40 protein-coding genes (1 of these 40 running past the window's edge) are annotated in these 57671 nt (G+C 73.0%); 22 read left to right on the top strand and 18 right to left on the bottom strand.

Features of this window, described 5'->3' with window-relative positions; all coding sequences use genetic code 11:
* Positions 1–97 carry the 5' end (the start) of a CapA family protein gene (locus AB0E05_RS30575; protein ID WP_361969490.1) on the bottom strand. 1028 nt of this gene lie to the left of the window's left edge, so only the first 97 of its 1125 coding nucleotides appear in the window; it begins with the start codon at positions 95–97; its stop codon lies beyond the left edge, outside the window.
* Positions 98–168: 71 nt separating this feature from the next.
* Here AB0E05_RS30575 and AB0E05_RS30570 point away from each other — a divergent pair, with 71 nt between their 5' ends.
* Positions 169–1164 (top strand): hypothetical protein, encoded by a 996-nt coding sequence (locus AB0E05_RS30570; protein ID WP_361969487.1) that lies wholly within the window; start codon positions 169–171, stop codon positions 1162–1164.
* A 374-nt stretch (positions 1165–1538) separates the two neighbouring features.
* A complete protein-coding gene (locus AB0E05_RS30565) occupies positions 1539–3734 on the top strand; it encodes an FG-GAP-like repeat-containing protein (RefSeq protein ID WP_361969484.1) in 2196 nt (731 codons plus the stop codon).
* A 211-nt stretch (positions 3735–3945) separates the two neighbouring features.
* On the opposite strand, the gene AB0E05_RS30560 is transcribed toward AB0E05_RS30565, so the two are convergent.
* On the bottom strand, positions 3946–4779 hold the full coding sequence (locus AB0E05_RS30560) for a S1 family peptidase (protein ID WP_361969603.1): 834 nt from the start codon (positions 4777–4779) through the stop codon (positions 3946–3948).
* Between the two features lie 1259 nt (positions 4780–6038).
* Between AB0E05_RS30560 and AB0E05_RS30555 the strand changes: the two genes are divergently transcribed.
* From AB0E05_RS30555 to AB0E05_RS30545, 3 genes are all read left to right on the top strand, one after another.
* The gene (locus AB0E05_RS30555; protein WP_361969481.1) at positions 6039–7259 is read left to right on the top strand and encodes a helix-turn-helix transcriptional regulator; all 1221 of its coding nucleotides are present in this window, start codon (positions 6039–6041) and stop codon (positions 7257–7259) included.
* A 99-nt stretch (positions 7260–7358) separates the two neighbouring features.
* On the top strand, positions 7359–8534 hold the full coding sequence (locus AB0E05_RS30550) for a hypothetical protein (RefSeq protein WP_361969478.1): 1176 nt from the start codon (positions 7359–7361) through the stop codon (positions 8532–8534).
* Entirely contained in the window at positions 8531–9631 is a 1101-nt protein-coding gene (locus AB0E05_RS30545; protein WP_361969475.1) for a hypothetical protein, read from the top strand. Before AB0E05_RS30550 ends, AB0E05_RS30545 begins: the two co-directional genes overlap by 4 nt.
* A 173-nt stretch (positions 9632–9804) precedes the next feature.
* On the opposite strand, the gene aac(3) is transcribed toward AB0E05_RS30545, so the two are convergent.
* The 3 genes from aac(3) to AB0E05_RS30530 all read right to left on the bottom strand — a co-directional run bounded on the left by aac(3) (position 9805) and on the right by AB0E05_RS30530 (position 13304).
* The gene (gene aac(3) / locus AB0E05_RS30540) at positions 9805–10659 is read right to left on the bottom strand and encodes an aminoglycoside 3-N-acetyltransferase (protein ID WP_361969472.1); all 855 of its coding nucleotides are present in this window, start codon (positions 10657–10659) and stop codon (positions 9805–9807) included.
* 205 nt (positions 10660–10864) lie between these two features.
* Entirely contained in the window at positions 10865–11554 is a 690-nt protein-coding gene (locus AB0E05_RS30535; protein WP_361969469.1) for a response regulator, read from the bottom strand.
* Between the two features lie 91 nt (positions 11555–11645).
* Entirely contained in the window at positions 11646–13304 is a 1659-nt protein-coding gene (locus AB0E05_RS30530; RefSeq protein WP_361969466.1) for an ATP-binding protein, read from the bottom strand.
* A gap of 186 nt (positions 13305–13490) precedes the next feature.
* Between AB0E05_RS30530 and AB0E05_RS30525 the strand changes: the two genes are divergently transcribed.
* Positions 13491–14864 carry a cation:dicarboxylase symporter family transporter gene (locus tag AB0E05_RS30525; RefSeq protein ID WP_361969463.1) on the top strand — a complete coding sequence of 458 codons (1374 nt, stop codon included), beginning with the start codon at positions 13491–13493 and terminating at the stop codon, positions 14862–14864.
* A gap of 116 nt (positions 14865–14980) precedes the next feature.
* On the opposite strand, the gene AB0E05_RS30520 is transcribed toward AB0E05_RS30525, so the two are convergent.
* Complete coding sequence (locus AB0E05_RS30520) at positions 14981–15568, bottom strand: DUF4240 domain-containing protein (RefSeq protein ID WP_361969460.1); 588 nt, start codon at positions 15566–15568, stop codon at positions 14981–14983.
* Positions 15569–15721: 153 nt separating this feature from the next.
* Here AB0E05_RS30520 and AB0E05_RS30515 point away from each other — a divergent pair, with 153 nt between their 5' ends.
* From AB0E05_RS30515 to AB0E05_RS30505, 3 genes are read left to right on the top strand one after another with little or no spacing between them, the layout of a single operon-like run.
* Positions 15722–16651, top strand: a complete 930-nt coding sequence (locus tag AB0E05_RS30515; protein WP_361969457.1) for an NAD(P)-binding domain-containing protein — start codon at positions 15722–15724, stop codon at positions 16649–16651.
* Between the two features lie 53 nt (positions 16652–16704).
* Positions 16705–17112 carry a MerR family transcriptional regulator gene (locus tag AB0E05_RS30510; RefSeq protein ID WP_361969454.1) on the top strand — a complete coding sequence of 136 codons (408 nt, stop codon included), beginning with the start codon at positions 16705–16707 and terminating at the stop codon, positions 17110–17112.
* Complete coding sequence (locus tag AB0E05_RS30505; RefSeq protein ID WP_361969451.1) at positions 17109–17444, top strand: thioredoxin domain-containing protein; 336 nt, start codon at positions 17109–17111, stop codon at positions 17442–17444. Before AB0E05_RS30510 ends, AB0E05_RS30505 begins: the two co-directional genes overlap by 4 nt.
* A gap of 20 nt (positions 17445–17464) precedes the next feature.
* On the opposite strand, the gene AB0E05_RS30500 is transcribed toward AB0E05_RS30505, so the two are convergent.
* Positions 17465–18187: a leucine-rich repeat domain-containing protein gene (locus AB0E05_RS30500; protein WP_361969600.1), complete on the bottom strand. Its 723-nt coding sequence runs from the start codon at positions 18185–18187 to the stop codon at positions 17465–17467.
* A gap of 272 nt (positions 18188–18459) precedes the next feature.
* On the opposite strand from AB0E05_RS30500, the gene AB0E05_RS30495 reads away from it, so the two are divergent.
* Together AB0E05_RS30495 and AB0E05_RS30490 are read left to right on the top strand one after the other, a co-directional pair.
* Positions 18460–20724 carry a UvrD-helicase domain-containing protein gene (locus tag AB0E05_RS30495; protein WP_361969449.1) on the top strand — a complete coding sequence of 755 codons (2265 nt, stop codon included), beginning with the start codon at positions 18460–18462 and terminating at the stop codon, positions 20722–20724.
* An 8-nt stretch (positions 20725–20732) separates the two neighbouring features.
* Positions 20733–21233: an SRPBCC family protein gene (locus tag AB0E05_RS30490; RefSeq protein ID WP_361969446.1), complete on the top strand. Its 501-nt coding sequence runs from the start codon at positions 20733–20735 to the stop codon at positions 21231–21233.
* Between the two features lie 399 nt (positions 21234–21632).
* Here the strand turns inward: AB0E05_RS30490 and glgB are convergent, their stop codons facing one another.
* The 5 genes from glgB to AB0E05_RS30465 all read right to left on the bottom strand — a co-directional run bounded on the left by glgB (position 21633) and on the right by AB0E05_RS30465 (position 30945).
* On the bottom strand, positions 21633–24059 hold the full coding sequence (gene glgB, locus AB0E05_RS30485; protein ID WP_361969443.1) for a 1,4-alpha-glucan branching enzyme: 2427 nt from the start codon (positions 24057–24059) through the stop codon (positions 21633–21635).
* A gap of 69 nt (positions 24060–24128) precedes the next feature.
* Positions 24129–25523, bottom strand: coding sequence for a maltokinase (locus AB0E05_RS30480; protein WP_361969440.1), 1395 nt, complete (start codon positions 25521–25523; stop codon positions 24129–24131).
* Positions 25524–25980: 457 nt separating this feature from the next.
* Positions 25981–27687 (bottom strand): maltose alpha-D-glucosyltransferase, encoded by a 1707-nt coding sequence (treS, locus tag AB0E05_RS30475; RefSeq protein WP_361969437.1) that lies wholly within the window; start codon positions 27685–27687, stop codon positions 25981–25983.
* A complete protein-coding gene (locus AB0E05_RS30470; RefSeq protein ID WP_361969434.1) occupies positions 27684–29672 on the bottom strand; it encodes an alpha-1,4-glucan--maltose-1-phosphate maltosyltransferase in 1989 nt (662 codons plus the stop codon). The genes treS and AB0E05_RS30470 overlap by 4 nt, the downstream gene beginning before the upstream one ends.
* Before the next feature lie 343 nt (positions 29673–30015).
* Positions 30016–30945 (bottom strand): NmrA family NAD(P)-binding protein, encoded by a 930-nt coding sequence (locus AB0E05_RS30465; protein ID WP_361969431.1) that lies wholly within the window; start codon positions 30943–30945, stop codon positions 30016–30018.
* Between the two features lie 120 nt (positions 30946–31065).
* Between AB0E05_RS30465 and AB0E05_RS30460 the strand changes: the two genes are divergently transcribed.
* The 6 genes from AB0E05_RS30460 (at position 31066) to glgP (ending at position 41263) form a co-directional block, all read left to right on the top strand.
* Entirely contained in the window at positions 31066–32046 is a 981-nt protein-coding gene (locus AB0E05_RS30460) for an AraC family transcriptional regulator (protein WP_361969428.1), read from the top strand.
* Positions 32047–32134: 88 nt separating this feature from the next.
* Positions 32135–33571: a 4-hydroxyphenylacetate 3-hydroxylase N-terminal domain-containing protein gene (locus AB0E05_RS30455; protein WP_361969425.1), complete on the top strand. Its 1437-nt coding sequence runs from the start codon at positions 32135–32137 to the stop codon at positions 33569–33571.
* Complete coding sequence (locus AB0E05_RS30450; protein WP_361969422.1) at positions 33568–35283, top strand: MFS transporter; 1716 nt, start codon at positions 33568–33570, stop codon at positions 35281–35283. The genes AB0E05_RS30455 and AB0E05_RS30450 overlap by 4 nt, the downstream gene beginning before the upstream one ends.
* A gap of 356 nt (positions 35284–35639) precedes the next feature.
* Positions 35640–36833, top strand: coding sequence for a monodechloroaminopyrrolnitrin synthase PrnB family protein (locus tag AB0E05_RS30445; protein WP_361969420.1), 1194 nt, complete (start codon positions 35640–35642; stop codon positions 36831–36833).
* Entirely contained in the window at positions 36830–38155 is a 1326-nt protein-coding gene (locus AB0E05_RS30440; RefSeq protein ID WP_361969417.1) for a flavin-dependent oxidoreductase, read from the top strand. Before AB0E05_RS30445 ends, AB0E05_RS30440 begins: the two co-directional genes overlap by 4 nt.
* A 459-nt stretch (positions 38156–38614) precedes the next feature.
* Positions 38615–41263, top strand: a complete 2649-nt coding sequence (gene glgP / locus AB0E05_RS30435; RefSeq protein WP_361969414.1) for an alpha-glucan family phosphorylase — start codon at positions 38615–38617, stop codon at positions 41261–41263.
* Positions 41264–41467: 204 nt separating this feature from the next.
* Here glgP and AB0E05_RS30430 read toward each other — a convergent pair whose 3' ends face one another.
* From AB0E05_RS30430 to AB0E05_RS30415, 4 genes are all read right to left on the bottom strand, one after another.
* Positions 41468–43051, bottom strand: a complete 1584-nt coding sequence (locus tag AB0E05_RS30430) for a histidine kinase (protein WP_361969411.1) — start codon at positions 43049–43051, stop codon at positions 41468–41470.
* A 32-nt stretch (positions 43052–43083) separates the two neighbouring features.
* Positions 43084–43779 (bottom strand): response regulator transcription factor, encoded by a 696-nt coding sequence (locus tag AB0E05_RS30425; RefSeq protein WP_361969598.1) that lies wholly within the window; start codon positions 43777–43779, stop codon positions 43084–43086.
* A gap of 21 nt (positions 43780–43800) precedes the next feature.
* Positions 43801–45234: a hypothetical protein gene (locus tag AB0E05_RS30420; protein ID WP_361969409.1), complete on the bottom strand. Its 1434-nt coding sequence runs from the start codon at positions 45232–45234 to the stop codon at positions 43801–43803.
* Between the two features lie 92 nt (positions 45235–45326).
* Positions 45327–47354: a M4 family metallopeptidase gene (locus AB0E05_RS30415; RefSeq protein WP_361969407.1), complete on the bottom strand. Its 2028-nt coding sequence runs from the start codon at positions 47352–47354 to the stop codon at positions 45327–45329.
* Positions 47355–47880: 526 nt separating this feature from the next.
* On the opposite strand from AB0E05_RS30415, the gene AB0E05_RS30410 reads away from it, so the two are divergent.
* The gene (locus tag AB0E05_RS30410) at positions 47881–48678 is read left to right on the top strand and encodes an aminoglycoside phosphotransferase family protein (protein WP_361969404.1); all 798 of its coding nucleotides are present in this window, start codon (positions 47881–47883) and stop codon (positions 48676–48678) included.
* Positions 48679–48715: 37 nt separating this feature from the next.
* Here AB0E05_RS30410 and AB0E05_RS30405 read toward each other — a convergent pair whose 3' ends face one another.
* Positions 48716–50596 (bottom strand): ABC transporter ATP-binding protein, encoded by a 1881-nt coding sequence (locus AB0E05_RS30405; protein WP_361969401.1) that lies wholly within the window; start codon positions 50594–50596, stop codon positions 48716–48718.
* Positions 50593–52404, bottom strand: coding sequence for an ABC transporter ATP-binding protein (locus AB0E05_RS30400; protein WP_361969398.1), 1812 nt, complete (start codon positions 52402–52404; stop codon positions 50593–50595). Before AB0E05_RS30400 ends, AB0E05_RS30405 begins: the two co-directional genes overlap by 4 nt.
* Before the next feature lie 276 nt (positions 52405–52680).
* Between AB0E05_RS30400 and AB0E05_RS30395 the strand changes: the two genes are divergently transcribed.
* The 4 genes from AB0E05_RS30395 to AB0E05_RS30380 all read left to right on the top strand — a co-directional run bounded on the left by AB0E05_RS30395 (position 52681) and on the right by AB0E05_RS30380 (position 57483).
* Positions 52681–54060 (top strand): sensor histidine kinase, encoded by a 1380-nt coding sequence (locus tag AB0E05_RS30395; protein ID WP_361969396.1) that lies wholly within the window; start codon positions 52681–52683, stop codon positions 54058–54060.
* A complete protein-coding gene (locus tag AB0E05_RS30390; RefSeq protein ID WP_361969392.1) occupies positions 54053–54697 on the top strand; it encodes a response regulator transcription factor in 645 nt (214 codons plus the stop codon). Before AB0E05_RS30395 ends, AB0E05_RS30390 begins: the two co-directional genes overlap by 8 nt.
* 107 nt (positions 54698–54804) lie before the next feature.
* Complete coding sequence (locus AB0E05_RS30385) at positions 54805–56067, top strand: Ig-like domain-containing protein (RefSeq protein WP_361969389.1); 1263 nt, start codon at positions 54805–54807, stop codon at positions 56065–56067.
* Between the two features lie 165 nt (positions 56068–56232).
* The gene (locus AB0E05_RS30380; protein ID WP_361969386.1) at positions 56233–57483 is read left to right on the top strand and encodes an Ig-like domain-containing protein; all 1251 of its coding nucleotides are present in this window, start codon (positions 56233–56235) and stop codon (positions 57481–57483) included.
* Positions 57484–57671: the final 188 nt, after the last annotated feature.

Genomic DNA, 57671 nt, shown 5'->3' with positions numbered 1-57671 from the left:
GCTCGATCAGCTCGGGGTGGATGAGAACATCACCCGCGGCGGCGACGGTGAACGAGCGACCGCCCGGCTTACTCTGCGACTCCGAGGAGGTCGACATACAGCCGGTGGTGAGTACGGCGAGGGCCGCCGTCACTGCCAGCGCACGACCTATAGGGAGAGAATCACAGAATGTCACCGGCAGATTTTCCCACGCCGCCGAAGCCCGACCGTCCGCCCGGCATCACGAGATCATCACTTTCTGTTCGACTGATCGTTGTTGCGGGGGCCCTCGGAACGGCTCTGACGCTGGTCGGATGCCAGGCGGAACCGGGCGACGACAAGGGCGGGAAGTCGGGGTCGCGGGAGCTGGTCGACGTCAACGATCGGATCGTCAGGTACGCAGGCCAGGCGGAAAGTCGGGACGCGTACAAGCCGCCGGGCGACAAGGACCGCGAGCGCATCGCCCGCGGCGTCGGACACCTGCTGGACGGCGACCGGGAGAAGGCCGAACACGTCCTCGATGACGCGGGCTTCCGTGTGACGAGACTCACGGACGCCGTGTCCGGCAAGCGATACGACGAGGTTTCGGCCAGTAAGTCCGGAAATAGCGCTCGGTGGGGACGGCTCTACCTCAACGCCGACGCCAAGGTCCGCTGGAGCGTGCAGGTGCCCCACCCGGTCGCCGACCGCGACACCGAATCCCTCGGCGCGCACCTGATGGAGAACACCCCCGGCGGCGCGCTCGTCGTCGCCGGCGCCCACCGCGACGCCGGCAAGGGGGACGCGGCGGACGTGGCCCACCGCACGGACAGCGTCTTTCACGCAATCGTGGCCGAATTGCAAAAGCGCCGAATTCCCGGGATCCAGTTGCACGGCTTCGCCCAATCGTCGAATCGCCCCTATGAAGCGATCCTCTCCACCGGCGCCGTACCGACGGTGACGCCGGACGTCACGGGTCTGGCCGACCTCCTCACCGACAAGGGCCTGCGGGTCTGCCGCGGATGGTCCGACCGGTGCGAGCTGGAAGGGACCACCAACGTCCAGGGGAAGGCGGCGAAGCGCCACAAGGCGACGTTCCTCCACGTCGAGCTGGCCCCGAAGGCGCGCGGCAACGGCAAGGACGCGAAGGAGGCGGCGGAGGCACTGTCGACGGTGCTCGCGGGTTGGTCGGGCACGGCGCGCTAGCGCGTCCCGCGTGCTGGTGCCGCTGGACGGAGCGCCGTTGTCCTGCGGGCGCGTTGGTCCCTGCGGGAGCGTCGTGGCTTGTCGCGCAGTTCTCCGCCCTCTGTTTCGCTTCCCCATCAGCTTCGTCTGCGGGCTGGGGCAGGGGTTTCAGGGGCGCGGGGAACTGCGCGACAAGCCATCCACCGGGCCCGGGTGGCGGCGCCGACGGTGGCGTGTCGTTGTGGGTGGCAAATATTCCAAGGCGCCTGTCAGCGGGGGCTGTTACTGTCCGGACGCTTGTGTGGGGGGAGTGTGGCCGCCGCGTGTCCGTGCGTGCCGCCGACTCGTCGTGCCGTCGCCTTCCTCCACGACCGCAGCCGACCATCGGAGGAACTTTGAGACTTACCCCTCAGCCCCAGCGCGCGACCGTACGCCGGATCCTCGGCGTCTCACTCGCACCCGTCCTCGCGCTGGGCGCGGTGACCGTCGCAGGAGTCGGCGCAGCGCCGACCGCAGCGGCGGCACCGAACGCCGTCACGCCTTCGGGCGTGGCCGGCCCGTGGAGCGCCCCGGTGGCGCTGACCGGCACCACCGACGTCGTGGACGTCATCGATGTGAAGACCGCCGCCAACGGCGACGTCGTGGCCGCGTACTACCGGGAGATCGCCGGTACGTGGAACCACGAGCTGCGGGTCGCGGTGCGGCCCGCGAACAGCGCCACGTGGGGCGCGGCGACGGTCCTGGACACGATGGACAAGGGCCGGGAGAGCGTCCAACTGCTGCCGGCTCCGGACGGCTCCGTCACGCTCACCTGGGTGCGGCCGGGCGACTCCCGCACCATCCGGATGTCCACGCTCGCCGCGGGCGGTACGACGTGGTCGGCCCCGGCCGACGTCGTCACGGGCGGCGGGAACGTGCGCGACGCGTTCCTCGCGATCGGCCCTTCGGGCCGGGCCGCCCTGGTCTGGTCCCGGTACCTCGACCGGTCGACCGACGTCTTCGTGTCCGAACGCACGTCGCCGGGCGGAAGCTGGTCGCCGGCCCATCAGTTGGATGCCTCCTCCGCCCTGGACGGCGACGTTCCGCAAGCACTCTTCGCAGCCGACGGATCGTTGACGGTCGTCTGGACGGCCAGCCACGTGATCGACAACACCGCCATGGTCGCGGAGAAGGCGGCCGGCGCGACACAGTGGACGGCACCCCGCTCCGTCTCCGGACCCGAGAGCGACCTCGGACTGGTCCGGGCCGGCACGGGTGCCGACGGCACGGTCGTGCTCACGTGGAGCAGGTTCATCGGCAGCGACCGGAAGATGGAAGCCGTCGTGCGCCCGGCCGGCAGCACCCAGTGGGGCGCGGCTGAGGAGATCGGGCCGGCCGACGGCGCCGTGGAGACGTATCCGCTGGTGGCGCCGAACGGCGAGATCACCCTGGTGTGGGCCAGCCGGGGGCATCAGGGCGGCTTCGGCACGCACACCTCCACCCGCTCGACCAGCGGCACCTGGTCCCCCGTCCAGACGCTCTCCACGGAGTACGTCCCCGAGCAGTTCGACGCCGAGATCGGCCCCGACGGCACCGTGCACGCGGGCTGGGTCCAAGAGGCGGCGGACGGCACCGGCCGGATCTTCCAGCACGCCGCCCGGGTCAACGGCGTCTGGACGACGCCGAAGACGCTCAGCAGGAAGCCGTCGGGCGTGGCCATCGGCCAGGTCGTCGGCGGTCCCGAGGGCCGTACCACCGCGGTGTGGCGCGAGTCGACCGGAGACTTCACCGGCCAGCTGTGGACCGCGGGGACCGGGCTGCCCGGCGGGGAGCCGCCCGTGACGCCCGCCGTGCGCCGGGACCACGTCGGGGGCGACGGCTTCGTGGACGTCTTCGCGCAGACCTCCACCGGCGCGCTCACCGTCTACAAGGGCAACGCCACCCACGTCTACAGCGCCAAGGTCCAGGGCGGCACCTGGCCCACCACCTCCACCCTGGTCCCGTACGGCGACCTGGACGGCGACGGGGCCAACGAGGTCCTGGTGCGCGACGGCGCGGGTGTGCTGAAGGCGTACCGCCCCGCGCGCGGCGCCGTCGTCACCCCCAACAGCCCGTCCGTCACGGTCGGTTCGGGCTGGGGCGGCTTCGACGCGCTCGTGTCCTCCGGAGACTTCACCAAGGACGGACGCCCGGACCTGGTGGCCCGCGACGCGGCCACCGGCGACATGTACCTGTTCGCCGCCACCGACAAGGGCGGGTTCAGCCGCGTCGGGCGCATCGGCACCAACTGGAAGGCGCTGACGGTCGTGGGCGCGGGCGATCTGAACGGGGACGGGCACGCGGACCTGCTGGCCCGGGACGCCGCGGGCGCCCTGTGGCGGTACGACGGCACCGGCGCCGGCACCATCCGTGCGGGTGTGAAGATCGGCACCGGCTGGAACGGCTTCACCGCCATCGTCGGCGCCGGTGACCTGACCAAGGACGGCAAGGACGACGTGGTGGGCCGGAACGCGGCCGGCGAGCTGTGGCGGTACGACGGCACCGGCGCCGGGACCGTCCGCAACGGCGTGAAGATCGGCACCGGCTGGAACGGCTTCAGCAAGCTGTCCTGATCCGCAAGACAGGCCCTGGGTGGACCCGGCACCGCCCCCGGCGCGGTCCGTACGCCGCGCCGGGGGCGGTCACCGGGGTCGGACCGGTGGCTCCTGCCCGAGGGGCCGGGAGGGCGAGCCACCGGCAGCGACCTCGGAGGATCCCCGAGGTCCACCGGGATCTGCTGGTGGACGACTGCTCCGCGCTGGTCCCGCGGGCTGGGAAGACGCTTTAGAAGACGCTGAGGCCGTAGAGGCCCAGCGGCCGGGTGACCGGCTCGTAGAACGTGGTGCCGCCGACGGAGCAGTTGCCGCTGCCGCCGGAGAGCAGGCCGTACGCGGTGTTGCCGGCGAAGAGCGGGCCGCCGCTGTCACCGGGCTGGGCGCAGGCGTTGGTCTGGATCGTGTTGTACACGAGCTGGCCGCCGCCGTAGTTGACCGTGGCGTTCAGGCCGGTGACGCTGCCCGTGCGGTAGCCGGTGGTGCTGCCGGAGCGCTCGATGCGCTGGCCGAGGCCGGGGGAGCCGGCGTTGACGATGTCGCGGTAGGTGCCGTTGTACAGATAGACCCGGCCGTCCGCGGCGGCGGGGTTGGCGTGCCGGATGACTCCGTGGTCGTACACCGGGAAGACGGTCTGCCCCGGCACGGCGGAGCCGATGTTCCAGTTGGGCCGACCGCTGGTGCAGTGGCCCGCGGTGAGCGCGAAGAACTGGCGCGCCGAGTTGATCACGTTGAAGCCGAGGGAGCACCGGGCGCCGGACGAGGTGATGGCCTCGCCACCGGCGATCAACCGGCTGAACTTGCCGGCGGTGCGCTTGATCTCCAGCGCACCGGCCTGGGCGCCGGCCGCCTTCTTGATCTTGGCTATCTCCGCCGCCGAGACCGTGCTGTCGGCGGTGATGACGACCTTGCCCGACGCCTTGTCGGTGTACCAGGCGGTGCCGCCGACGTCGGCGCCGAGGACGGCATCGCTGGCCTGGACGAGCTGGCTCGCGGTGGCCTTCGCGCCCGAGGGGGCGTCCGCCGCCACGGCGGTGGGGGCCACGAGCGCGGACACGGTCGCCAGGCTGGCGACGACGGTGGCGGCGCGGGCTCTTCGGGCGACGAAGCCCGTGGACAGGAGCGTCTTGACCTTCACATGTCCTCCGATGAGGGGTCCTGGGCCCGTATGCGTCGGGCCCACGTCACGTGATCGGCAGGCCCATGGACCGTGCGGGAGTCCTGGGGCTGCGTCATCGATGGAGGGATCTTCTGCGTGACCGGTCCCTGCCAACAAGTTCGGCTTTCGGACGCTCTGGCGGGGGACTCGGAGCGCTTGAGCAGGGTTGGCAGGAAGGCGCCCTTGTCGGGAGCGGAGTTCGACGCGGGGGCGCACAGCGGTGTGACGGCCCATCAGGTTCGACGTGTCGGCGCCGTACGGATTCCGGTGCGCCCCTGCGCGGCGCGCACTCGGGGGATTCGCGCCACCCGTGGCGTTCCCAGGTGATCTCCGCCGATATCAGGGGCGAATAAAGGTGCGGCAGCTCAGCGTTGTGTCGGGGGTGGTTGGCGTGTCGGCCCCTTCGGCCCCTCGGGACACCTGGCTGATTCGTGAAGATCGCGTGGAGCATTCCGGTACGTCCTGTGGAGTGGCGAGGGAGTTCGAACCCGTGGTGCGCCCGTCGTCGGCTGCTGCCGCGGAGATTGGTGAAAGGTCGGAGCGCTCCGTGCGCCCCGCGGCGGGAAACTGTGCAAGGGGTCGAACGGCGCCGCGTCCGTATGGGGCGGATTGCCCTCCTTGCCGTATCGGCTCCCGTGTCCGGTTCGACGCCCCCGCCCGCGGTGGCGCTGCTTCCGCGTTTCCTGGAAGGAAAGCGTCCGGATACTGCCGGGGCGGCAGTGACGGATGACCACCCGAGGGGTCGCGCCGGTGCGGCACCGGCGCGGCGTCCGTGCCGCATCCCTGCCGCATCCGTGCTGCATGGATGCGGCACTTGTGCGCCGTTCGTGCGGCGTTCGCGGACGGGGCCCGGTCCGTCGGTCGCGGGTGACGCGGGGGAGAGGGGCCGCGACCGGCACCCGTGCGGTCCGTCCCGGCCACTCGCCCCCGCGTTCCCCCGTCCCCCGTTCCCCCGTGATGCCGTCCCCCTTCTTCCCGGATCCCGGAGAGTCGGACTGCGAACGACCGGCGGCCGACGCTTCCCGGCCGACGGTCGAGGGGATGGCGCAGATCACTCTTGAGCCGCACCGGCCGCATGACAAGGGTGGAGCCCGTCCGGGACACTTCTGGGACATGTCCCGATGCTGTCCCGGCTGGTCAGCGCAAGGACAGAGATCGGAGGACGGATGGACGCCGGCCGACGGAGCGCGCCCGATCCGGAAGACGCCCGCACAGCCGCCGAGTTCGTGGCCAGGCTCCACGCGCTCAAGGACTGGTCCGGTCTGACCTACCGCGAACTCGCCCAGCGGGCGAGCGCGGTGGGGGACGTGCTGCCGCGCTCGACGGTCGCGAACATGCTCAGCCGCTCCACCCTGCCGCGCGAAGAACTCGTGGTCTCCTTCGTCCGGGCCTGCGGCTGCGGCCCCGACGGCATCGACTCCTGGATGCGGGTGCGCAAGGAACTGGCCCGTCGGGAGCGGCAGTCGACGGAGGTCCCGGAGTACGGGGCGGGCGGCGCGGCGGCCGGCGGGGCCGTCGCCGTGGGCGAGCCGACCGCGGTGGACAACGGTGTCGAACGGCTGACGGACGTTCAGGGCACGGACGGCGAGCGGGAGACGGCCCCGCGCTCCGAGTCCGGCACGGGTGCCGCGTCCGACACCGCGGCCGACCCGTCGGATCTCGTCACGGACACAGGAGCCCCGGGCGCCCCGGTCGCTCCGGGCGACGACGCCAGCGGTGCCGTCGACTCCGGCGCGCCCGCCGACGGGCCGTCCCCGGCCCGCACCGAGCGCTCCAGGCCCTCCAGGCGGACCGTTCTGCTCCTCGCCTCGGCCGTCGTCGTCCTCGGTGCCGTCTTCGCGACGCTCGTGCACATGATGCGCGACTCCGACGACACCCCCGGCCCGCCGCAGGGCGGCGCGGTCCAGCACTCGTTCTCGATGGGCCCGGCGCTGCTCACCCCCACGCCAGGCAAGGTGTTCATCCGCCCCGTCGACTCGAACTGGTGCCTGGGGGAGCGGGGCGACGACACCGGCCGGATCTTCCAGGTCGACTGCGGGAGCAAGATCCTCCCCGACTTCCGCATCGAGGTGGGCCCGTCCGGCTTCTGGCTGGTCGAGAGCTACCACCCGGTCCGCGGCGAACGCTGCACCGGCACCGCGGGCCGAAGACCGGCGTACGGCTCCGCCTTCGTCAACCAGGAGTGCGGCCGGCGCGGCGAAGGGGAGGAGTTCCGCTTCGAACCCGTCACCACGGCCGGTCAGGGCGTCTTCGCGATCCGCCCCGTGTACCCCGGCGGCTGCATGACCCTGGAGGCCGCCCCCGACGAGATCAGCACCCTGCTGGCCCTGCGCCCGTGCCGCGAGGGCCGGACGGGACAGCGGTTCGTCCTGGAGCGCAGGTCCTGACCCTTGGCATCACGTGATCACGACTCCGGCCCTGCGGACCCGTTGATAGCCTCCCGTCCCGAAAGCGGACGCGACGACCGGACGCCGGGGCGGGGACACATGCGAGGCGCGGACGGCGAAGGCCCCGGGCGCGGCGACACCGGCGCGGCCGACGCGCCGGTCGCCCGGTGGCAGCAGTGGCGCCCCCGCACCTGGGGCGCGCTGGCACTCGCCGCGCTGGTGCTCGTCGGCGCCGGCGCGTACGCCGTACGGGCCTACACCGCGCGCCAGCAACTCGCGGACAACCAGCAACAGTTGGCCGACGCCTGCTGGGGCCTGCTGCCGCGGGACCACCTGCGCCCGCACCTCCCTCACGACACCGCGGGACGTCTCGTCGAGTACGGCACCCTGCTCCACCCCGACCAGGAGAGCGGGGCGCTGCTGGACTGCCGGCTGGCCTGGGGCGGGGTCAGTGCGGAGGTGCGGGCGACCGCGCCGCTGCGGCCGGGGCCCGACGCCCCCGACACCGTGCAGCCGCCCGACGCCGCCTTTCCGTTGGCGCTCCCGGCGAACGCGCTCGGCAGCGCCGACGGTGACGACGACACGGCCGCGGCCGTCCTCGTCGTCACCTGTCCCAACGGCCTCGCCAGACGCACCGGGCGCAGCACCGACCTCCAGGTGCGGGTGAGCCTGCCGCTGGCGCGACCCGGCACGCCCGAAGAGCCCGACGGGCCCACCCGTACCGAAGCGGCCCGCACCGCCGTGGCCGTCGCCGACCGGATCGCCGTACGCCAGGGCTGCGGCGGCACCCCCCTCGGCGAACTCCGCGCGGCACCGACGCGCCCCGACGCGTCCCTGTGCCACTGGCTGGACGCGGACGCCCTCGGCCTGGCCGGCACCTGGACGTCGCGGCCGACCGGCCCGTACGCCACCCGCGCCGGCCACTGCGAACTGCGCGCCCGACCCGTGCCGCAGCGCCCCGGGGACATCGTCGCGATCGAGGCCACCAGCGCGTCCGGGGCGTGGTCCCGCGACATCGCGGAACAGCAACAGGGCGCCGCCCTGCCCCACTTCACGGCCCGGGCGACCGCGCGGTGCGGCGGCGCCTCCACGTACCACCAGGTGGTCGTACGGACCCTGGATTCCGCGGTGGTCGACCGCCAGCCCTCCCGCGAACAACTGGCCGAGCAGCGGCGGTTGGCGCGCACCGTGCTCGACCGCTACGTGGCGGCGGAGGGTGCCTGGCCGGATCGCTCGGGCTGCCGCGGCACCCGGGTGTTGGAAGAGGCGCCGTGATCATCCTCGACGACCCCGAGGACGAGGGGCGCCCGACCGCCCCGGAGCCGGCGCGCCGATGGCCCCCGGTCCGGCTCCGCACGGCCGCCGTCGGCGCGCTCGCGGCGCTGCTGGCGCTGCTCACCGCCTGGTTGACCCTCGGCGACGGCCTCGACCGATGGCGGGGCGACACCGTTCTCGCCTCCGCCTGCGACGGGCTGCTGCCGGTGGCGTCGGCGCGGGCCGTCCTCGGTGACGGCCGGCTCGCTGAGCGGCGCGACCCGTCGTCCGCGGCGGACGGCACCCCGGCGGACCACCGGTGCGTGGTCGCCCGGACCGGCGAGGGCGGCAGCAGCGTGGACGTCGCCGTGCACCGCCTGGCCCAGGGCGCGGACGCCGTCGGCACGCCGTCGTACCCGGGCACGGACGTCCGGTGGCCCGTACCGCTCGGACCCGGCTGGGACGGCTTCTTCAACGGCAGCACGCGAACGGAGCCGCGCGCGCTCGACGCGACGGTCGCCGTCCTCGTCGTCTGCCCCCGCGGTGGCGTGGACCTGCTGATCACCGTGCGGGCCGTCGTCGCGGACGGCGCCGTGGACGACCCCGCCGACCGCGTACGCCTCGCCCGCCTCGCCACCGGCACGGCCCGCACGTCCACGGACCGCCTCGACTGCGGGGCGCACCTCGGGGCGGACCCCGCGGCGATCGCGCTGCCGTCCGCGCCCGACGAGGACGTCCCCCCGTCCGCCGCCCGCGGCGCCTGCGCCGGCGTCCCGCCCCCACCCGGCCGGGCCTGGTCCCGCGCCCGCGAGACCGGCCCCGGCGTCGCGCTCCGCGAACACTGCGAGCTGACTCCGGCGGGCGGGGACCACTCCCGCTACGTGCTGGACGCGTACTACGGCCCGTACGCGGAGGAGATGCGCGAGCGGGTCGGAGCGGCGGGCGACGGTGTGCTGTCCGCCGAGTCGACGTGCGCGGGGGGTGCGGTGCGCGGCTTCTACGTGATCCGCTCGCCGCGGCCCGGGGAGGACGGCGCGTACCCCCAAAGAGCGTTGGACGCGTTCGCGAAGAGGTCGTCCACGACCCGCACCTGCGAGTCGCTGACGCGGTCGGGTTGAGCCCGGCGGGGCGTGCTCGCGCAGTTCCGCGCCGTACGCCCGCAGCGCGTGGGCAATAAGGGGGCGCGGGGAACTGCGCGACCAGCCACCCACCGGGCCGCAGATCGCAACGCACCAGCAAGGGGTGACGCACCCGGGCGGAGCGCGGGCGGGCCTGGTTCACCGCGCGCCAACTAGTTCGTGGCGCCTACGTTCTTCTCCAGCCAGGCCACGGCGAACCGCACCGCGTCCGCCGCGTCGAAGACGTGGCTTTGCGCCGCGCCCACCAAACCCCCGCTCCCGACCCCCGCCGCCAGCATGTCGCGGGCGATCACTTCGAACGGCCAGGTGCCCTCCGGGACCACCGGCGCGTAGTCGAACGCGGCGTCGCCCGTGTCGATGTCGCGGAAGCGGCGCCAGACCCGTTCGCCGTTCACGAGGATCGGCTGCTCGTACTCCACGAAGCGTTTGCCGGGGGCGTCGGCCAGCGCCTCCGCGTGGTGGAGGATCGTCAGGGAGTCCAGGGGCGCGCCCAGGAGGAGGACCCGGCCGCCGCGGGCGACGAGGCGGGCCAGTGGGCTGTCGGGGCCGTGGGGGTCGTCCCAGGGGTGGTCGGACATCAGCTCCGTCGCCGCCGCGCCGAGCGCGGCGAAGCTCGCGTCGGGGTGGCGGCTGCGCACCGCGCCCGGCCAGCGGCGCAGTGCCTCCGGGAGGCGGCCGTTGTTGTGGTCCGCCTCGCTGAGGACGGGGTCGTACGCGGGGTGCTCCGCCCGCAGGACGTCCTGCCAGGCCGGCGGCCAGTCGGTGAAGTCGTACGGCGGGGCGTCGTTCCAGCCGCAGGTCACCATCAGGGTGCCCCGCTCGCCCACGACGTCCCGGAGCGCGTCGATGACCGTCGGGGCGCCGCCCGCCACGTACCCGACGGCGGACATCTGCGTGTGGAACATGACGGTGTCGCCGTCGGCGAGACCGAGCGCGGTCAGGTCGTGGCTGAGCCGACCGCGGGTGACCGGACCGTCGGAGAGCTTGAGCAGGGCCAGTTCGTCCATGGGCGCGACGCTAGTGCCCCTCCCGGCAAGCTTTGCCCTGTCGTCCCGTCCGGCACGCACCCTCGCCGCGTTGGCCGAAACCCCTGGTAGCTCCGCTACCAGAGCTTCCGGCCGCCTTGTGATCGCACGCACCGGACGGCACTCCTCACGGGCAAACATTGCCGGTCACGGCACTAGCGGCCGGCAGGGCGCCGACGACCACGGATTACGGCGCCGTCAGCCACCGGTACTGGAGCTCAGGGCGGCCGATCTGGCCGTACTGGGGGCTGCGGGCCGCCCGCCCCTGGGTGACCAGGTGCTCCAGGTAGCGGCGCGCCGTGATGCGGGAGATGCCCACCGCCGCGCCCGCCTCCGCCGCGGTCAGCCCCTGCGGCGCCTGGCGCAGGCTGCGGGTGACCGCCGTCAGCGTCGGACCGCTCAGCCCCTTCGGCAGCGCACCGCCCTCCGGCGCCCGCAGCGTCGCCAGCGCGCGGTCCACCTCCTCCTGGCCGCTCGCCTCGCCCGCCGCCGCGCGGAAGTCGGCGTACCGGGCCAGCCGGTCCCGGAGCGTGGCGAAGGTGAAGGGCTTGAGGACGTACTGCACCACGCCCAGCGACACCCCCTCCCGGACGATCGCCAGGTCCCGCGCCGACGTCACCGCGATCACGTCCGCCGAGTGACCCGCGGCCCGCAGCGAGCGCACCAGCGCCAGGCCGTGACCGTCCGGCAGATAGAGGTCGAGCAGCAGCAGGTCGACCCGGGTCCGCTCCAGGACCCGCACCGCCTCGGAGCGGGAGTGGGCGACGCCGGCGACGCGGAAGCCGCTGACCCGGCCGACGTACAGCGCGTGCGCGTCCGCCGCGACGGGGTCGTCCTCGACGACCAGGACGCTGATGGGCTCGTCGCTCGCGCTCATGGGTGGTGCACCTCCGCGGTGGGCAGCGGCGATCGTACGACACGGCCCTGAGCGCCCCCGGAACCCGTCCCCACCGGCCCGTACGCTCCCGTCACGCCGGCACCCGGGACTCCAGTGGCAGCCGTACGGTGAACTCCGCGCCGCCGTCCGGGCCTTCGGCCAGCACCACGGTGCCGTGGGCGCGGTGGACCGCCTGGCGGACCAGGGCGAGCCCGAGGCCACGGCCGGGGCCGTGGGTGGACCAGCCCCGGTGGAAGACCTCGTCGGCGCGGGCGGGGTCGACGCCGGCGCCCGTGTCGTGCACCCGCACCAGCAGCTCGTCGGTCTCGGCGTACGCGGTGACGGTGACGCGGGCCCGGAGCGCTCCGGGCCGGGCGGGGGAGCCCTCGGGGCGCCCGTCGGCCGCCGCCTCGGACGCGGCGTCGACGGCGTTGTCGATGAGGTTGCCGAGGATCGTCACGAGGTCCCGGGCGGACAGGGCGGCCGGGAGGACGCCGTCGTCGATCCGGCTGTCCGGGGCCAGCACCAGCTCCACGCCCCGCTCGTTCGCCTGTGCCGCCTTGCCGAGGAGGAGGGCGGCGAGGACCGGTTCGCCCACCGCGGCCACGACCCGGTCGGTGAGCGCCTGGGCGAGTTCCAGCTCCGCGGTGGCGAAGGCGACCGCTTCCTGTGCCCGGCCGAGTTCGATCAGGGAGACCACGGTGTGCAGCCGGTTCGCGGCCTCGTGGGCCTGGGAGCGCAGGGCCTGGGTGAAGCCGCGTTCGGAGTCCAACTCGCCGAGCAGCGACTGGAGTTCGGTGTGGTCGCGCAGGGTCACCACGGTGCCGCGGCGCTCCCCGCCCACCACCGGGCTGGTGTTGACGACGACGACCCGGTCCGCGGTGAGGTGGACCTCGTCGACGCGGGGCTCCGCGGCCAGCAGCGCCCCGGTCAGCCCCGGCGGCAGGCCCAGTTCGGCGACGGGCCGGCCGACGGCGTCCCCGTCGAGGCCGAGCAGTTCGCGGGCGCCGTCGTTGACGAGGGCGATGCGGCGCCGCCCGTCGAGCATCAGCAGTCCCTCGCGCACCGCGTGCAGCGTGGCCTGGTGGTAGTCGTGCATCCGGCTCAGCTCGCCCGCGTTCATGCCGTGGGTGTGGCGGCGCAGCCGGGCGTTGGTGACGTACGTGCCGACGCCGCCGAGTGCGAGGGCGCCGCCGGCGACCACGAGCAGCCAGAAGACCTGCTCGCGGACCTGCTCGCTGATGGTCTGGATGGTGATGCCGGCGCTGACGAGCCCGACGACGCGGCGCTCGCCCCCGGCGCCGGCAGCGCCGTTCTCGTACACCGGCACGACCGTGCGGATGGAGGGGCCGAGCACGCCGAGGTGCTTCTCGCTGTACACCTCGCCGCGCAGGGCCTGCTCGGTGTGGCCGAGATAGGCGCGGCCGATCTCGGAGGGCTCGGGGTGGGTCAGGCGGGTGCCGTCGGGCGCCATGATCGTGACGAAGGCGACGCCCGCGTCCCGGCGGGCCCGCTCCGCGTAGGGCTGGAGCTTCGCGGAAGGGTCCGCGGTCTGGATCGTGGCGGCCACCCAGGGGGAGCCGGCGACGGTCGCGGCCGTGGCGGTGGCCTGACGGCGGGCGGTGTCCTCCGCCTGGGAGCGGTCGGTGAGGTACGCGAAGAGGGCGCAGCCCGCGACGATCACCGCGACGAGGACGACCTGCATCGCGAAGAGCTGGCCCGCGAGGCTGCGGGGGCGGGGTAGGCGCATGGAGACAGTTTGCCCTTCGAATCATGACTTTTGATATGGCGTGCCAGATTCGTCACCCGGCTCGTTTGTGCGTGCAGGGGCTCGGCCGTGAACGAAATGCACGCAACGGTGACCCGGGTCACAGCGTGATGGATATTCGCCGAAATCCATACGGGACATGGAACGGCACACATTCGAGGAGGACCCGTGGCTGCAACGGCAGGCAGAAGGGACCGCACGCACTACCTGTACATCGCTGTGATCGTCGCGGTGGTGTTGGGCATCACCGTCGGTTTCGCAGCCCCGGGAGTCGCCGTCGAGCTGAAGCCCATCGGCACGGGCTTCGTGAACCTCATCAAGATGATGATCTCGCCGGTGATCTTCTGCACGATCGTGCTGGGCATCGGTTCGGTCCGCAAGGCGGCCAAGGTCGGCGCCGTCGGCGGGCTCGCGCTCGGCTACTTCGTCGTGATGTCGATCGCCGCGCTGGCGATCGGCCTGCTCGTCGGCAACGTGCTGGACCCGGGCAACGGCCTCCAGATCACCGAGGCGGCGAAGGAAGCGGGCGGCAAGGCGGCCGAGGGCGGCGGCGAGTCGACCGCCGAGTTCCTGCTCGGGATCATCCCGACGACGCTGGTCTCCGGCTTCACCGAGGGCAAGGTCCTGCAGACCCTGCTGATCGCGCTGCTGGCCGGCTTCGCCCTCCAGGCCATGGGCACGTCGGGCGAGCCGGTGCTGCGCGGCATCGGGCACATCCAGCGGCTGGTCTTCCGCATCCTGGCGATGATCATGTGGGCGGCCCCGGTCGGCGCGTTCGGCGCGATCGCGGCCGTGGTGGGCGAGACCGGCGTGGACGCCCTGAAGTCGCTGGCCGTGATCATGATCGGCTTCTACATCACCTGCGGACTCTTCGTCTTCGTGGTCCTCGGCGCCCTGCTGAAGCTGGTCGCCGGCGTCAACCTGTGGGCGCTGATGAAGTACCTGGGCCGGGAGTTCCTGCTGATCGTCTCCACCTCGTCGTCCGAGTCGGCGCTGCCGCGGCTGATCGCGAAGATGGAGCACATGGGCGTCAGCAAGCCCGTGGTCGGCATCACCGTGCCCACCGGCTACTCCTTCAACCTCGACGGCACCATGATCTACCTGACGATGGCGTCGCTGTTCATCGCCAACGCGATGGGCGACCCGCTGACCATCTCGGAGCAGATCTCGCTGCTGGTCTTCATGTTCATCGCCTCGAAGGGCGCGGCCGGCGTCACCGGCGCCGGCCTGGCGACCCTCGCCGGCGGCCTCCAGTCGCACCGCCCCGAACTGGTCGACGGCGTCGGCCTGATCGTCGGCATCGACCGCTTCATGAGCGAGGCGCGGGCGCTGACGAACTTCGCGGGCAACGCGGTCGCGACCGTGCTCGTCGGCACCTGGACGAAGGAGATCGACAAGGAGCGGGTCGAGGCGGTGCTCGCCGGCCGCATCCCGTTCGACGAGAAGACCCTCCTCGACGACGGCCACGGCGCCCCGCCCGCGGACGACGCCCCGGACGTCCCGGAGCAGCGCGACCAGAAGTCCGTCCCCACGAAGGTCTGACCCCGCCGGCCCGGGAGCCCTCCCCCTTCCCCTCCCGCGCCGCTCCCCACCCGCGCCCGCCCTCCGGCTTCCCCCATGACGGAGGGTGGGCGCGGGCGCGTTCGGCACCGGGCCGATCAGGCGGCGTCGCCGGACTCGTGGGCGTCGTCGTCGAGGAACAGCGCCGAGAGGCGCGGAAAGCGGCGGTGCATCTCCGCTTCGTCGTCGAAGTCGAACTCCTCGCCTATGTCGACGGGCGTCCGGTCCTCTTCGCCGCGGGCGGCGCGGTGGCGGGTGCACGCCTCGTAGAAGTCCTCCGCGCCGGTGATCCGCTCGTACGCGGTGCGGGCCGCGTAGTTCACGTCCTCGTAGAAGACGTAGTCGACGCCGCCCACGGTGGCGTCCTCGGCGACGACGGGATTCTCGGCGAGCGCGTCGGGGTGGGCCGACGCCTTCTCGTACCACTCGCGGCCGAGGGCGACCAGACCGGCCCGGAAGTCCATGAAGCTGTCGTCCGAGCAGCCGCCGCCGATGAGGTAGGCCGCGGCCCACACGTCCCAGCGGTAGATCGCCGCGGTCATCTCCTCGAAGCGCTCTTCGTAGGCGAGGACGTCCGACGCGGGACGGGTGGCGAGGACGTCGACCAGGGCCGCGTCGAAGGGGCGGTCCGCCGTGGCGGTCGAGCGGGCGGTTTCGACGACGCGCCAGAACTCCGTGAGATCCATGGGGCGGAACTCTGCCACCCGGGTCTGACAACCGCCCCCGAAAACGGGTCCCGTCCCCCGCAGACGCCTGACCTGGATGCTTACCCCGAGGTGCGTTGCTCACTTCAAGGTCAGTACTTGTCCGCCCTGACTGCCGCGTCAACGATGACGGTCATGACCAGGGACAACACCCCATCCACAGGATCCACAGCAGACCGCGCCACCACCGTACGGCCGGGCGCCGTCACCGTCATCGGCCTCGGCGGCATGGGACGCGCGCTCGCCGGCGCGTTCCTCGACGCCGGACACCCCACCACCGTGTGGAACCGCACCCCCGGCAAGGAGGGCGACCTCGTCGAGCGGGGCGCCGTCGTCGCCGCCAGCGCCGAGGAGGCCGTACGGGCCAGCGGGCTCACCCTGGTGTGCCTCCTCGACTACGACGCCTCGGACGCGGTCCTCGAACCGCTGGCCGACGCCCTCGCCGGCCGCACCCTCGTCAACGTCACCTCCGACGTGCCCGAGCGCAGCCGCCGCACGGCCGCCTGGGCCGAGCGGCACGGCATCGCGTACCTCGACGGCGCCGTGATGGTGCCCGTCACCATCGTCGGCACGGAGCACGGGCTGCTGTTCCACGCCGGTCCGCGCGACGTCTTCGAGCGCCACGAGGACACGCTGCGGGCGCTCGGCGGCCGGACCGAGTACGTCGGCGCGGACCACGGCCGGGCCGCCGCCTTCGACCTGGCGCTGCTGGACTTCTTCTACGGGGCCATCAGCGGCATGATCCACGCCTTCGGGATGGCCAAGGAGGAGGGGGTGGACGCGGTCGACGTCGCCCCGTACATGGCCACCATCGCCGCCATCCTGCCGCCCATGCTGCCGGTGCACGCAGCCGAGGTCGACACCCGCACCTACGGGACCGGGGGCGGCGGCCTCGGGATGATGGCGACGGCCGTCGACCACGTCGCACACCTGGCGCGCAGCCACAAGCTGGACTCCGCACAGATCGACGCCATCAAGCGGACGGCGGACCGGGCCAAGGAACTCGGGCACGGGGACCACACCTGGGCCGCGACGTACGAAGCGCTGCTCTCCCCACGGCCCTGAACGGCCCGCGCCCCCTTGCCTTGACGCCGGCGTCAAAGTCTAGGTTCGCCGACATGAGAATCGGCGAACTGGCCGAGCGCGCCGGGACCACCACCCGCACGCTCCGCTACTACGAGACCCGCGGACTGCTGCCCGCACGGCGCGCGGACAACGGCTACCGCAGCTACGACGAGGGCGACCTGCGGCTCCTGGAGGAAATCAGGACCCTCCAGGACTTCGGATTCGACCTGGAGGAGACCCGGCCCTTCGTGGAGTGCCTGCGGGCGGGGCACCCGGCCGGGGACGCCTGCCCCGCCTCCCTCGCCGTCTACCGGGCCAAGCTCGACGAACTGGACGGGCTGATCGAACGGCTCCGGTCGGTGCGGGAACGGGTCGGCGCCCAACTGGCCCGGGCCGAACTCGAAGCGCTCGACTGCCCGGCGCCCCGCTGTGCCCGGAGCGTCGCGGAGGGGGAGCTGTGACGGGGACGGCGGGCGTCGCGGACGTGACCGACGCCGACTTCACTGCGCGGGTGCTGGAGTCGGAGCTGCCGGTGCTGGTGCAGTTCACCGCGGTCTGGTGCGGGCCGTGCCGGATGCTGAAGCCGGTCCTCGCGGACATCGCCCGCGAGGAGGCGGAACGGCTCACGGTGGTGCAGATCGACGTGGACGCCAACACGGAGACGACGCAGCGGTACGCGGTGCTCTCCACCCCGACGCTGATGGTCTTCCGCGGCGGCGAGCCGGTGCTGTCGACCGTGGGCGCCAAGCCCAAGCGCCTGCTGCTGCGGGAGCTGGCCAACGTCCTCGACTGACACGCGCCACGGAACGGCCCTCAGCTGATCAGCACCGCGCAGCCCCGCCGCTCCAACTCCTCGACCACCCCCGCATCCGGCGCCCCGCCCTCCCAGCGGTCGTTCCACCGCAGGTCCAGCTTCTCCAGCGCGGGCATGCGGGTCACCCAGGAGGGCAGGGCGCGCAACCGGTTCGCCCGGAGGTCCAAGGAGCGCAAGCGCGGGAGGGACGCCAGCGCCGCGGGCACCTCGGCCAGTGCGTTCTCCCGTAGCTCCAACTGCCGCAGCTCCCGCAGCTGCGCCACCGCATCCGGCAGCCCCGTCAGCGCGTTGCCGCGCAGCCACAGCTCCCGCAGCGCCGTCAGCCGCCCGACGCGGGTCGGAAGCCCCGTCAGGGCGCACTGCTGCGCCCGCAGTTCGACCAGGGACGTCATCGACCCCAGCTCGTCGGGGAGCGCGGTCAGCGGGTTCTCGCCGACGTTGAGGTAGCGCAGCGCCGTCAGGCGGCCCAGGGACGCCGGCAGCTCGGACAGCCGGTTGTCGTGGAGGTAGAGGAAGCGGCTGAGCGAGCGCAGCTCGCCGATCTCCACCGGCAGCGAGGTCAGCGCGTTGTGGCCCAGGTCCAGGGTGCGCAGCCGGCGCAGCGCGCCGATGCGCGGGGACAGTTCGGTCAGTCCGTTGTCGGCGAGGATCAGCACCTGGAGGTCGGTGCGGTCCCAGACGGAGTCCGGCGCACGGCCGAGGTCCTGCCGCCAGAGGTTCAGTTCGTGGAGCGGTTCGCGTTCGCGGGCGGAACCTTCGCCGTGGGATTCAGGGGGCACGGCACCCTTTGTAACAAAAAATCCCCCGCCGAATGATCGGTCGAGGGTTTTCGTGATTGCCTTGCTCTGCGTATATTGGTTGTTTGCCTGTTCTCCCGAGGGAAACGGAATCGAGAACGGCGAAATTCGTCAACAGGTGACACCTTATCGCGTCAGGAGCTGAATTGTCAAACGGGGAATGTGAGAAAGACCGGCACGCCGCCGACGGTGCGGAATTGGCGGACGAGCAGCAATTCCTTTCCGCCGTCTACACCCGTCTGGAAGAGCTCCGCGGCGAGGCCGAGGCCACCGTCCGGGCCTCCCTGGCCCAGCTCGGCACCGGCCGCCAGGCGCGCGTCGAACGCGACGTGCGCACCTTCGAACGCTCCGCCCACCTCGCCGCGCTCAACGCCGTGGAGTCCGGACTCTGCTTCGGCCGGCTCGACTTCCAGGACGGCACGGTCCGCCACATCGGCCGCATCGGCATCCGCGCGGCCGACCCGGACCTCACGCCCCTGCTCGTCGACTGGCGCGCCCCCGTCGCCCGCCCCTTCTACCTCGCGACGGGGTACGAGCCCATGGGGCTGCGCCGGCGCCGGCACATCAGCACCCACGAGCGCACCGTCACCGCGCTGCACGACGAGGTCCTCGACCTGCGGGACACCGGCAGCACCGGCTACGAGGACCACGACGCCGACTCCGTGCTGCTCGCCGCGGTCTCCGCCGCCCGCACCGGCCGCATGGCCGACATCGTGCAGACCATCCAGGCCGAACAGGACCGCATCATCCGCGCACCGCGCCAGGGCGTGCTCGTCGTCGAGGGCGGCCCCGGCACCGGCAAGACCGCGGTCGCGCTGCACCGCGCCGCGTACCTGCTGTACGCGGAACGGGAGCAGCTCGCCCGCCGCGCCGTGCTGATCGTCGGCCCGAACCCGGCCTTCCTCGGCTACATCGGCGAAGTCCTGCCGTCCCTCGGCGAGACCGGCGTCCTGCTGTCCACCCTGGGCGAACTCTTCCCCGGCGTGCACGCCACCGGCGTCGAGCCGCCGGCCGCCGCCGAGGTCAAGGGCCGCACGGAGATGGCCGCGGTGCTGGAGCGGGTGGTGCGCGACCGCCAACTGCTGCCCGAGACCATCCCCGACGCCCCCGGCGCGGACCACGAGTCACAGGGCACCCTCCCCGAGCCCGCGCTGCTCGTCGACCACGAGCAGTACGGCACCCTGCGGCTGCACCGCGAGATGGCGTACGAGGCACGGGACCGGGCCCGCGCCACCGGGCTGCCGCACAACCTCGCCCGGCCGCACTTCGCGTTCCGGATCATCGACGCGCTCACCGCGGAGCTCGTCGACCGGCTCGGCGCCGACCCGTACGGCGGACCGAACCTCCTCGGCCCCGACGACGCCGCCCAGATCGGCAAGGAGATCGCCACCAGCGCCGACGTCCATGCGGCCATCGACGAACTGTGGCCGCTGCTCACCCCCGAGCAGGTCGTCGCCGACTTCCTCGCCGCGCCCGAGGGCCATCTGACCGAGGACGACGCGCTGCTGCTGCGGCGCGAGGACGGCGCCTGGACCCCGGCCGACGTGCCCCTCCTCGACGAGGTCGCGGAACTCCTCGGCGTCGACGACAGCGCCGAACGCGCCGCCGAAGAGGCCGCACGGCAGGAGCGGATCGCCTACGCGCAGGGCGTGCTGGACCTGTCGTCGGGTTCGGAGTCGTACGAGTTCGAGGACGAGGAGTCCGAAGTCCTCGCCGCGCACGACGTCATCGACGCGGAGCGGATGGCCGAGCGGCACGAGGAGGCCGACCACCGCAGCGCCGCCGAGCGCGCCGCGGCGGACCGCACCTGGGCCTTCGGGCACATCATCGTCGACGAGGCGCAGGAGCTGTCGCCGATGGCCTGGCGGCTGCTGATGCGGCGCTGCCCGACGCGTTCGATGACCCTGGTCGGCGATCTCGCGCAGACCGCGGAGCGCTCCGGCGCCGGCACCTGGCAGCAGATCCTCGGGCCGTACGTGGGCGACCGCTGGAACCACGCCCGACTCGGCGTCAACTACCGCACCCCGGCCGAGATCATGGCGCTCGCCGCGGCGGCGCGCCGCGCCACGCACCCCGACTTCGAGCCGCCGCGCTCGGTGCGGTCGACCGGCGTCGAGCCGTGGCGCGAACGGGTCGCCGAGGGCGACCTCGCCGCCGCGGTCGCCGCGGCCGTGCGCCGCGAGACCCCGCAGGAGGGCCGGCTGGCCGTGATCGCCCCGGCCGAACTCCACGCGCAGCTCGTGCAGGGCCACGCGGAACTCGCGGGCGGCGCGGTGGACCTCACCCGACGCGTGGTGCTGCTCGACCCGCGCGCGGCGAAGGGCCTGGAGTTCGACGCGGTCGTCCTCGTCGAACCGGGCCGCTTCGACGACAGCGACCTGTACGTGGCGATGACGCGCGCGACGCAGCGCCTGGGGCTGATCCACGCCGGTGAACTCCCGGCCGGCCTCAAGGGGGAGTGAGGCGCCGCATGGACGTCCACAACGTGCACGAACGCGTCCTGGCTGCGCCGGCGGAAGAGGTCGGCGCGCTCATCGACACCCTGAGCAGCCCCAAGGACCGGCTGTGGCCGCACCGCGCCTGGCCGGCGATGGTCTTCGACCGGCCGCTCGGGGTCGGCGCGAGCGGGGGCCACGGTCCGGTGCGCTACACCGTCGCCGCGTACGTCCCCGGGGCGTCGGTGCGGTTCGCCTTCCGCGGGCCGCGGGGGTTTCACGGCTTCCACGAGTTCGCCGTGCACGCGGTGGACGAGGAGCGGACGGTGCTGCGCCACGTCCTCGCGATGGACGCGCGGGGCCCGGCGCGGGTGAGCTGGCCGCTGGTCTTCCGCCCGCTGCACGACGCGCTCCTGGAGGACGCGCTGGACCGTGCGGAGTCGGCTCTGACCGGAACGGTCCGCGAGCCGTCGCGCTGGAGCCCGTACGTCCGACTCCTGCGCACCTCGATCCGCCTCGCGCGAATGCTCCGCTGAGGCCGCGGTCCCGCCGCGCTGGTCGAGCGACCGTGGCGACCGCGGCCCGGTGGGTGGTTTGTCGCGCAGTTCCGCCCCCTACGCCCAGAGGGCGTGGGGGGACCCCCAGCGCCCCTGAATCGCTCCTCCCCGTCCCTTGTCTGCGGGCTGGGCCGGGGGTTTTGGGGCGTTCCCCTGGGCGTAGGGGACGGAACTGGCGAGAACAGCCGTCGATACCCCGCAGGTAACCACCCGAGGGAAGCGAAACAGGGGCGCGGGGAACTGCGCGACAAGCCACCCACCGGGCCGCAGACGCGACAACACAGCACGCCGCACGGCGAAACCGCGCCTGCTGGGCAACCCGCATCGCTGACTCGTGCCCCAGTCAGCAGGGGCGTGGGCAGCCCGCGCGGGGGACGCCTACGCCGGGCGGAGCCAGAGCGTGGCGAGCGGTGGCAAGGTCAGCACGACACTGGAGCCGCGGCCGTGGGACGGGGTCGGCTCCGGGTGGACCGTCGCGCGTTCGCCCGAGCCGTTCCGGATGCCCGCACCGCCGTAGCGGGACTCGTCCGTGTTCAGCACCTCCTCCCACGTGGGGATCCACTCCGGCACCCCCAGCCGGTAGCCCTCCCGCACCACCGGGGAGAAGTTGCTGACCGCGACGAGCGGATGGCGCGCCGCGTCGAAGCGGAGATACGCGAAGACGTTGTCCTCCGCCGCGTCCGCGTCGATCCACGCGAAGCCGTCGGGCGCGGAGTCCCGCTCCCACAGCGCGGGCGTCGCGCCGTACACCGCGTTCAGGTCGCGTACCAGGTGCCGCACGCCCCGGTGGTCGGGCTCGGCCGCGTACGAGGGGTCCAGCAGCCACCAGTCGGGGCCGTGGGACTCCGACCACTCCGCGCCCTGGGCGAACTCCTGGCCCATGAAGAGCAGTTGCTTGCCGGGGTGGGACCACATGAAGCCCAGGTAGGCGCGGTGGTTGGCGCGCTGTTGCCACCAGTCGCCCGGCATCTTGCCGACCAGCGCCCGCTTGCCGTGCACGACCTCGTCGTGCGAGATCGGCAGGACGTAGTTCTCGCTGTACGCGTACACCATCGCGAAGGTCATCTCGTGGTGGTGGAACTTGCGGTGCACCGGCTCGCGGACCATGTACTCCAGCGAGTCGTGCATCCAGCCCATGTTCCACTTCAGGCCGAAGCCGAGGCCGCCGCTGTCGGTGGGGCGGGTCACCCCGTCCCAGGCGGTGGACTCCTCCGCGATGGTGACCACCCCGGGGCAGCGCCGGTAGACGGTGGCGTTCATCTCCTTGAGGAAGGCGACCGCGTCCAGGTCCTCCCGGCCGCCGTGCGCGTTCGGCGTCCACTCGCCCTCCTCGCGGGAGTAGTCGAGGTAGAGCATCGAGGCGACCGCGTCCACCCGCAGCCCGTCGATGTGGAACTCCTCGCACCAGTACACCGCGTTCGCGACGAGGAAGTTGCGGACCTCCTTGCGGCCGTAGTCGAACTCCAGCGTGCCCCAGTCCGGGTGCGCGGCCCGCGCCGGGTCCGCGTGCTCGTACAGCGGGCGCCCGTCGAACTCCGCGAGCGCCCACTCGTCGCGCGGGAAGTGCGCCGGCACCCAGTCCATGATCACGCCGATCCCGGCGCGGTGCAGCGCGTCGATCAGATGGCGGAAGTCGTCGGGGGAGCCCATGCGGGAGGTCGGCGCGTAGAAGCCGGTGACCTGGTAGCCCCACGAGCCGCCGAAGGGGTGCTCCGCCAGCGGCATCATCTCCACGTGCGTGAAGCCGAGGTCCTTGACGTACGAGGGGAGCTGTTCGGCGAGCTGGCGGTAGGTCAGCCCGGGGCGCCAGGAGGCGAGGTGGACCTCGTACACCGACATCGGCCCCTCGTGGGCGGGGCGCCCGGACCTGCGGGCCAACCACTCTTCGTCCTGCCAGACGTGGTGCGACCGGGTCACCACGGAGGCGTTCGCCGGCGGCACCTCGGTGTGCCGGGCCATCGGGTCGGCCCGCAGGGTGTGCGTGCCGTCCGGGCGCGCGATCTCGAACTTGTACAGCGCGCCCGCGTCGATGCCGGGGAGGAACAGCTCCCACACCCCCGACGAGCCCAGCGACCGCATCGGATAGCCGCCGCCGTCCCAGTAGTTGAAGTCGCCGGCGATCCGCACGCCCCGCGCGTTCGGCGCCCACAGCGTGAACCGGGTGCCGGCCACCCCCTGGTGGACCAGCGGGTGGGCGCCGAGCGCCCGCCACAGCTCCTCGTGCCGCCCCTCGCCGATCAGATGCAGGTCGAGTTCGCCGAGGGAGGGCAGCAGCCGGTACGGGTCGTGCGTCTCGACCTCGTGGACGCCCCGCCCGTCCGGGGTGTCGTACGTGATCAGCAGCCGGTACTCGGGGACCGCCGCGGTGGGTTCCGGCAGCAGCGTGGAGAACAGGCCGTCGCCGTCGTCGTGCAGCGGGAGCCGCTGCCCGTCGGGGACGAGGAGGGCGACCGCGCGCGCGTACGGGCGCAGGACGCGCACCGCGACGCCGGCGGGCCCGGCGTGCGCCCCGAGGACGGCGTGCGGGTCGTGGTGCCCGCCGCCGAGCAGCCGTGCGCGCTCCTCGGGCGCGAGGGGCGGTGCCGCGGGCACGCCCGGCTGCTCGGCGGCCTGCCGGCGGGCGGTGCGGACGGGCGCCTTCCGTACCGGCGGCGCCGGGCGCGCCGGCTTCGCCGTGCCCGAGCGGGCCGGCCGTGCGGCGGCGGTCTGTTGGACCGTCGGCCTGGGCACGGACGACGTGGGCGCCGGGGCGCCCGCCGCTTCGGTGTCGGGGGTGTCGTGGTACGGGGGGCGTGCGGGGGTCACGGGTACGGGCCTCCTTGGAACACAATGCGAGAACTCGAAAGGGGGAACACGGCGGGAGAAGGGGGTCGTTCAGGCGACGGCGGCCAGCCGGTCGATCGCCGCCATCGGCACAGGGAGCCAGTCGGGGCGGTGCCGGGCCTCGTACACGACCTCGTACACCGCCTTGTCGGTCTCGTACGCGCGCAGCAACTCGGGCTCGGACCGCGGGTCGACGCCCGCGGCCTCCGCGTAGCCCTCGCAGTACGCCGTCCGGCAGCGCTCGGCCCAGGACGGGTTCCACGGGCGGTGGGTACGGGCCGCGTAGTCGAAGGAGCGCAGTATCCCGGCGACGTCCCGCACCGGCGGCTGGGGGCGGCGGCGCTCGGCCAGCGGGCGGGCCGGCTCGCCCTCGAAGTCGATGACGGACCAGTCCGGGGCGGCGTACAACGCCTGGCCGAGGTGGAGGTCGCCGTGGACGCGCTGGACCCGCCAGGGGCGCCCGGTGTCCCCGAGGTCCGCCAGCGCGTCGAAGGCGGAGCGCAGCCGGGGCGCGTACGCCAGCAGCCCGGGCACCGCGTGCGCGGCCTCGTCCAGGCGGCGGGCCATCGCCGCGGCCAGCTGCCGGGCGTGGGCGCGGTCGAGGGCGACCGTCGGCAACTCGGCGGCGAGCGCGGTGTGCACCTCGGCGGTGACCCGGCCCAGCGCCCTGGCCTCCGCGGTGAACGGCCGGCCGGCGGCCAGCGCCTCCAGCGCGAGCTGCCAGCCGTCCCGGGAGCCGCGCAGGTACGGCTGGAGCACGCCGAGCGTGTACGGGTGCGGCGCGGTCGTCTCGTACCAGGCGACCGGCACCGGCACCCGCGGGCACCCGGCGCGTGCCAGCGCCAACGGCAGCTCCAGGTCGGGGTGGGGGCCGGGCTGGACGCGCCGCAGCACCTTGAGGACGTACTCGTCGCCGTACACCAGCGACGAGTTGGACTGCTCGGCGTCGAGCGGGCGTGCGGCCAGTGCGCCCGGTACGGCGGGGGCGTGCTCGAACCGTTCGAAGCGCAGCGGCCCCAGGGTGCCGGGGGTGCGCAGCCGCTCCAGGACCAGCTCCGCCAGCCGCGGGTCGAGCAGCCCTTCGTACACCGTGCGGTCGGTGAGCGGGCCCGTGGCGGGGCGGCCGATCAGCGCGGGGGCGAGGTGCGGCGGCAGCGCGTCCCGCACGCCGAGCAGGAGCTGGTAGCAGTCGTCCGGCGTCGAGGAAGCCCCCTGGTGGACCGTCACCAACAGGTGCAGCAACCCCGGTCCCGCGCCCGGTCCGGCACCGGTCACGGGCAGCAACTCGGTCGCCGACACCAGCGAGAAGCCGGTGATCGACCGGCCCTTGCCGGCGAACCAGCGTTGGCGGGGCAGCCAGGACCGCAGCAGCGGGGCGAGCGAGGGGAGCAGCGGTACCAGCGGGAGTCGGCCTACGGGAGTGCGGGTGGCAGCAGCCTCCGACATGGCATCGCGTCCTTTCCCCGAAATATACCCTTTTGTCACATATGCGGAGAGTGTCGCGGATCATGGCGTCCACTGTCCGGCGGCGCGCGGAGCGGGCGCTCAGAGTGCCCGCTGCGGGGGTGGGGCGAGGCGTGCGGAAGGTTGCGTCCGGACGCCCGGCCGTGGCCGGGACGGCCGGCCGGGCGTCGTGAAGGATCAGCCGGAGGGCCGGTCCCAGGCCATGTCTGACAAATCCCGTCTGGGCCGCGGCGTTCGGCACGCACACTCTCCCCCGTGGCCCTTCGGACACGGGAGGGTCCCCCAGCGTTGTCGGATCGTCCTCGTACTACCAGTACGAGGACGACCTCCCCCTGGCTTCGCCGGGGGTACCCCCACCGCCTTGCGATTGCACGCACTGGGGGTACCCCCAGCCGAAGGTCTGGGGGAGCCGCGGCCCCCGCCCTAAGGGCGGACGACGCTATTTGCCAGACATGACCTGGCGCAGGCGGAACCAGTAGAAGCCGTGTCCCGCGAGGGTGAGCAGGTACGGCCACTGGCCGATCGCCGGGAAGCGGACCTGGCCGATCAGCTCGACGGGCCGTCGGCCGGCGAACTCCCGCAGGTCCAGCTCGGTGGGCTGGGCGAAGCGGGAGAAGTTGTTCACGCACAGCACCAGGTCGTCCTGGTACTCCCGGGTGAACGCGAGCACCGCGGGGTTGGAGGAGGGCAGCTCGGTGTACGCGCCGAGCCCGAAGGCAGGATTCTGCTTGCGGATCTCGATCATCCGCCGGGTCCAGTGCAGCAGCGACGACGGACTGCTCATGGCCGCCTCGACGTTGGTGACCTGGTAGCCGTACACCGGGTCCATGATGGTCGGCAGGTACAGCCGCCCCGGGTCACAGGAGGAGAAGCCGGCGTTCCGGTCCGGCGTCCACTGCATCGGGGTGCGCACCGCGTCCCGGTCGCCGAGCCAGATGTTGTCGCCCATGCCGATCTCGTCGCCGTAGTAGAGGATCGGCGAGCCCGGCAGGGACAGCAGCAGGGCGGTGAACAGCTCGATCTGGTTGCGGTCGTTGTCCAGCAGGGTCGCGAGGCGGCGGCGGATGCCGATGTTGGCCCGCATCCGCGGGTCCTTGGCGTACTCCGCGTACATGTAGTCGCGCTCTTCGTCCGTGACCATTTCGAGGGTCAGCTCGTCGTGGTTGCGCAGGAAGATGCCCCACTGGCAGTTCTGTGGGATCGCCGGGGTCTTGGCGAGGATTTCCGAGACCGGGTAGCGCGACTCCCGGCGCACCGCCATGAAGATCCGCGGCATCACCGGGAAGTGGAAGGCCATGTGGCACTCGTCGCCGCCCGCCGCGTAGTCGCCGAAGTAGTCGACGACGTCCTCCGGCCACTGGTTGGCCTCGGCCAGCAGCACCGTGTCGGGGTAGTGGGCGTCGATCTCCTTGCGGACCCGCTTGAGGAAGTCGTGGGTGCGCGCCAGGTTCTCGCAGTTGGTGCCCTCCTCCTGGTACAGGTACGGCACCGCGTCCAGCCGGAAGCCGTCGATGCCGAGGTCCAGCCAGAACCGCAGGGCGGAGACGATCTCCTCCTGCACGGCCGGGTTCTCGTAGTTGAGGTCCGGTTGGTGGGAGAAGAAGCGGTGCCAGTAGTACTGCTTGCGGACCGGGTCGAAGGTCCAGTTCGACGACTCGGTGTCGACGAAGATGATCCGGGCGTCCGGGTACTGCTTGTCGTCGTCGGCCCAGACGTAGTAGTCGCCGTACGGCCCGTTCGGGTCGGAGCGGGACTGCTGGAACCACTCGTGCTGGTCGCTGGTGTGGTTCATGACGAAGTCGATGATGACGCGCATGCCGCGCTGGTGGGCGGCGTCCACGAACTCGACGAAGTCGGCCAGGTCGCCGAACTCCGGCAGGACCGAGGTGTAGTCGGCGACGTCGTAGCCGCCGTCGCGCAGCGGCGACTTGAAGAAGGGCGGCAGCCAGAGGCAGTCGACGCCCAGCCACTGGAGGTAGTCGAGCTTGGCGGTGAGCCCTTTGAGGTCGCCGACGCCGTCGCCGTCGCTGTCCTGGAAGGAGCGCACCAGGACTTCGTAGAAGACGGCCCGCTTGAACCAGTCGGGGTCGCGGTCCTTCTCGGGAGTGTCCTCGAACAGGTCGTGGACGGGTTCATTGACGATCATGATGTGGGTGACCCTCCGATCGGCGGGGACGGTCGCAGAGCCACGACGTGCGCGGGCGTGCTGCCCGGCTCAAGGCGCACATAGGCGGCTCTGCCCCAGTGATAGGTCTCACCGGTGAGCAGATCGCGCACCGGGGCGGTCTCGTGCCATGCGAGCCCGAGTCGCGGCATGTCCAACGAGACCGTGGCCTCCTGGGTGTGGTGGGGGTCGAGGTTGGCGACGACGAGCACGGTGTCCTGGCCCGCCCGCTTGGAGTACGCGATCACCGAGGGGTTGTCGGTCGCGTGGAAGTGCAGGTTCCGCAGTTGCTGGAGCGCCGGGTGGCGCCTCCTGATCCGGTTGAGGGCCGTGATCAGGGGGGTGATGGTGCGCCCCGAGCGCTCTGCCGCCGCCCAGTCGCGGGGCCGCAGCTCGTACTTCTCGGAGCGCCGGTACTCCTCGCTGCCCTCCCGCAGCGCGGTGTTCTCGCACAGTTCGAAGCCGGCGTACACGCCCCAGGAGGGGGAGAGCGTCGCGGCGAGCACCGCCCGCACCTCGAAGGCCGGGCGCCCGCCGCGCTGGAGGTAGGCGTGCAGGATGTCGGGGGTGTTCACGAAGAAGTTGGGGCGCAGGTAGGCGGCGGTCTCCCCGGACAGCTCGGTGAGGTACTCCGTCAGCTCCTGCTTGGTGGTGCGCCAGGTGAAGTACGTGTACGACTGCTGGAAGCCGACCGCGGCCAGCGTGCGCACCATCGCCGGGCGGGTGAACGCCTCCGCGAGGAAGATCACGTCCGGGTCGGTGCGGTTGACCTCCGCGATGACCTGCTCCCAGAAGGCGACCGGCTTGGTGTGCGGATTGTCGACCCTGAAGATCCGCACCCCGCGGCCCATCCACAGCCGCAGCACCCGCAGGGTCTCCTCGACCAGGCCGCGCAGATCCGCGTCGAAGGCGATCGGGTAGATGTCCTGGTACTTCTTCGGCGGGTTCTCCGCGTACGCGATGCTGCCGTCGGCCCGGTGGGCGAACCACTCGGGGTGCCCGGTGACCCAGGGGTGGTCCGGGGAGCACTGGAGGGCGAAGTCGAGGGCGACCTCCAGGCGCAGGGCGCGCGCGGTCTGCACGAAGTGCGCGAAGTCCGCGGGGGTGCCGAGGTCGGGGTGGATCGCGTCGTGGCCGCCGTCGGGCGAGCCGATCGCCCACGGCACGCCGACGTCGTGGGGGCCGGCGGCCAGGGAGTTGTCCGGGCCCTTGCGGTGGCTGGTGCCGATGGGGTGCACCGGCGGCAGGTAGACGACGTCGAAGCCCATCGCGGCGATCGCCGGCAGCCGCTCGGCGGCGGTGCGGAAGGTGCCCGAGACCGGGGGGCGGCCGGGGGTGACGACGGCGCCCTCGGAGCGCGGGAAGAACTCGTACCAGGAGCCGAAGAGCGCCCGGCGGCGCTCCACCAGGAGCGGCAGGGGGCGGGAGAGGGTGACCAGTTCGCGCAGCGGGTGGCGGGCGAGCGCCCGGCGGGCGTCCGAGGCGAGGGCGGCGGCGAGCCGGGTCTCGGGCTCCTCGGTGTCGTCGCGCAGCGCGTCCACGACCGCGAGCACCGCCTCCCGGCCGTTCCGCTTCGGCACGCCGCCGGCGGCGCGTTCGTACAGCCGTGCGCCCTCCTCCAGGACGAGCGCGGTGTCGATGTCCGCGGGCACCTTCACCTCGGCCTCGTGCAGCCAGTCGGCGAGCGGGTCGCTCCACGACTCGACGGCGTAGCTCCAGCTGCCCTCGACGTCCGGGGTGACGTCCGCGCCCCAGCGGTCCGAGCCGGGGGCGAGTTCCCGCATCGGCGTCCAGGGGCCCGGACGGCCGCCGGGGCCGCGCAGGACGACGTTCGCCCCGACGGCGCCGTGGCCTTCGCGGAACACCGTGGCGCTGATCCGGAAGGTCTCACCGACGACGGCTTTGGCGGGCCTCCTCCCGCAGTCGACCAGGGGACGGACGTCCAGGACGGGGATGCGACCGATCATGGGCTCACCTGTGAGGGCTGTGCGGGCGGGATGTCTGACTTGATATCAGATGGGGTGAAATCTAGTGATGTGCCGGTTTTGTTGAAGTCTCCTGATATTTGTAACGTGCTGGTAGGTCGCTGACGGGCCGGGTCCCCGACTGCCCCCGTCCGCGTTCACCCGGTGGGCGGAAGGAACCGGCCCGGTACGGGCGCACACGCCCGAGGGCCCCGACGCGTCGTGCGTCGGGGCCCTCGGGCAGGTGTGTCCGGTTAAGGCTGCGTCAATTCCCAGCTCGGCTCCCTGGGGCCGATGGCGGGCGCGTCGGCCGTACGGGCCGCGGAGGTCCGGTCGAACGCGTCGGTCATGCCATCTCCTCGATCCACATGTGCCACGGCTGGCGGGCCACCCACTCCTCGACGGCCGCGGGCTTCACGGACAGGGCCGTCGATGACGTGCCGCCGTCGCAGGCCATCAAGTTCGGCTCCAGGCCCGAGGCCATGTAGTGGTACAGCCCGGACACGCCGGCCGCCGCCTCGGGGCCGACGATCTGGGACAGGCCCTGTTCGAAGACCTGCGGGGCCAGCGGCACGTACCGCACCTCGCGGCCCAGGCCGCGGGAGAACGCCGCCGCCAACTCGTCGCCCGTCAGTGACACCGAGCCGCCGATGTCGAAGGTGTGGCCCCCGATGCCGTCCACGGTCAGCGCCGCGAACACCGCCTCCGCGAGGTCGCGGTGCGAGATCCACGCCGTCGGCGCGGCCTCGGGCAGCGGATACGCCAGCACGCCCTCGGACAGCAGCGCCGGCCCGTTCCACGGGCTGAACAAATTGTCGAGGTACACCGGCGGGCGGACGACCACCAGCTCCACGCCGCTCTGCGCCAGTCCCTCCCGCAGTACGGTTTCGGCCAGTCGCCGGGTCTCGAACGCGACCACGTTCGTCGTCCGGTGCGGCACGCGCGTGTTGGCGTTGTACACCAGCCGCCGCACTCCGGACTCCCGCGCCGCCTTCGCGATGTGCTGCGCGTACCGCATGACCGTCTCCGCCTGGTACACCAGGGGCATCACGACGGCTGCGTGGGTCGCGCCCTCGAAGAGCTGGCGCACGTCCTCGTACCGGCCGAGGTCGCCCTCGCCGAAGGAGACGCCCGGCAGTTCCGGACGGTCCGCTTCGGCCTTGCGGCTGAGGGTACGGACCTGGTGGCCCCGCTCCACGAGCAGCCGCGCTGTCGCACCTCCCTGGAAGCCGGTCGCCCCCACGACCGCCACGCGCATCGGAATGTGATCGGACATGTGTCTGAAGAGCCCTTCGATAAGGTTGAGGTCGCTGCCGGGTACGGCTCTTCCCAGGCTCGCGGCGGCGGCTTCGGCCGATCAATTAACAAACCGGGTCGGAGGTTGAAGGATCGTCCAATGGACTCAGTTGAGACTGCCGCGACCGAAGGCGACGACCTTCTCAGCGAGCTGATGAAGCCCCTGCGCCTCACGGGCGTGTTCGACAGCCGCTGGAACGTCCGTGCCCCGTGGGCCATCGAGGGCGACGCGGAGGAGAGCTGCGCCGTCCTGCACTTCATCACCGAGGGCTCCTGCTGGATCACCGCGGACGGACGCACCCCGTTCCGGCTGCACGAGGGCGATCTGGCGGTCTTCCCGACCGGCACCGCGCACCGGCTCTCCGACCACCCCGAGCGACGCGGCGGCGTCGCGCTCGGCAGCATGCTGCCCGAACGCGAGCCCGGCACCTCCGGCGAGATCAGGATCGACGGCGACGGGCCGGTCAGCCGGCTGCTCTGCGCGGGGCTGCACTACGACGAGTACGCCGCCACCGGGCTGTACCAGGCACTGCCCTGGGCACTGGTGATGGACTGCTCCCAGGTCGACCAGGAGCCGCTGCTGCGCGACACGCTGCGGCTGCTGGCCGCCACCGACCGGCCGGTGGGCCCGGGGGACCGGCTGGTGACCCTGCGCGCCTTCGAGATGGCGCTGGTCCTCGCGCTGCGCCCGCTGCTGCGGGAGCTCGCGGACAACCCCTCGGCGCTGCCCGTGCTGCGCCACCCCGGGATCAGCAAGGCCATGGTGATCATCGCCACTCGGTTCGCCGAGCCCTGGACGATCGAGTCACTGGCCCGGGCGGTCGGAATGTCCCGGTCCGCCTTCACCGCCGCCTTTCGGGAACTGGTCGGTGAGGCGCCCGCCCGGCACCTCACGGGGCGCCGGATGCAGGAGGCGGCAAGACTGCTCGGGGAGACGTCCGTACCGCAGTCCGCGGTCCCGCAACGCGTCGGGTACCAGAGCGCGGTCGGATTCCACTTGGCGTTCCGGAAGTGGTTCGGCATGACGCCGGGCGAGTACCGAGCGGGGCGGCCCTCATCTGCGCGCCTGGCCGGTTCTTAATCACCACTGGACGGTCGTTCATTGCTCACTGTCCCCGGCGGGAGCCAGGCTCGGTTCCGTCGGGGGACGGTCCGTTTGAGGAGAAACGTTGATCAGGTCTGGCCGGCACTACCTCGATGCCCTGCGCGACGGGCGCGAGGTCTGGCTCGACGGCGAACGCGTCAAGGACGTGACGAGCCATCCCGCCTTCCGCAACACTGCTGCGTCGATCGCCGGGCTCTACGACCTCGCCCGTGACTCCGCCCACAGCTCCGTGCTGACCAGCGACGGAGTGCACCGCGCGTACGTCGTCCCGCGGACGCAGGCGGACCTGGTCGCACGGCGCGCGGCGTACAAGGTGTGGGCCGAGGCCAGCTACGGCTTCCTGGGGCGCACGCCCGACTACATGGCGAGCGGCGCCGCCGGCTTCGCCGCGCTGCCCGGGCTGTTCACCACGGACTCCTTCGACGGCGCCGACAACGTCCTCGCCTACCACCGAAGACTCGCCGAGAACGACCTGTACTGCGCCTTCACCATCACCAACCCGCGCTCCGGCACGGGCTCCGAGGACCTGCTGGTGAAGGCGGTGGCGGAGCGGGACGACGGCATCGTGGTCAGCGGCGCGAAGACGATCGGCTCCGGCGCCGTCTTCTCCGACGAGGTCATCGTCGGCACGATCGAACCGCTCGCGCCGGACGCCGTCGACCAGGCGCTCTGCTTCAGCCTGCCCACCGACACCCCGGGCCTGAAGCTCGTCTCCCGCACCTCCTACGAGGCGCAGGCCCGCAGCACCTTCGACAACCCGCTGTCGTCCCGCTTCGACGAGAACGACGCGCTGCTGGTGTGCGAGGACGTCTTCGTGCCGTGGGAGCGGGTGCTGACCTACCGCAACGTGGCGGCCACCGCCGCGATGTGGTGGCAGACGCCCGCGTACGTCAACTTCGTGCACCAGGCCGCCACCCGGTTCTGGACCAAGCTGGAGTTCCTCACCGGGCTCGCGATCCTGGTGACCCGGTCCAGCGGCACGTACGAACTGCCGTCCGTCACCCAGGCCGTCGGCCGGCTGCTGGGCATGGTCGCCCAGGCCAAGGCGTTCGTGCTGGCCGTGGAGGCCGACCACGAACCCGTCAACGGCGGCGCCGGCGGGGTGATGCCGGGCCGGGAGATCTCGTACGCCCAGCGCATCATGGCCGGCGAGCTGTACCCGCGCGCCGTCCAGGAGGTCAAGGGGCTCCTCGGCGGCTCGGTCTTCCAGCTCCCGGCGTCCGGGGACGACCTGCTCCACCCCGAGCTCGGGCCCGTCGTCGAGCGCTATCTGCGCGCCCCCGGCACCCCCGCCAAGGACCGGGTCAAGCTGCTCAAACTGGCGTGGGACGCCCTCGGGTCGGAGTTCGCGGCGCGCCACGAGCAGTACGAGCGCTTCTACCACGGCGCGCCCCACGTCTCTCTGACGATGCAGACCTGGGCGGGCGGCGCGGAGAACAGCGAGCGGCTGGCCCGGGCGTGCCTCGACGGTTACGACCTGGGCGGCGGGGTCGGCACGTGACCCCGGGCTCCCCACACGACGATCCCGCCGACTCCGCTCCGTCCGACCGGTCGCCCGGCCGGGTCAACGGCAGCCGGGTGCCGCACGGCGGGGACCGGGACGCGGGCGCTGCCGACGGGCGGCCCGGTGACGCCGGGGGGCGCCACCGAGCCGCCGCTCCACCCGGGGGCGCCGTCGCCGAGGCCGTGGGCCGTCCCGTGCTCCGCACCAGGGCCGCGCTGGCCCTGCTGGCCTCCACCCAGCTCCTGCTGATCATGGACACGGCGATCATCAACGTCGCCCTGCCCTCCGTCGGCAAGGACCTCGGCGCGGACTCCGCAGCCCTGTCGTGGGTGGCGAACGCCTTCCTGATCACCTTCGGCGGGCTGCTGCTGCTCGCCGGCCGCACCGCCGACCTGCTCGGCCACCGACGGCTGTACCTGACCGGGCTCGGCGTGCTCACGGGCGCCTCGGTCGTCGGTGCGCTCGCCGGCAGCACGGAGCTGCTGATCGCGGCCCGCGCGGTCCAGGGCATCGGCGCGGCCTTCGCCGCTGCCGCCGCCTTCGCGCTGCTGCTGAACCTCTTCCCGCACGGCCCGGCGCGCCACCAGGCGCTCGGCGCGTTCGCCGCGATGGGCGGACTCGGCGGGGTCGCCGGCACGGTGCTCGGCGGCGTCCTCACCGACGTCCTCGGCTGGCGCGCCACCTTCTGGCTCAACGTCGTCGTCGCCCTCGTGCTCGCCGTCGCCGCGCTGCGGCTGCTCGACGCCGGCGGACGCACCGACGCCCGCGGCTTCGACCCCGTGGGCGCCTTCACGGCCACCGCGGGGCTCGGCCTCGTCGCGTACGCCCTCGTCGGCGCGGGGGACGCGGGCTGGACCAGTGCGCGCACCCTGGTCGCCGGGGGCGCGGGGCTCGCCCTGCTCGGCGCGTTCGCGCTCGTCGAGTCCACGATCGCCCACCCGCTGGTGCCGCCCGCCGTGCTGCGGCGGCCCGTGCTGCGCCGGGCGAACGTGCTGTCCGGGCTGGCGCAGATGTCGCTGTTCCCGATGTTCTTCCTGGTCAGCCTCTACCTGCAGAGCGTGCTCGGGCAGTCGCCGCTGGTCGGGGGGCTGGGACTGCTGCCGCTGTCCCTGGTCGTCGTCGCGGTCGCTCCGCAGGTGGGCGCGGTGATCGGCCGGATCGGCCTCGGCACCACCATGACCGTCGGCTTCGCGCTGCTGGGCGCCGGACTGGTCTGGCTCGCGCTGGCGCTCAGACCTGACGGAACGTTCTTCTCCACGGTGTTCGCGCCCAGCCTGGTCCTCGGAGTGGCCCTGCCACTGGTCATGGTCACCACCAACGTGGCGGCCACCGCGGACGCCGTACCGCAGGAGACGGGGCTGGCGTCCGGTCTGATCAACACCAGCCAGCAGTTCGGCTCGGTCCTCGGACTCGCCGTCCTGGTGGCCGTCGCCACGGCCGGCACCGCCGGCACCGACGCACCCGTGCCGACGTCCGGCTTCCGCACCGCGCTCCTGGTCGGCGCGGGCATCGCCGCGCTGGCCGTGCTGCTGGCGCTGCGTCTGCACCGCACCTCAGCGGGTACGCGCCCGTCCGGAGCCGTACGCACCGCCGGACCGCGTCCCGCAGCCGACACCGGGGCCCGGACCAGCCCCGGCCGCGCGCCCTTAGCCGGGCCCGCCACCGATCCAGCGGTCCGCCCGGACCGCGTCGGCGGAGCCCCGGAGTAACGACCTGGTCGGCGATAGGGAGTGGATCAGTGAGCGGCGTCATGGGGCTTCGAATCCAAGGCGGAGGAGGGAGGCGACGCGGTGGGGGTACCGCCCGTGCCCGCAGGGCACAGGGGGCCGTCGTTGACCGACGACAACGCAGGAGGCGGAGTCGCATGACGCCGCGAGCCCGCTCCCTATCGCCGACCAGGTCGTAACGGCGCACGGAAGGGCGTGCGGCGCGCACGGTCCAAGGACGGCGGGGGGTCGTCCGGTGCGCGGTCCGCCCACGTTCCGGCACGGCGCCTCGGGGGCGCCGTGCCTGTCATTCCATCCGGTTTCTCGATGTACATCGATGTGTCCGAGGGGGGACTCCGATGGTCCTGTACGACCTTGTCGCACCCGATCTCGCATTGCGCGGCGAGCCGTACTACCGCATTGCCGAGATACGCGGCGCCGATCCGCTCGGTGCCGACGAACTGCTCGCCCGCGTGCCGCAGATGAACGCGGCACGGGACGTGCCGGCGCTCACCCGCGCGCTACGCACCCTGGTGCCCGAGCCCGAACAGGTGGCGCGCTACGGCGTCCCCGAATCCCTCGCGGCCATGCGCGACCTCGGCATGCTCCTCGGCTCGCTCAAACGGCACGGCGTGCAACCGGTCGCCGCCGTGCCCCAGGTCCTGCCCGTGCTGCAACGGCTGGGCAGACTGACGTCGATGGTGCCGCGCGACACCGTGCACCACTACACGACGTGGAACCCGCTCGGCGAACGCCAGCGCACCTACACCGGCCACACCATGGAGACCAACCTCCAGGCCGCGGTCCGGATGGTCTTCCCCGGGCTCGTCGCCTCCCTGGACTCCTGCGCCGCGCTGGCCCGGCTGGAGCCGTACGACCCCGGCTTCGCCATCGCACTGGACCGCACCGCGCACCACGTCCAGTCGATGGTGGACTCCATCGACTTCACCGTCACCAACGTCTCCCCGGTCTTCTTCGCCACCGAGATGCGGCCGTACTTCGAAGAGATCGACATCGACGGCGTCGACTTCCTCGGGCCGGCCGCGGCCCAGGTGCCGCTCTGGCTGGTCGACCTGACGCTGTGGCAGTGCGACCGCAGCGACGCGGCGTACGACGACTTCCTCGCCGACTCCGTCCGCTACAGCCTGCCGGCCTGGCGCGACCACTACCACGCCCATCGCGGCGCGACCTCCGCCGTCTCCAAGCTGTCCGCCGCCTTCAGCTGGGAGGGCGGCGACCGCATCCCCGCCCAGCTCGCCCGCTCCGCACACGCCCTGACGCGGGTGCTGCGCATCCTCAAGGCGTTCCGGGCGCGGCACATCACCATCGCCCGCAAGGCGTACGCGGAGGAGGTGCGCCAGTACGACCTGGGCAGCGGCGGCGCGCCCATCGCGCTGCTGCGCACGGTGCTCGACCTCACCCGGGACAACGAGACCCTGGTGCGCCGCGCCACGGAGCCGGAGCGCGGCCCGGACGCCCAGGACCCGGAGGAGCGCCCGGACCCCGACGAACGCCCGGAGTCCGACGACGCACCACAGGAGCCGACCCCATGACCCACTTCATGATCGCCGGCGGTGGCATAGCCGGCCTCACCGCGGCCCTCGCGCTGCACCGCGTCGGCTACGACCGGATCACCGTCGTCGAGTCAGCCCGGCAGATCCTGCCGGTCGGCGCGGGCCTGAACATCATGCCGAACGCGGTCCGCGAACTCGACGAACTCGGCCTCCTGCCGGAGCTGGAGCGGCGCTCCCTGCCCACCCGAGAACTGCGCTACTACCACCGCAGCGGCGGCCTGGTCTCCCGCGAGGTGCGCGGACGCGCCGCCGGCTACCGCTGGCCGCAGCTCTCCATCGCCCGCGGCGAACTCCAGGCCGTCCTCGCCGACGCCGTGCGCGAACGGCTCGGCGCCGGCGCGGTCGTCGGCGGGGTGCGGGTCACCGCCGTCGAACAGCCCGCGTGCGGTCGCCCCCGGGTGCGGATCGAACACCGCGACGGCACCCGCCGCGGCAGTGCCTCCCTCGAACCCGACGTGCTGATCGGCGCCGACGGCATCCGCTCCACCGTGCGCGGCTGTCTCAACCCCGAGGAGGGCGAGCCGCCGTGGAACGGCATGCTCGTCTGGCGTGGCACCTCCCGGATGCCGGCCGCGCGCATGGGCACGTTCATGTTCATCGCCGGGGACGACACCCGCAAAGCGGTGGTCTACCCGATGACCGAGGTCGACCCGGCGACGGAGACCGTCCTGGTCAACTGGGCCCTCGCGATGCCGGCGGCGCTCGCGGACGGCACCGACGCGCCCGCGCACCAGGGCGCCCACCACGGCGCGTACCGCGGGGACTGGAACCGGCCGGTCCCCGTCGACCGCTTCCGCCACCACTACCTCGGCTGGGAGTTCGACGGCGTCAGCGTCGACGACGTGCTGCGGCACGCGCTGGGCGCGTACGAGTACCCCATGGTCGACCGGGATCCCCTGCCGCGCTGGTCGTACGGCCGCACCACGCTGATCGGGGACGCGGCGCACGCGATGTACCCCATCGGGTCCAACGGCGCGACCCAGTCCGTGATCGACGCGCGGGCCCTCGCGCACGCCCTGTCGGAGCACACGGACCCGGCGGACGCGCTCACCGCGTACGACGCGGCCCGGCGCCCCGCGATGACCGCGCTCCAGCGGGCGAACCGGGAGCTCGGGCCCGAGGTCGTGATCAACCTCGCGCACCAGCGGGCGCCGGACGGCTTCACCGACATCGACGACGTGGTCCCGGCGGAGGAGAGGGCGGAGATCGCGGCGCGCTACGCCCGCACGGGCGCGTTCGACCCGACCACGGTGAACCTGGGCTCCCCGTACGCCCAGACGGCGGTGAGCCCCCTCCTCTGACGCCCGCGGGCCCGGGGTGCGCCCCTGCCGTTTCCCGACGGGTGGGTGGGCCTCCGCGCCCCGGTGGGTGGCTTGGCGCGCAGTTCCGCCCCCTGTGCCCAGAGGGCGTAGGGGGACCCCCAGCGCCCCTGATTCGCTGCCCCCGGCATTTGTCTGCTGGCTGAGTCAGGGGGTTCCTGAGCCCGCGCGCAAGGCACCGGGGCAGCACATCAGGGGCGCGGGGAACTGCCCGACAAGCCACCCATGGTCCGCAGGGACCAGCGTTCCGGTGGGGCTATGGCGAGGGTGTCCAGCGAGCGGAACCGCGCGAGCAACCACGGGCGACCCGCACACGCCGACGCACGCCGCAGGCGGAGGCGCAGCCACACGGGTGAAACCGCGTCGCGCGGCGCGGGCGCGCGGGGTGGGGACCGTCGTGCGTCCGCAGGGATGCGGGCTCGCCCTGCGAGGGTGGGACCCGTGAAGGCCATTCGTCGGTTCACCGTCCGCCCCGTCCTGCCCGACCCGCTCCGCCCCCTCAGCGACCTCGCCCGCAACCTGCGCTGGTCCTGGCACACCGAGACGCGCGAGCTCTTCCAGGCCGTCGACCCCGAGGGCTGGCGCAGGGCCGGCGGCGACCCGGTGCGGCTGCTGGGATCCGTCTCCGCCGCCCGCCTCGCCGAACTCGCCGGCGACCGCCGCTTCCTGCGCCGCCTCACCGCCGCGGCCGGCGACCTGGACGACTACCTGCACGGCCGGCGGTGGTACCAGACCAACGACCGGGCCGCCGAGTTCCCCGCCGCCATCGCGTACTTCTCGCCCGAGTTCGGCGTCACCGCCGCCCTCCCGCAGTACTCCGGCGGCCTCGGCATCCTCGCCGGCGACCACCTCAAGGCCGCCAGCGACCTCGGCGCCCCGCTGATCGGCGTCGGGCTGCTGTACCGGCACGGCTACTTCCGCCAGTCGCTCTCCCGCGACGGCTGGCAGCAGGAGCACTACCCCGTGCTCGACCCGAACGAGTTGCCCCTCACCCTGCTGCGGGAGCCCGACGGCACCCCCGCGCAGATCGCCCTCGCCCTGCCCGCAGGCCGTTCGCTGCGCGCCCACGTCTGGGTCGCGCACGTCGGCCGGGTGCCGCTGCTGATGCTGGACTCCGGCGTCGAGGAGAACGGCCCCGGCGAACGCGACGTCACCGACCGGCTGTACGGCGGCGGCAGCGAGCACCGGCTGCTCCAGGAGGTGCTCCTCGGCATCGGCGGGGTGCGCGCCGTGCGGGCGTACTGCCGGCTCACCGACCACCCCGAGCCGGAGGTCTTCCACACCAACGAGGGCCACGCCGGCTTCCTCGGCCTGGAGCGCATCCGCGAACTGGGCGGCGCGGGGCTCGACTTCGACGCGGCCCTGGAAGCCGTCCGCGCCGGCACCGTCTTCACCACCCACACCCCCGTGCCCGCCGGCATCGACCGCTTCGACCGCGACCTGGTCGCCCGGCACCTCGGCGAGTCCGGCGCGCTGCCCGGCGTGCCCGTCGAACGGGTGCTTCGGCTGGGCACCGAGACGTACCCCGACGGCGACCCCCGGGTCTTCAACATGGCCGTGATGGGCCTGCGGCTGGCCCAGCGCGCCAACGGAGTCTCCACCCTGCACGGCGCGGTCAGCCGCGGCATGTTCGCCGGCCTGTGGCCCGGCTTCGACGCCGACGAGGTGCCGATCGTCTCCATCACCAACGGCGTCCACGCCCCCACCTGGGTCGCCCCCGAGGTCTTCCGCCTCGGCGCCCGCCAGATCGGCGCCGGACGCGCCGAGGACGCCCTCACCGTCGGCGGCTCCGACCTGTGGAACGCGGTCGTCGACATCCCCGACGCCGAGATCTGGGAGCTCCGCCGCGAACTGCGCGAGCAGTTGGTCATCGAGGTCCGCACCCGGCTGCGGGCCTCCTGGCGCCAGCGCGGCGCCGGCGCGGCCGAACTCGGCTGGGTCGACGGCGTCCTCGACCCGGACGTCCTCACCATCGGCTTCGCCCGCCGCGTCCCCTCGTACAAGCGGCTCACCCTGATGCTGCGCGACCGCGACCGGCTGCGGGCGATGCTGCTGCACCCCGAGCGCCCCGTCCAGATCGTCGTCGCCGGCAAGGCGCACCCCGCGGACGACGGCGGCAAGCGGCTCGTCCAGGAACTCGTGCGCTTCGCCGACGACGCCCGCGTACGGCACCGGATCGTCTTCCTGCCGGACTACGGCATGGGCATGGCACAGAAGCTCTATCCCGGCTGCGACGTCTGGCTGAACAACCCGCTGCGCCCCCTGGAGGCGTGCGGCACCAGCGGCATGAAGGCCGCGCTCAACGGCTGCCTCAACCTCTCCGTCCTCGACGGCTGGTGGGACGAGTGGTACGAGCCGGACTTCGGCTGGGCGATCCCCACCGCCGACGGCTCGGCCGCCACGGACGAGGACCGCCGCGACGACCTGGAGGCCACGGCGCTCTACGAACTGGTCGAGAACCGGATCGCGCCCCGCTTCTACGACCGCGGCCCGAACGGCCTGCCGCAGCGCTGGGTCGAAATGGTCCGCCGCACCCTCGCCACCCTGGGCCCCAAGGTGCTGGCGGGCCGGATGGTCCGGGAGTACGTGGAACGGCTCTACGCCCCCGCGGCCAGCGCCCACCGCGCCCACCTCGCCCTCGATGGGCTCGTCGCGGGCGAGGTCGCCGCCTGGAAGGCGCGGATGCGCACGGCCTGGCCGAAGGTCGCCGTCGACCACGTCGAGGCGGTGGAGCACGCGCCCAGCGGCAGCGCGGAACTGGGCGCGACCCTCGCCCTGCGGGTGCGGGTCGCCCTCGGCTCGCTGCGGCCGGACGACGTGGAGGTCCAGGCCGTCGCCGGCCGGGTCGACGCGGACGACGCGATCGGGGACGCCCGCCACTTCCCGCTGAAGCCCGCCGGTGGCCCCGACCTGGAGGACCGCTGGATCTACGAGGGCCCCCTCGCCCTCGACCGCACCGGCCCCTTCGGCTACACCGTCCGCGTCCTGCCGGCCCACCCCCTGCTGGCGTCCCCCGCGGACCTCGGCCTGGTCACCCTCCCCACGGACGCCCCGGGCACGCTGGAGCCCGCCGGTCAGGTCCTGCGCTAGGGCCCTTCTTGGGATCTTGCCGGGCTCGCGTGCCCTGGCACCATTCCCCTGGGCCTGGCGGCCCGGGTGGGGGCGCCCTCACGCGTAGCCGTGGGGGAGTACCCCCGTCCTCCGCCTTGAGATCCACGGCACCAGACCCCTCCCCCCACGCCCGGAGGGCGTGGGGGGACCCCCATTGATCCAGCCTGATCCGTAAGACAGGTCCTAGTCGGCGCGGTGTTCCTCGTTGGGGACGTCGTGGACCACCGACTTCGACGACAGGCGGCCGTCGGTGAAGCAGAAGCGGAACGTCGGGGTGTCCCACAGGACGTCCTTGCGGTGGTACGCACAGCGGTCCGCGTCGCGCGGCTCCGGCGGCAGGCCCGCCGGGCGGTCGGGCAGGGCGCGCTCGGGGAGGCGGGCGAGGACGTACTCCTCCGGGTCGCCGACCCGCACCGCGTCGTACGAGGAGCGGTGGACGACCGTGCGCATCCGGGAGTACTGGTCGAAGCCGAGCATCACCACCCCCAGCACCACCCCCACCGCCACCGGGACGGCGATCGCCTGGCGCAGCCCGCGGCGCACCCGGCGCCGCGCCAGGTCCCACTCGCGCGCCGAGGCGGGCGCGGGCGGCGGGACGGGGGGCGCGCCCGCGGCGGCGGGCAGCCGGGCCCGGACGGCGAAGCCGCCGTCGGCGCCGGGGCCGTGGGTGAGGGAGCCGCCGGCGAGCCGGGCCCGCTCGTGCAGACCGACCAGGCCCGTGCCGCCCGACGCCACCGACGGCGCGGGGGAGGGGGCCGGCCCGTTGGTGACGGTCACCGCGACCTCGGCCGGCTCCCGGACCACCCGGACGGCGACCGCGGCTCCGGGCGCGTGCTTGGTCGCGTTCGTCAGGGACTCCTGGACGATCCGGTGCACGGCGCGCGCGGTCATCTCCGGCAGCGGGGCGCCCTCGCCCTCCTCGTGCAGAGTCACCGCGAGTCCGGAGGTGCGGGCCCGCTCCACCAGGGCCCGCACCGGCTCGTCCCGCGGCGTGACCGGCGCGTCCTCGTCGTCGCCGCGCAGCACCCCCACGATGTCCCGCAGCCGCGCCGTCGCGTCCCCCGCGGCCTGCCTCAGCTCGCGGGCCGCACCCCGCTGCCGCTCGTCGAGCCCGCGGTCCACCTCCAACGCGGCGGCGCGCAGCGCGATCAGCGACAGCTCGTGCCCGAGGGAGTCGTGCATGTCCCCGGCGATGCGGGAGCGCTCCCGCAGCCGCGCCCGGTCGGCGACCGCGCGCTGCTCCCGCTCCAACCGGTCCGCCAGCCGCCAGCCCGCGGCGCCCAGCTCCACGTACTGCCGGACGAACCGGCCCAGCAGCCACGGCACGACGACGGCGAACAGCAACGCCGCGACCAGGTGGAACCAGGACCACGGTTGCTGACGGAGCACGATCACCACGCCGAGGCCCGCGAGCGCGACCGCGGCGAACAGGACGAGCGCGGGGCGCGCCCGGGGCGAGCGGCGCCCGGCGAGGTAGCCGAAGGCGACGAGGGCGGCCGTGTACTGGGGGGTGATCAGCTGGCTGCTGTGCACGGCGCTCAGGCCGAGCGCCATCACCAGGGCCGTCAGCGGGCGGCGCCGGCCGACGGCGACGGCGGCGCCGAGCAGGGCTGCGCCCGCGGCACTCGCCCACCAGGACCCGAGCCAGGAGCCGGCCCACCGGCCGGGGCCGTCGCCGTCCCCGTTGAGCAGCACGGGCGCGCAGACCAAGGCCCACAGAGCGAGGTCGAGGGCGCGACGGCGCAGGGCCTGACGGTCTCGGTGCATGCCCTCCACCTTGCCCCAAGCGTCCGGCGCGGCTACGCGGAGGCGACCAGCCCCGCCTCGTACGCCAGGATCGCCAGCTCCACGCGGTTCCTTCGTCCCACCCGTCCCAGGACCGCGCTGACGTGCGCCTTCACCGTGCCTTCGACGACGTGCAGCTCGGCGGCGATCTCCGCGTTCGACAGCCCGGCGCCCACCAGGGCGACCACTTCGCGCTCCCGGCCGGTCAGCGGCTCCAGGGCGCGTCGCGCGTTCGCGGCGCGGGACAGCCGGCCGCCGCCGAGTTGGGCGATCACCCGCTGTGCGATCTGCGGCGACAGACACGCGGCGCCGTCCGCGACCGCCCGCACCCCGGCCAGCAGCTCCAGCGGGTCGCCGGACTTGAGGAGGAAGCCGCTCACCCCGGAGTCCAGGGCCCGGGCGATGTACTCGTCCTCCGAGAACGTGGTCAGCATCACGGGCGCCACTTCGGGCGCCACCCTGCGCAGCTCCGCCGCGGCGCTCAGGCCGTCGAGCCCCGGCATCCGGACGTCGAGCAGCGCCACGTCCGGCCGGTGCGCCAGCGCCAGTTCCACCGCGCGCCGTCCGTCCCCGGCCTCGGCGACGACCTCGATGCCGGGCTCGCTCGCCAGGATGGCCCGCACCCCGGCCCGGACCAGGGCCTCGTCGTCCGCGAGCAGGACGCGTACGGGCGATGCGGCATCGGCGGAGGTGGGGAGGGGCATGGGCATGGGCATGGGCACCAGCCTAGGTCAGCTGCCGCGCTTCACCCGGCCCCGTACCGCGAGCACGGCCAGACCCACGAGCACCGGCTCGGTGAAGCGCGACGCCATCTCGATGTAGCCGCCCGCGGTCGTCAGGTCCTGGCCGCTGGTGCGGAACACCACGGAGTTCAGCGTCACCGTCAGCGCCTTGTCGAAGCGGCTGCCGGTGAAGCGTTCCCCGTACGGCTGGGTGAGCACGGGCTGCGGCTTGTCCAGCACCGTGATCGACTCCCCGTCGGCGGTGGTGACCTGGCGCACCTCCTGTCGCGGCGTCTCGTCCGGCAGCCCGAACCCCATGAGGAGGACGACGGTGGTGAGCATGGCCGCGGCGAGCCAGCCGAGGGCCCTTGACGCCCGCAGGCCGTACCCCGACAGCAGCCAGTAAGCGTCCAGCAGCCAGCGTTCCGCCCGCCGGTGGTCGTGGCTGTGGCGGCGCATCTCCATCTCGCCGTAGTAGAGGTCCGCCGCGCCGGGCTCGTCCTTCGCGTCCTCACGGGCCTTGCGGAGCTGCCGGTACACCGTGGTGAGGGTGGCGAGCCCGGGCGGGGCGTCCTCCGGCGGCTCGCCCCAGCCGGCCCGTGCCCGGGCGCGCCGCTCCGGCCAGGCGCGCCACATCCGCTCTTCGGCGACCACCAGCCGTCGGGTGCGCCAGCCCGGTGGCGCGGTGCCGAGCGTCCAACGGCCTTCCAGATGGAGCTGGTCGAGGTGGAAGGAGCCGGCGAAGCGGCAGTGGGTGAGGTCGGTGTGGGCGAGCGAGAGGAGGGAGGCGTCCACGCCGCGCAGGGAGAGGATCCGTACGCCGGGGTCGACGCCGGCGAAGGCGGATTCGTCCACCGCGGGGAAGGGGGTGGCGCGGGCGGCGACGGCGACGGGCTGGAGGAAGACGGCGTCGGTCAGGTCCACGTCCGCGTACCGCAGCGCCACGGTGGACTTCTCCTCGAAGCGCGCACCGGAGAGGTTCACGGCGCGGGCGCAGATGCCGAGGCGCACGGGGAGGCGGAAGGTGGTGCGGGCGAGGTCGAGGGTGCCGGCCACCGTCAGGTCGGACAGGAGGGCGTCGTCGTGGAACGTGCTCAGGCTCAGGTCCAGGCCGGCGGGGAAGGAACTGCCGACGAAGGTGACCAGGCCCGTGAAGTCGGCGTCGCTGAGGTACGCATCCGCACCGACGACGGTGCCGTTCGAGAAGAGGAAGTTGCCGAAGGTCGGCCGGCCGTCGGCGTTGCACACCGCGTACGCGAGCCGGTCGAACAGCTCCGCCGGCACCCGGCAGTTGCTGAGGTCCACGTCCTCGCCCGGGCCCATGTCCGCGAGCCAGTCGGTGAGCTGCTCCTCGCTCAGGTGCTCGGGGCACCTGCCCTCGTGTACGGGCGTGCCCGGGCAGTCGGACGCCGCGCAGCGGGCCCCGGTTGGCGATATGACCATGCGCGGATCCTGCCAGGCCGTGCGGGAACGCGCCCGGGAGGACGAGGGGGTCCTCCCGGGCGCGTGGTCGAGTGGTGCCCGCGGTAGGGGCGTCAGAAGGTGAGCTTGACCCGGTTGATGTAGCCGGTGTCCTGCGCCGCGCGGTCCTGGACGCGGAGCTTCCAGGCGCCGTTGGCGACCTCGGAGGAGGCGTTCACGACGTACGTCTCCTGGACGTTGTCCGCGGAGTCGCCGCTGGAGAAGGGCTTCAGCGGATAGATCGTGCCGTCGGGGGCGAGGAGGTCCACGACCAGGTCACCGCGCCAGGTGTGGATGATGTCCACCTCGACCGCGAGGTCGGTGGGGGCGTTGCCGGCGACGCCGGTGACGTTCACCGAGGAGGTGACGGCCGCGCCGTTGTCGGGGATGGCGACGTCCGCCGCGTTCTCGAAGGACGGCCCGGGCGGGTTGCCGTCGCCGGGGCGGGAGCCGACGTTGATGCCGGCCCAGGCGTCCGTGACCGCCTTGACCTCGGGGCTGGTGGCCCCGTACAGCTCGGTGGCCACGGCGAGCGTACCGGTGCGGGCGGCGGCGTAGTTGGTGGTCGAGGTGAACTTCGTGGTGAGCGCCTTGAACCAGATCAGCGCCGCCTTGTCGCGGCCGATGCCGACGACCGGGAGGCCGTCGGAGGTCGGCGAGTCGTAGGTGACGCCGTTGATGGTCTTGACGCCGCTGCCCTCCGACAGCAGGTAGAACCAGTGGTTCGCCGGGCCGGACGAGTAGTGGACGTCGATGCCGCCGATGCCGGAGTACCACGCGTCCTTGGACACGCCGTCCTTGCTGGGCTTGTCCATGTAGCGCAGCGGGGTGCCGTTGCCCCGGATGTCGATCTCCTCGCCGACGAGGTAGTCGCCCAGGTCCTGGGCGTTGCCCGCGTGGAACTCGACCGCCGCGGCGAAGATGTCGGAGGTGGCCTCGTTCAGTCCGCCCGACTCGCCGCTGTAGACCAGCTTCGCGGTGTTGGAGGTGACGCCGTGCGTCATCTCGTGCGCGGCGACGTCGATGGAGGTCAGCGGCTTGGCGTTGCCGGCGCCGTCGCCGTAGGTCATGCAGAAGCAGGAGTCCTGCCAGAAGGCGTTCACGTAGTTGTTGCCGTAGTGGACGCGCGACGAGGCGCCGACGCCGTCGCCGCGGATGCCGTTGCGGCCGTGCACGTTCTTGAAGTAGTCCCAGGTCAGCCCGGCTCCGTAGGCGGCGTCCGCGGCGGCGGTCTCCGGGTCGCTCGGCTGGCCGTTGCCCCAGACGTCGTCGGGGCCGCTGAAGAGGGTGCCGGTGCCGGAGGTGCCGCGGTTGAGGTTGGTGGTGCGGTGGTTGCCGCGCTGGGCGTCGACCAGTTGGTACGAGCTGCCGGACGGGGTGGAGCCCACCTGGACCTGGCCGCTGTACTGGGTGTTGCCGGTGCCGGTCTCCACCGCCTGCCACTCGTACAGCTTGGCGCCGGTGGTGGCGTCGGTGACGACGTGCAGCTCGTTCGGGGTGCCGTCGTGCTGGAGCCCGCCGACGACGGTCTCGTACGCGACCACGGGCCGGTCGCCCTGGGCGAGCCAGATCACCTTGCGGGGCGCCTGCGTCGCGTCGGTGCGGGTGGAGCCCTCGGCGGCGGCGCGGGCGAGGGCCTGGCGCTCGGCGGTGGTCGCGCTGATCCGGGCGGTGGTGGCCGCGCCGGCGAGCGAGGTGCGCGAGGCGCGGCCGACGGACTCGGTGGCCCCGGCCCCGGACTTCGCGACGACCAGGTCCCCACCGAGGACGGGCAGGCCCTGGTAGGTGCGCTCGTAGCGGGTGTGGGTGGTGCCGTCACGGTCCTGCGTGACGTCGCGCACCAGCAGCTTCTCCCCGGCGCTCAGGCCGAGTTCCTTCGCGGTGGCCGCGGTGGCCGCGGTCTGCGTCCGGATCAACTCGGCGCGCTGGGCGGGGGTGAGGGCCCGGGGCAGGGAGCCCGGGTCGGCGGCTGCCTGCGCGGCGCGAGGTGCCGAGGAAGCGGCCGGAGCGGCCGATGCACCGGCCTGGAGGCCGAGGGCGAGCAGGGCGGCGGTGGCGACGAGCGCACCGGTCGCGGTGGCACGGCGGGGGGTGGGTCTCACGCGTACTCCTTCTGCGAGTCCTGCGAGGGCGTACCGGGCGGCGGGGAGGCGCTGTCCGGGCAGAGCGACGGAGCATGTGTGGTGCGGGTGAGGTGAAGGGTGGCAGCGGCGACGCATTCCTGTCAGGGTCGCGTCAAAAGAATGGCCGAAAGCGTCCGTTCATCGATGTGTCGTGTTCGTTGAGCGGACGTTTCGGGAGTGCCATGGACCGGCAAAGGGGAAGCAAGGGCCTGGCAAGGGGTGGGTATGCCGCGGGCGGCACTGGCTTGCGGCGCGGGGCCCGGCAGGGGTAGGCGGGTGCGGCCCCGTCGTTGCGTTAATCGAACAGAACGGTCGTACGGCGGGCCCGGCGCGAGGCTTCGGACCGACGGTGATGTGGCCGGTTCCCGACGGGAAGTCGCGTACGGGCCGCGGCGTGCGGGAAGTTGCGTACGGGACGTTCGGCGCGTCGACGGCGGCGAGACGGTCCGGCACGCAACGGAATCCGGTGGCCGACGCCGGCCCGCCCGACGTACCGTGCACCCCCGTGACCGGTGACCCGCGGGAAGCACCCGCAGAAGAAGCGCTGTCCGACGGCGGCGTCAACGACGTCGTACGGATCGGAGCGACGGTGCGCCGGCCGACGGGCCCGTGGACGGCGACGGTCCACGCCCTCCTCGACCACCTGCGCGAGGGCGGGTTCACCGCGGCGCCGCGCGCCCACGGACGGGACGCCGAGGGCCGTGAGGTCCTGGACTTCCTGCCCGGACGGGTCGCCCACTACCCGCTGGCCGACCACGTCCGCACCGATGCGACGCTGCGCGCCGTCGGACGGCTCCTGCGGGACTACCACGACGCCACCGCGGACTTCGTCCCGCCGCCGGACGCCGTCTGGTACGCACCCGTGCGCCAGCCCGCCGAAGTGGTCTGCCACGGCGACGTCGCCCCGTACAACTGCGTCTTCGACGACGCCGGGACCGTGGCGCTCATCGACTTCGACACCGCCCACCCCGGGCCCCGCGTCTGGGACCTGGCGTACGCCGCCTACCGCTTCGCACCGCTGTCGCACCCGGGCAACGACGACTTCCACCTGCCGCTCGCCGAACAGGCCCGGCGTCTGCGGCTGTTCGCCGACGCCTACGGGCTCGGCGCCGCCGACCGCGAAGCGCTGGTCCCCACCGCGCACGAGCGCCTGGAGCACCTCGTCCACCACATGCACGAACGGGCAGCCGCGGGCAGCGCCGCCTTCGCCGGCCACATCGCCGCCGGCCACGACGCGCTCTACCGCGCCGACGCGGCGCACATCGCCCGCCACGAGGCCCGGTTGACGGCCGCGCTGCGCTGACGGAGCACGGCCGGTCGCACCCCGGCCGCACGCCCCCTCAGACCAGGCTGTCCCGCCACGCCCGGTGCAGATCGGCGAAGCGGCCCCGCCCGGCGATGAGCTCGCCGGGCGCGCCGTCCTCCACGATCCGTCCGCGCTCCATCACCAGCACCCGGTCCGCGACCTCCACCGTGGACAGGCGGTGCGCGATCACCAGCGCCGTACGCCCCTTGAGGACCGTGTCCATCGCGCGCTGCACCGCCCGCTCGCTGGGCACGTCCAGGGAGCTCGTCGCCTCGTCGAGGATCAGCACCGCGGGGTCCGCCAGCAGCGCCCGGGCGAAGGCGATCAGCTGCCGCTGGCCCGCCGAGATGCGACCGCCGCGCTTGCGCACGTCCGTGTCGTAGCCGTCCGGGAGCCTGCTGACGAAGTCGTGCGCGCCGATCGCCCGCGCCGCGGATTCGACCTCCGCGCGCGTCGCGTCGGGGCGGCCGATCGCGATGTTCTCCGCGACGGTGCCCGAGAAGAGGAACGCCTCCTGGGTCACCATCACCACGCCGCGCCGCAGGTCCGGCGTCGCGAGGTCCCGCAGGTCCACCCCGTCGAGCAGCACCCGGCCGTCCGTCGGGTCGTAGAAGCGGGCCAGGAGCTTGGCGAGGGTCGACTTGCCCGCGCCCGTGGAGCCGACGACCGCGACCGTCTGCCCCGCCGGGACCGTCAGGTCGAAGCGCGGCAGCACCTCGCCGCCGGTGCGGTAGGCGAACCCGACGCCGTCGAAGACGACCCGGCGGCCCGGCCGCTCCTCGGTCGTCGACGCCGGCAGCGGCACCGGGGACACCGGCTCCGGCACCGTCGGCCGCTGGGCCAGCAGCCCCGCGATCTTCTCCAGCGAAGCCGCCGCCGACTGGTACGAGTTCAGGAACATGCCGAGCCGGTCGATCGGGTCGTACAACCGCCGCAGGTACAGCACGGACGCGGCGAGCACGCCGAGGGCCAGGGTGTCGCCGGCGACCCGCCAGGCGCCCCACAGCACGATCCCCGCGACCGCGGTGTTCGCGATCAGCCGGGAGCCCACCACGTACAGCGCCATCTCCAGCAGCGCGTCGCCGTTGCTGCGGGCGTGGTGCGCGTTGAGCCGGCCGAACTCGGCGTCGTTCACCCGCTCGCGGCGAAAGGCCCGCACCGGGCGGATGCCGTTCATCGTCTCCGCGAACTTCACGATCACCGCGGCGATCGCCGTGGAGCGACGGCTGAAGATGGCCCCCGCGCGGCGCTGGTAGAGCCGCACCATCAAGAACAGCGGGACGAAGGACGCCACCGCCACGGCGCCCATCCCCAGGTCGAGCCAGAGCAGCATGATGCAGATGAAGACGAACGACAGGGCGACGTCGATCAGTTCCTGCAAGCCCTCGTCGAGGAGTTCCCGCAGCGACTCGACGTCCGTCGTGGACCGGGAGATCAGCCGCCCCGAGGTGTAGCGCTCGTGGAAGTCCAGGCTCAGCACCTGCGCGTGCTTGAAGATCCGCCCGCGCAGGTCCAGCAGGACGTCCTGGCTGAGCCGGCCGGAGGTGGCGATGAAGAGGTACTGGAGCAGCCCGGAGCCCAGGGAGGCGACGGCGTACCCGACGGCGACCGCGATCAGCGGCCCGTAGTCGTCGTCGCGCAGCGCCGGTACGCCCCGGTCGATGGCGTACGCGACCAGCAGCGGGCCGGCCTGCACCGCGATCTGCTGGAGCAGCAGGAACACGGCGATGCACCACACCCGGGCCCGGTGCGGCGCCAGCAGCGACCGCAGCAGCGCACGGGTCGCGCCCTTGGGCGCGGGCAGGTCGTCCCGGTCGAAGGGGTCGACGGCCCCCGGAGACGGCGCGGGCGGTGCGGCGCCGTCCGCCGGCGGGGACGGCGCGGCCGGTGAGGTGGGCGGGGCGGTGGACGTCATCGGGGGCTCCCTTCCGGCCGGGCGTGGTCGGCCCCGGACATCAACCAGGCGTATTCGGCGTTCGTCCGCAGCAGTTCCTGGTGGGTGCCGACGGCGGCGATGCGGCCACCGGACAGCAGCGCCACCCGGTCCGCGAGCAGCACCGTCGACGGCCGGTGGGCGACCACCAGCGCCGTGGTGCCCTCCAGGACGCTCCGCAGCGCCGCCTCCACCAGGGCTTCGGTGTGCACGTCGAGCGCGGACAGCGGGTCGTCGAGCACCAGGAACCGGGGCCGGCCCACGACCGCGCGGGCCAGCGCCAGGCGCTGGCGCTGACCGCCGGACAGGCTCAGCCCCTGCTCGCCGACCTCGGTGTGGACGCCGTCGGGCAGGGACGTGACGAAGCCGGCCTGGGCGACCTCCAGGGCCCGCTCGACGGCGTCCGGGGGCGCCGTCGCGGCGTCCGTGCCCATCAGCACGTTCTCCGCGACGGTCGTGGAGAAGAGGGTGGGCTCCTCGAACGCCACCGCCACCAGGCCCCGCAGCCGTTCGCGCGGCATCGTCGCGATGTCCTCGCCGTCGAGCGTGATCCGGCCCTCGGTGACCTCGTGGAGGCGTGGGACGAGCGCGGTGAGCGCGGTCTTGCCGCAGCCGGTGGCGCCGACCAGGGCCATCGTTTCGCCGGGGCGCACGTCCAGGTCGATCAGGTCCAGTACGGGCACGGAGTCGGCGGGCGCGTCGGGGAAGCGGAACCGGACGCCCTCGAAGCGCAGCCCGCCGACGTCGTCCCCCTCGGCCGCCTTCGCCGCCTCGGCCCCTTCGGGGTCCGGGACGGACTCCTCGGGCTCGTCCATCACTTCGAAGTACCGCTCGGTGGCCGTCGAGGCCTCCTGGAACATCGCCAGCAGGAAGCCGATCGACTCCACCGGCCAGCGCAGCGCCAGCGCCGTGGACAAGAACGCCACCAGCGTGCCCGCGGACAGGTCCCCGTCGGCGACCTGGACCGTGCCCAGCACCAGCGTGGCACCGATGGCGACCTCCGGCATGGCCGTGATCACCGCCCAGACGGCCGCCAGCAGCCGTGCCTTGACCAACTCGGTCCCGCGCAGCTCCTCGGCCATCTTCCGGAAGGCGCGCGCCTGGCTGCGGTTGCGTCCGAAGCCCTTCACGATCCGGATGCCGAGGACGCTCTCCTCCACCACGGTCGTCAGATCGCCGACCTGGTCCTGCGCGCGCCGCGACGCCAGCCCGTACCGCGCCTCGAAGAAGCCGCACAGCACCGTCAGCGGGACCACCGGGATGAGCAGCACCAGCCCCAGCGTCCACTGCTGGACCATCAAGATCGCCAGTCCGACCACGATCGTCACCCCGTTGACCACCAGGAAGGTCAGCGGGAAGGTCAGGAACATCCGCACCAGGCTCAGGTCCGTGGTGCCCCGCGACAGCAACTGGCCGGAGGCCCACCGGTCGTGGAAGGACACCGGCAACCGCTGGAGGTGTCCGTACAGATCCGCCCGCATCGACGCCTCGACACTCGCCACCGGCCGCGCCACCAGCCAGCGGCGGAACCCGAACAGCAGGGCCTCCGTCACCCCGAGCGCCAGCAGCACGAACGCCCCCAGCCACACCCCGCCCTGGTCGCCGTCCGCGACCGGCCCGTCCACCATCCACTTGAGGACGAGCGGGATCACCAGGCTCAGACAGGACGCGACGATCGCCACGCCGGCGGCGAGGAACAGCCGCGCGCGCACGGGCCGTACGTACGGCCACAGCCGCAACAGGATGCGCACGACGGAGCGCGGCGCGGCAGGGTCAGGGTGAGTGGACATCAGGACCGAGCCTACGGTTCACCCCTGACTCGCCACACCTTGATTTCGGGGTGGTGATCCTCACCCCGGTCGCCCCCGGGGCGGGGGATCACCACGGGTCGCACCGGGGCATCAACCGATCGGCTGATGCGGATCCGAGCGCGATGGGCGATGTGGCCGCCCCGCCCCGCGGGCCATGCTCGTCCGCATGACCATGGTGCTGACCTGCCCCGCTGCCGGTCGGTCGCGGTGGGAGTGAGCGTGTCGGAGCTCCGGTGCGCGGGAGAGACTGCTGTCATGACCGGTGCAACACCCATGAGCCAGCCCCCGACGACGCAGGACGTCCAGGCCGACAGCCGCCCGGTCGGCCCCGTCGCGGTGCCGGGTGCTCCCGGGGCGAGCCTCGCCGAGGTCCGCTGGGCCCAGTTCTTCCGCTACGGCCCGTATCTGGTGCTCGGCCTCGCCACCTTCCTCGCCGCAATGTCGGCCGGGACCCTCATGAGCCGCACCGAGATCCACCTCGCGGGCGTGCTGCTGGTGCTGGTGCTCGCGCTCCAGGTGTGGTGGAGCTTCGGCCCCCACGCGCGCGACGACCGCGTGCACACCACCGTCCTCACCATCCCCCCGCGCGGCCGGGCCGCCACCGCCGGGCAGGTCTTCTACGCCCTGCGCACCCTGCTCGCCCTCGGCCTCACCTGGACCAACCCGTTCTTCGCGATCTACGCCGTGATCGGCTACTTCGACGCGTCCCACCTGCTGCCGGCCCGTCGGCTGCCCTACGGACTGCTGGCCACCACGGTCATCATGGCCGGCTCCCAGTCCGGCGGACTGCCGCCGCAGACCGCGTCGAACTGGATCGCCTTCGGCGCCCTCTTCGTGCTGAACGCCTTCTTCTGCCTGGTCTTCGCCCACATCGGCGGACACGAGCAGGACGCGCTGCGACAGAAGGCCCGGGCGTACCGGGAGCTGGAACGCACCAACGCCCGGCTCACCCAGGCGCTGGACGAGAACGCGCACCTCCAGGCCCAACTCCTCGTCCAGGCCCGCGAGGCGGGCGTCGCCGACGAGCGGCGCCGGCTGGCCGCCGAGATCCACGACACCATCGCCCAGGGGCTCGCCGGGATCATCGCCCAACTCCAGGTCGTCACCCTCACCCGCGACGAGGAAACGGCCCGCGAACACCTCAGCCGCGCCGCCGACCTCGCCCGCTCCAGCCTGCGCGAGGCCCGCCGCTCGGTGCACAACCTCAGCCCCGTCGCCCTGGAGCACGACACCCTCCCCGAGGCGCTGGAGAAGACCGTCGCCGAGTGGTCCCGCGGCTGTGGGGTGTCCGCCCGGTTCACCGTCACCGGCACCGCGGAGCCGCTGCACGCGGAGGTCGAGGCGACGCTGCTGCGCATCGCCCAGGAAGCCCTGGCCAACACCGCCCGGCACGCGCGCGCCAGCCGCGTCGGGGTCACCCTCACCTACCTCGGCGACGAGGTGATCGTCGACGTCCGGGACGACGGCCATGGCTTCGACCCGCTCGCCGTGCCCGCCCGCTCCGGCAGCGGCGGCTTCGGCCTGGAGGGCATGCGGGCGCGCGCCGAGCGGATCGCGGGCACGGCGCACGTCGAGTCCGAACCCGGCCGGGGCACCGCGGTCTCCGCTCGCGTACCGTTGGTGCGCCATGGCTGACTCCGTCATCTCCCTCATCGTGGTCGACGACCACCCCGTCGTCCGCGACGGACTGCGCGGCATGTTCGAGTCCTCCGCGGACTTCGCCGTCCTCGGCGAGGCCGACAACGGCGTCACCGCCGTGGAACTCGCCCTCCGCCTCGACCCCGACGTCGTCCTCATGGACCTGCGGATGCCGGGCGGCGGGGGCGTCGCCGCCATCGCCGAGCTGACCCGACGCGGCGCCCGCGCCAAGGTCCTGGTCCTCACCACGTACGACACCGACTCCGACACCCTCCCCGCGATCGAGGCGGGCGCCACCGGCTACCTCCTCAAGGACGCGCCGCGCGAGGAGCTGTTCAACGCGGTGCGCGCGGCGGCCGAGGGGCGCACCGTGCTCTCGCCGGCGATCGCCTCCCGGCTGGTCTCCCACGTCCGCGCACCGCGCACCGACGGCGCGGGCGAACAGCTCTCCGCGCGCGAACGCGAAGTGCTCGTGCTGGTCGCCAAGGGCACGTCGAACAAGGAGATCGCGGCGGAACTCTTCATCGGCGAGGCCACCGTGAAGACCCATCTGGGGCACGTCTTCGCCAAGTTGGGCGCCAAGGACCGTGCGGCGGCGGTCGCCCTCGGGTACGAGCGGGGCATCCTCGGCTGACACCCGTGCCGTCGCGGTCGCGGCGTACCACCCGTTCTGCCCGCGTTGCCCCGCTCTTTGGGCATCCGACCACGTTTCCACGTCGGGCCCGTCGTCGTTGAGCGGGCGTGAGACGAAACGTACTGAAGCGGGCGGCCCGCGGCACCCGGGCAGCCCTGACCCGTACCGGACTGGTGGCACTCGCGGCAGCGGCGGTGGGGCTCGCCGGCTGCACCGCGGGCGAGGGCGCCGAGAAGGACCCCGGTGCCGTCGCCGAGCCCCTGACCTCGGGCGAGGCGATCCGGGTGCTGCCCGAGGACGGCGCGCGGGACGTCGACCCCAAGAGCCGGCTGGAGGTACGGCTGACCAGCGGCCGGCTGGAGAGCGTCACGGTGACCCGGATCGAGAACGAGACCCCCACGCCCGTGCCCGGCACCGTCTCCGAGGACGGGCTGCGCTGGCGCCCCAAGGGGGACACCCGGCTCGTCCTCGCCGCCAAGTACTCCGTGGACGCCGTCGCCCTCGACGGCCACGGCCGCCGGGTCGCCCGGCACACCACCTTCACCACCAAGGTCCCCGAGAGCCGTTTCATCGGCTACTTCAAGCCCGAACACCGCTCCACCGTCGGCACCGGGATGATCGTCTCCTTCGACTTCAACCGGAAGATCACCGACCGGGCCGCCGTCCAGCGCGCCATCAAGATCACCTCCGATCCGGCGGTCGAGGTCGCCGGCCACTGGTTCGGCGACCAGCGCCTCGACTTCCGCCCCGAGCGGTACTGGGAGCCCGGCACCAAGGTCACGGTCGACGTGCGGCTGCGGGACGTCGAGGCCGCGCCCGGCGCGTACGGCATCCAGGACAAGAAGGTCACCTTCACCGTCGGCCGCTCGCAGACCTCGCTGGTGGACGCCGAGGCCAAGACCATGGAGGTCCGCCGGGACGGCCAGCTGCTCGCCACCCTGCCGATCACCGCGGGCGCGCCGAACGCGATGACGTACAACGGCAAGATGGTCGTCAGCGAGATGTACGACGTGACCAGGATGAACGGCGCCACCGTCGGCTTCACGGACGACGACGGCAAGGGGGAGTACGACATCAAGGACGTGCCGCACGCCATGCGGCTGACGAAGACCGGCACGTTCCTGCACGGCAACTACTGGGCGAGCCCCGAGACGTTCGGCGCGGCCAACGTCAGCCACGGCTGCGTCGGCCTGCGCGATGTGAAGGGCGGCAGCGGCGACACCCCCGCCGGCTGGTTCTTCGACCGGACCCTGATCGGCGACGTGGTCGAGGTGGTCAACTCCCACGACAAGCTGGTGGAGCCCAACAACGGCCTGAGCGGCTGGAACGTGGACTGGAAGGCGTGGAAGGAGGGTTCGGCGCTGAGCTGAGGCCCGCCGCTCGGCAGCCCCCGCCCGGTCCGTTGGTACGGAACGGTGACGGTCGTGGAGCCGTCCCACGACGCCCGCCGTGCTTCCCTTTCGATGCGTGCACGTTGAGGTTGCACGGGGGAGCGGGCCGCGGCGGGTGCCGGGCCGGGCGAGGGGAGAACGACCATGGACGGGCGTGGCATATCCGCGGGGGCTGCGGGCGCGACGGCGGGAGCGGTCGAACGGCCGACCCGCGGCCGGCGCCGGCGCGCCGCGCTGCTCGCCCCGCTCGCCGCCGGGCTGCTGGTGCTGGTGACGGCGTGCGGCGGCGACTCGGGCGGTGACGGCAAGGGCGGGAGCGTCGCGAACGCCGCGTCGGCGGCCGTCGTCACCGTCGCCCCCGACAACGGTGCCACCGCGGTCGCCACCAGCGGCGCGCTGAAGGTCAGCGCCAGCGACGGCAAGCTGACCAACGTCACCGTCCAGGACGACGAGGGGCGGAAGGTCCCCGGCGCGCTCTCCGCCGACGGCAGGAGCTGGCTCCCCTCGCACCATCTCGCGGGCGCCACCAAGTACCGGGTGCACGCGGTGGCGAAGGACGGCGACGGCCGCGAGTCCGCGAAGGACGTCTCCTTCACCACCCTGGTGCCGAAGAACACCTTCACCGGCCACTACACCCCCGAGAACGGCTCCACGGTCGGCGTCGGAATGCCGGTGTCGCTGCGCTTCACCCGCGGCATCACCAATCCGGAGGCCGTCGAGAAGGCCGTCGAGGTGACCGCCGAGCCGGCCGTTCCCGTCGAGGGCCACTGGTTCGGCAACGACCGCCTCGACTTCCGCCCGGAGAAGTTCTGGAAGCCCGGCACCAAGGTCACCGTCAAGCTCAACCTCGACGGCGTCGAGGGGCGCCCCGGCGTCTACGGCAAGCAGGCGAAGAGCTTCTCCTTCACCATCGGCCGCAGCCAGATCTCCACGGTCGACGCCAGTGCCAAGACCATGACGGTCGTCCGCGACGGCCAGCAGATCAAGACGGTCCCGATCACCGCGGGCGCCCCCGCCACCACGACGTACAACGGCACCATGGTCATCAGCGAGAAGCACAAGGTGACCCGGATGAACGGCGCGACCGTCGGCTTCGGCGGCGAGTACGACATCAAGGACGTGCCGCACGCGATGCGCCTGTCCGACTCCGGCACCTTCCTGCACGGCAACTACTGGGCGTCGGCCGGCACCTTCGGCGCCCAGAACGTCAGCCACGGCTGCGTCGGCCTGCGCGACGTCCGCGGCGCGGGCGACTCCGGCACCCCGGCGGCCTGGTTCTACGACCGCTCGCTCCTCGGTGACGTCGTGGTCGTGAAGAACTCCAAGGACAAGCAGATCGCCCCGGACAACGGCCTCAACGGCTGGAACATGCCCTGGGCCCAGTGGACCAAGTAGCACCACGACGCAGGGCCGTACGCACGTCTCAAAGGTGCGTGCGTACGGCCGTGCAGCAGGCACCGGCACACCTCAGGCGGTGCAGCCGAGCTTCTTCCTCAGCTCCGGCACGAAGGCGAGCGTGGCGTGGCGCAGCGCTGCGCGACGCGTCTCCTCGTCCTTCTCGGCGGTGTCCTCGTAGACGGTGA

Origin of the sequence: Streptomyces sp. NPDC048057, from assembly GCF_040653095.1 — a bacterium.
Classification (GTDB): domain Bacteria; phylum Actinomycetota; class Actinomycetes; order Streptomycetales; family Streptomycetaceae; genus Streptomyces.
The sequence above is the reverse complement of the archived record's forward strand: the minus strand, read 5'-3'. Positions and strand labels throughout refer to the sequence as shown.

Coding starts and splice junctions, on each gene's coding strand:
- AB0E05_RS30570 (WP_361969487.1), top strand. CDS start 169: ATGTCACCGGCAGATTTTCCCACGCCGCCGAAGCCCGACCGTCCGCCC.
- AB0E05_RS30555 (WP_361969481.1), top strand. CDS start 6,039: ATGGACGCCGGCCGACGGAGCGCGCCCGATCCGGAAGACGCCCGCACA.
- AB0E05_RS30550 (WP_361969478.1), top strand. CDS start 7,359: ATGCGAGGCGCGGACGGCGAAGGCCCCGGGCGCGGCGACACCGGCGCG.
- AB0E05_RS30535 (WP_361969469.1), bottom strand. CDS start 11,554: ATGAGCGCGAGCGACGAGCCCATCAGCGTCCTGGTCGTCGAGGACGAC.
- AB0E05_RS30530 (WP_361969466.1), bottom strand. CDS start 13,304: ATGCGCCTACCCCGCCCCCGCAGCCTCGCGGGCCAGCTCTTCGCGATG.
- AB0E05_RS30520 (WP_361969460.1), bottom strand. CDS start 15,568: ATGGATCTCACGGAGTTCTGGCGCGTCGTCGAAACCGCCCGCTCGACC.
- AB0E05_RS30515 (WP_361969457.1), top strand. CDS start 15,722: ATGACCAGGGACAACACCCCATCCACAGGATCCACAGCAGACCGCGCC.
- AB0E05_RS30510 (WP_361969454.1), top strand. CDS start 16,705: ATGAGAATCGGCGAACTGGCCGAGCGCGCCGGGACCACCACCCGCACG.
- AB0E05_RS30490 (WP_361969446.1), top strand. CDS start 20,733: ATGGACGTCCACAACGTGCACGAACGCGTCCTGGCTGCGCCGGCGGAA.
- AB0E05_RS30480 (WP_361969440.1), bottom strand. CDS start 25,523: ATGTCGGAGGCTGCTGCCACCCGCACTCCCGTAGGCCGACTCCCGCTG.
- treS (WP_361969437.1), bottom strand. CDS start 27,687: ATGATCGTCAATGAACCCGTCCACGACCTGTTCGAGGACACTCCCGAG.
- AB0E05_RS30470 (WP_361969434.1), bottom strand. CDS start 29,672: ATGATCGGTCGCATCCCCGTCCTGGACGTCCGTCCCCTGGTCGACTGC.
- AB0E05_RS30465 (WP_361969431.1), bottom strand. CDS start 30,945: ATGTCCGATCACATTCCGATGCGCGTGGCGGTCGTGGGGGCGACCGGC.
- AB0E05_RS30460 (WP_361969428.1), top strand. CDS start 31,066: ATGGACTCAGTTGAGACTGCCGCGACCGAAGGCGACGACCTTCTCAGC.
- AB0E05_RS30445 (WP_361969420.1), top strand. CDS start 35,640: ATGGTCCTGTACGACCTTGTCGCACCCGATCTCGCATTGCGCGGCGAG.
- AB0E05_RS30440 (WP_361969417.1), top strand. CDS start 36,830: ATGACCCACTTCATGATCGCCGGCGGTGGCATAGCCGGCCTCACCGCG.
- AB0E05_RS30430 (WP_361969411.1), bottom strand. CDS start 43,051: ATGCACCGAGACCGTCAGGCCCTGCGCCGTCGCGCCCTCGACCTCGCT.
- AB0E05_RS30425 (WP_361969598.1), bottom strand. CDS start 43,779: ATGCCCATGCCCCTCCCCACCTCCGCCGATGCCGCATCGCCCGTACGC.
- AB0E05_RS30420 (WP_361969409.1), bottom strand. CDS start 45,234: ATGGTCATATCGCCAACCGGGGCCCGCTGCGCGGCGTCCGACTGCCCG.
- AB0E05_RS30405 (WP_361969401.1), bottom strand. CDS start 50,596: ATGACGTCCACCGCCCCGCCCACCTCACCGGCCGCGCCGTCCCCGCCG.
- AB0E05_RS30400 (WP_361969398.1), bottom strand. CDS start 52,404: ATGTCCACTCACCCTGACCCTGCCGCGCCGCGCTCCGTCGTGCGCATC.
- AB0E05_RS30395 (WP_361969396.1), top strand. CDS start 52,681: ATGACCGGTGCAACACCCATGAGCCAGCCCCCGACGACGCAGGACGTC.
- AB0E05_RS30390 (WP_361969392.1), top strand. CDS start 54,053: ATGGCTGACTCCGTCATCTCCCTCATCGTGGTCGACGACCACCCCGTC.
- AB0E05_RS30380 (WP_361969386.1), top strand. CDS start 56,233: ATGGACGGGCGTGGCATATCCGCGGGGGCTGCGGGCGCGACGGCGGGA.